The 41,162-nt window shown below is 69.9% G+C and carries 27 protein-coding genes and 3 pseudogenes (1 of these 30 only partly in view); 20 read left to right on the top strand and 10 right to left on the bottom strand.

Translation table 11 applies throughout. The features are described 5' to 3' along the window. Positions 1 to 195, bottom strand: partial view of an alpha-N-arabinofuranosidase gene (locus AC31A1_RS01200; RefSeq protein WP_489651356.1) — the 5' end (the start) only. It extends 1,323 nt beyond the left edge of the window; 195 of the gene's 1,518 nt are visible here — the first part of the coding sequence; the start codon lies at positions 193 to 195; its stop codon lies off the left edge, out of view. Positions 196 to 729: 534 nt separating this feature from the next. Between AC31A1_RS01200 and AC31A1_RS01205 the strand changes: the two genes are divergently transcribed. The 7 genes from AC31A1_RS01205 to AC31A1_RS01235 all read left to right on the top strand — a co-directional run bounded on the left by AC31A1_RS01205 (position 730) and on the right by AC31A1_RS01235 (position 9,326). Then, the gene (locus tag AC31A1_RS01205; RefSeq protein WP_489651357.1) at positions 730 to 2,079 is read left to right on the top strand and encodes an extracellular solute-binding protein; all 1,350 of its coding nucleotides are present in this window, start codon (positions 730 to 732) and stop codon (positions 2,077 to 2,079) included. Then, a complete protein-coding gene (locus AC31A1_RS01210; protein ID WP_489651358.1) occupies positions 2,076 to 3,104 on the top strand; it encodes a carbohydrate ABC transporter permease in 1,029 nt (342 codons plus the stop codon). The genes AC31A1_RS01205 and AC31A1_RS01210 overlap by 4 nt, the downstream gene beginning before the upstream one ends. Beyond that, entirely contained in the window at positions 3,104 to 3,925 is an 822-nt protein-coding gene (locus AC31A1_RS01215) for a carbohydrate ABC transporter permease (protein WP_489651359.1), read from the top strand. Before AC31A1_RS01210 ends, AC31A1_RS01215 begins: the two co-directional genes overlap by 1 nt. A gap of 17 nt (positions 3,926 to 3,942) precedes the next feature. Further along, a complete protein-coding gene (locus tag AC31A1_RS01220; RefSeq protein ID WP_489651360.1) occupies positions 3,943 to 5,949 on the top strand; it encodes a beta-galactosidase in 2,007 nt (668 codons plus the stop codon). Positions 5,950 to 6,315: 366 nt separating this feature from the next. Further along, positions 6,316 to 8,316, top strand: coding sequence for a DUF2264 domain-containing protein (locus AC31A1_RS01225; protein ID WP_489651361.1), 2,001 nt, complete (start codon positions 6,316 to 6,318; stop codon positions 8,314 to 8,316). Between the two features lie 166 nt (positions 8,317 to 8,482). Further along, a complete protein-coding gene (locus AC31A1_RS01230; protein ID WP_489651379.1) occupies positions 8,483 to 8,716 on the top strand; it encodes an integrase core domain-containing protein in 234 nt (77 codons plus the stop codon). Further along, the gene (locus AC31A1_RS01235; RefSeq protein ID WP_489651362.1) at positions 8,682 to 9,326 is read left to right on the top strand and encodes a GntR family transcriptional regulator; all 645 of its coding nucleotides are present in this window, start codon (positions 8,682 to 8,684) and stop codon (positions 9,324 to 9,326) included. The genes AC31A1_RS01230 and AC31A1_RS01235 overlap by 35 nt, the downstream gene beginning before the upstream one ends. Positions 9,327 to 9,484: 158 nt before the next feature. Here AC31A1_RS01235 and AC31A1_RS01240 read toward each other — a convergent pair whose 3' ends face one another. After that, positions 9,485 to 9,925, bottom strand: coding sequence for a hypothetical protein (locus AC31A1_RS01240; protein ID WP_489651363.1), 441 nt, complete (start codon positions 9,923 to 9,925; stop codon positions 9,485 to 9,487). Positions 9,926 to 9,946: 21 nt separating this feature from the next. Between AC31A1_RS01240 and AC31A1_RS01245 the strand changes: the two genes are divergently transcribed. Beyond that, the gene (locus tag AC31A1_RS01245) at positions 9,947 to 10,135 is read left to right on the top strand and encodes a hypothetical protein (protein WP_489651364.1); all 189 of its coding nucleotides are present in this window, start codon (positions 9,947 to 9,949) and stop codon (positions 10,133 to 10,135) included. Between the two features lie 462 nt (positions 10,136 to 10,597). Then, positions 10,598 to 11,380 carry an NPP1 family protein gene (locus tag AC31A1_RS01250; protein ID WP_489651365.1) on the top strand — a complete coding sequence of 261 codons (783 nt, stop codon included), beginning with the start codon at positions 10,598 to 10,600 and terminating at the stop codon, positions 11,378 to 11,380. A 73-nt stretch (positions 11,381 to 11,453) separates the two neighbouring features. Here AC31A1_RS01250 and AC31A1_RS01255 read toward each other — a convergent pair whose 3' ends face one another. From AC31A1_RS01255 to AC31A1_RS01265, 3 genes are all read right to left on the bottom strand, one after another. Continuing rightward, positions 11,454 to 12,152, bottom strand: a complete 699-nt coding sequence (locus AC31A1_RS01255) for a class I SAM-dependent methyltransferase (RefSeq protein ID WP_489651366.1) — start codon at positions 12,150 to 12,152, stop codon at positions 11,454 to 11,456. A 110-nt stretch (positions 12,153 to 12,262) separates the two neighbouring features. Beyond that, complete coding sequence (locus AC31A1_RS01260; RefSeq protein WP_489651380.1) at positions 12,263 to 12,958, bottom strand: response regulator; 696 nt, start codon at positions 12,956 to 12,958, stop codon at positions 12,263 to 12,265. 371 nt (positions 12,959 to 13,329) lie between these two features. Next, complete coding sequence (locus tag AC31A1_RS01265) at positions 13,330 to 14,529, bottom strand: sensor histidine kinase (RefSeq protein ID WP_489651381.1); 1,200 nt, start codon at positions 14,527 to 14,529, stop codon at positions 13,330 to 13,332. A gap of 407 nt (positions 14,530 to 14,936) precedes the next feature. Between AC31A1_RS01265 and AC31A1_RS01270 the strand changes: the two genes are divergently transcribed. The 5 genes from AC31A1_RS01270 (at position 14,937) to AC31A1_RS01290 (ending at position 28,538) form a co-directional block, all read left to right on the top strand. Next, positions 14,937 to 18,281 (top strand): S8 family peptidase, encoded by a 3,345-nt coding sequence (locus tag AC31A1_RS01270; RefSeq protein WP_489651367.1) that lies wholly within the window; start codon positions 14,937 to 14,939, stop codon positions 18,279 to 18,281. 155 nt (positions 18,282 to 18,436) lie between these two features. Then, positions 18,437 to 22,150 (top strand): nSTAND1 domain-containing NTPase, encoded by a 3,714-nt coding sequence (locus AC31A1_RS01275; protein ID WP_489651368.1) that lies wholly within the window; start codon positions 18,437 to 18,439, stop codon positions 22,148 to 22,150. Between the two features lie 103 nt (positions 22,151 to 22,253). Further along, complete coding sequence (locus AC31A1_RS01280; RefSeq protein ID WP_489651369.1) at positions 22,254 to 23,696, top strand: polysaccharide deacetylase family protein; 1,443 nt, start codon at positions 22,254 to 22,256, stop codon at positions 23,694 to 23,696. A gap of 125 nt (positions 23,697 to 23,821) precedes the next feature. Further along, a complete protein-coding gene (locus tag AC31A1_RS01285) occupies positions 23,822 to 27,028 on the top strand; it encodes a family 78 glycoside hydrolase catalytic domain (RefSeq protein WP_489651370.1) in 3,207 nt (1,068 codons plus the stop codon). Positions 27,029 to 27,605: 577 nt separating this feature from the next. Further along, the gene (locus AC31A1_RS01290) at positions 27,606 to 28,538 is read left to right on the top strand and encodes a helix-turn-helix transcriptional regulator (RefSeq protein WP_489651382.1); all 933 of its coding nucleotides are present in this window, start codon (positions 27,606 to 27,608) and stop codon (positions 28,536 to 28,538) included. Positions 28,539 to 28,712: 174 nt separating this feature from the next. Here AC31A1_RS01290 and AC31A1_RS01295 read toward each other — a convergent pair. After that, positions 28,713 to 29,064, bottom strand: a pseudogene (locus tag AC31A1_RS01295) (SDR family NAD(P)-dependent oxidoreductase); the annotation flags it as partial. A gap of 221 nt (positions 29,065 to 29,285) precedes the next feature. Between AC31A1_RS01295 and AC31A1_RS01300 the strand changes: the two are divergent. Then, positions 29,286 to 30,017 (top strand): hypothetical protein, encoded by a 732-nt coding sequence (locus AC31A1_RS01300; protein WP_489651371.1) that lies wholly within the window; start codon positions 29,286 to 29,288, stop codon positions 30,015 to 30,017. Between the two features lie 35 nt (positions 30,018 to 30,052). Beyond that, complete coding sequence (locus tag AC31A1_RS01305; protein WP_489651372.1) at positions 30,053 to 30,883, top strand: hypothetical protein; 831 nt, start codon at positions 30,053 to 30,055, stop codon at positions 30,881 to 30,883. A gap of 7 nt (positions 30,884 to 30,890) precedes the next feature. On the opposite strand, the gene AC31A1_RS01310 is transcribed toward AC31A1_RS01305, so the two are convergent. The 3 genes and pseudogenes from AC31A1_RS01310 to AC31A1_RS01320 all read right to left on the bottom strand — a co-directional run. Beyond that, entirely contained in the window at positions 30,891 to 31,433 is a 543-nt protein-coding gene (locus AC31A1_RS01310) for a LuxR C-terminal-related transcriptional regulator (protein WP_489651373.1), read from the bottom strand. 58 nt (positions 31,434 to 31,491) lie between these two features. Continuing rightward, positions 31,492 to 32,007 (bottom strand): class I SAM-dependent methyltransferase, encoded by a 516-nt coding sequence (locus AC31A1_RS01315; protein ID WP_489651383.1) that lies wholly within the window; start codon positions 32,005 to 32,007, stop codon positions 31,492 to 31,494. Positions 32,008 to 32,479: 472 nt separating this feature from the next. Next, positions 32,480 to 32,664 (bottom strand): annotated as a pseudogene (locus tag AC31A1_RS01320) (NAD-dependent dehydratase); the annotation flags it as partial. Between the two features lie 858 nt (positions 32,665 to 33,522). On the opposite strand from AC31A1_RS01320, the pseudogene AC31A1_RS01325 reads away from it, so the two are divergent. The 3 genes and pseudogenes from AC31A1_RS01325 (at position 33,523) to AC31A1_RS01335 (ending at position 38,517) form a co-directional block, all read left to right on the top strand. Further along, positions 33,523 to 34,916: pseudogene (locus AC31A1_RS01325) on the top strand (jacalin-like lectin). A 248-nt stretch (positions 34,917 to 35,164) separates the two neighbouring features. Then, positions 35,165 to 36,499: a glycoside hydrolase family 43 protein gene (locus tag AC31A1_RS01330; RefSeq protein ID WP_489651384.1), complete on the top strand. Its 1,335-nt coding sequence runs from the start codon at positions 35,165 to 35,167 to the stop codon at positions 36,497 to 36,499. A 17-nt stretch (positions 36,500 to 36,516) separates the two neighbouring features. Further along, a complete protein-coding gene (locus AC31A1_RS01335) occupies positions 36,517 to 38,517 on the top strand; it encodes an RICIN domain-containing protein (protein WP_489651374.1) in 2,001 nt (666 codons plus the stop codon). Positions 38,518 to 38,612: 95 nt separating this feature from the next. On the opposite strand, the gene AC31A1_RS01340 is transcribed toward AC31A1_RS01335, so the two are convergent. After that, positions 38,613 to 39,962, bottom strand: coding sequence for a glycoside hydrolase family protein (locus AC31A1_RS01340; protein WP_489651375.1), 1,350 nt, complete (start codon positions 39,960 to 39,962; stop codon positions 38,613 to 38,615). Between the two features lie 180 nt (positions 39,963 to 40,142). Here AC31A1_RS01340 and AC31A1_RS01345 point away from each other — a divergent pair, with 180 nt between their 5' ends. After that, on the top strand, positions 40,143 to 41,162 hold the full coding sequence (locus AC31A1_RS01345; RefSeq protein WP_489651376.1) for a LacI family DNA-binding transcriptional regulator: 1,020 nt from the start codon (positions 40,143 to 40,145) through the stop codon (positions 41,160 to 41,162).

Raw genomic sequence — 41,162 nt, forward strand, 5'->3', positions numbered from 1 at the left:
GGGGATGTTCAGGGCTCGCAGCGCCTGGACGACATCGAGCCGGATGCCTCCTTCGTTGGGGATCGGCGAGTCCTCCCCCACCCAGAAGCCGCCGTAGACGCAGCGGCCCAGGTGCTCGGCGAAGTGGCCGTAGAGATGGCGGCTGATCGTCGGGCCCTCGATGTCGAGGTTGATGACCGCGGTGGCGTTGGGCACGGACGTACTCCTGCAGGAATGTGATGGGGCGTGAATGGACGTGGAGCGCGGGCCGCAGGCGGGGGTGGTGCGGCATCCCTCACCGTGGCGGCCTCGTCGGAGGCATCACGGATGGTTAACAACCGGTTTCTTGTAGCGTTACAAGAACAAGAAGCTGCCACCGCGCCACCCTGGGAGTCAAGAGGGCTGCGTGAGACTCTTCTTCGGCAGGCACACCCATGGTCGGACCCGTTTAATACGGGGCGTTCCAACCTCTTGACACTGCCCTGGAGCCGGTCCTAGCGTTCGCCGAGCCAATTCCAACCGGTTTCCATCCGTGTGCGTTTCGGGGCGTCACGCCACGGCCGAAGTACCGGACCCGCAACACTCGACACCCACGGTGCGGGCGGTGTCGCCGACTCCCTGCCCGAAGGCCGTTCACCACGGCCGGGCGCGCACCGGGCTTCCCTCTTCTCCTGCCGGTCGTGCCCTCCTGGGCCGCAGCGCCCGTCTCCCGCATCCCAGCAAGCTCACCGCGCGAAAGGTTGCACAGTCATGCCCGTTTCCCCCAGAGGCTCCCTCGACCGGCGCCGCTTCCTGGCAGCCTCCGCCGGCGCCGCCCTCGCCACCGCCGCCCTGCCCGGCTGTGCCTCCTCCGTCGACTCCGGGAGCGGCGCCAAGCGCGCCAAGGAGACGCTCACGATCATGGACGCAGCCTGGCTCAAGGAGGACTTGAAGAAAGCCGAGCAGACGCTCGGCATCAACCTCGACGTCATCACGTACGACGTCACCAAGCTCAACGCCATGCTGGCCGGCGGCAACCCGCCGGACGTGGTCCGCGGCGTCGGCGCGACGGACGTGCCCTACTTCGCCGCGCGCGGTCTGATGGCCGACCTGGACCCGTACTTCGCCAAGAGCGACGTGCTCAGGCCCTCCGACCTCGCCGCGGCCAACGACATCTGGCGCTACGACAGCGACGCCAAGAAGCAGGGCACCGGTCCCCGCTACGGCATGGCCAAGGACTACTCACAGGACTGCATGTTCTGGTACCGCACCGATCTGTTCGAGGCGGCCAAGCTCGACCTTCCCAGCGACACCGACCCGTTGTCCTGCGAGGAGTGGCTGGACCTCGGCAAGCAGCTGACCAAGCGCAGGCTCGGCAAGGTGAAGGTGTACGGCCTGAGCGCCGGGGCCCTGAACGGCCCCCTCACCACGTTCATGTGGATGACCGCCTCGGCCGGCGGAAGCCTGTTCGCCCAGGACCTGGCCACGGTGGACTTCTCCTCCCCCGAGGCTCTCAAGGCGCTGCAGTGGTACCTGGACTACGCGAAGGCCAACATCGGCCCCAGCGTCGTCAACCCCAACCCGGACGGCTGGGACGGGCCCACCTACCAGGCCAGCCGGATGGCGATGGCCAACGACGGCTACTGGTTCGGCGGGGTGATCGGCGCCGACGCCAAGCTCTCCGGGGTCTCGCGCCTCGCCCCCGCGCCCCAGCTCGGCAGCCACCGTGTCAGCCCCTGTTTCGGCGCCACCGGCTTGTGGGTCCCCAAGGGCGCCAAGAACAAGGACACCGCCTGGAAGTTCTTCGAGTACTACTTCGGCACGCTCGCCCAGGAGCGGGCGACCACCGGCTACGGCATCCCCTCCCTGAAGTCGCTGGTCCCGAAGATGCCGCAGGACAACGCCTTCCACAAGCAGTCCTACACGGTCCAGCAGCAGGAACTGCCGTACTTCTCGGTGCTGCCCGTCAGCCCCTACGCCCAGGCGGACGCCCTGAACGTGGTACTCACCAAGGTGCTGCCGGACGCGGTCGACTCCGGCACCTCCGCCGGGAAGATCGCCGACACGCTCAACTCCCGGATCAACGACCAGCTCGCGCGGGGCAAGGAGCTGGTGGGGTGAGTACCGATCAACTCGCCGGGCCGGACGCGCGTGCGCCGCGGCGGGCGGCCCTCGCCCGGCCCGGCTCGCCGCGGGCGCGCCGTCCCCGCTCCCTGCGGGCACGCCGGACCGGGGCGTTCTATGTGTTCGCCGGCCCCTGGCTGCTGGGCTTTCTGGCCATGACTGTCTTCCCGCTGGGCTACGCGCTGTGGCTGAGCTTCACCAACTCCGACGGCCTGTCCCCCCACGCCCGCTACGTGGGGCTGGCCAACTACCGTGAGGTCTTCACCGACCCGGACACCCTGGCGTCGCTGGGCCGCACCGGCCTGTTCACCGCGTTCACGGTGCCGCTGACGATCGCCGCGGGTCTCCTCCTCGCGGTGCTGCTGAACCAGCCGATCCGCGCCCGGGGCGTGTTCCGCACGTTGGCATATCTGCCCGCCGTGGTGCCACCGGTCGGTACCGCCCTCGTCTTCAAGCTGATCTTCGACCGTGACTCGGGTTCGGCGAACGGCCTGCTGGACATCTTCGGTGTGAACGGGCTCGCCTGGCTGGCGGATCCCTACGCCCGCTATGTACTGATCTCGCTGACCGTGTGGGGCTGCGGGAACGTCATGATCATCTCGTTGGCGGGACTGCAGGACATTCCCGCGGAACTGCTCGACGCGGCGCGCATGGACGGGGCGAGCTGGTGGCAGTCCTTCACCCGGATCACCCTGCCCCTCCTCTCCCCCGTGCTGTTCTTCCAGGTGATCACCCAGATCATCGCCACGCTGCAGAGCTTCCTGCCGCTGCTCATCTCGATCGACCCCACACCCAAGGGCGTGGGCGCCGTCCCCGAGAGCAACCAGCTGATCATGATCGACGTCTTCACGCAGTACTTCTCCAACGGCCGCTACGGCTACGCCTCTGCCCTGCTCTGGGTGCTCTTCGCGTTCGTCATGGCCGTCACCCTGCTCGTCTTCAAGCTGAGCCGGGGAGTGGTCTTCTACTCCGTGGATCCCGAACCGGCGAAGACGAAGCCCCGGACGATCGGAGACAGCTGATGGTCCTGGCCCGACGCAAAGTCGTCTACATGCTCCTGGTCGCGATCCTGGTGCTCATGCTCAGCCCCTTCGGCTGGCTCCTGATCAGCGCGTTCAAGGACCCCTCCGAACTGCGCGCGGTACCCATCCACTGGTGGCCGCACCACCCGACCCTGGAGAACTTCCACCTGGCCCTGACCCTCTTCGACTTCTTCGGCTACGCCCGCAACTCGCTGACCATCGCCGGCATCTACTCGGTGCTGATCACCCTCGCCTCGGCCTGGGCCGGCTACGGCTTCGCCCGGCTGAGCGGGCCCGGCAAACGGATCATCTTCGGCCTGATGCTGTCCACGATGATGACGCCGCAGATCATCACCCTCATCCCGACCTACCTGCTGTTCTCCAAGGCCGGACTGACCAACACCTACCTGCCCTGGGTGCTGTGGGGACTGGCCGGCGCACCGTATCTGATCTTCCTCTTCCGGCAGTTCTTCACCAACATGCCCAAGGAGCTGGAAGAGGCGGCGATCATCGACGGCTGCGGCCAGATCCGCATCTTCTGGCGGATCTTCCTCCCGCAGTCCTGGCCCGTCATCGCCACCAGCCTGGTCCTCTCCTTCAGCTGGAGCTGGGGCGACTACATCTCCCCCGCCCTGCTCCTGGACGACGCCCACACCACGCTCGCGGTGAAGATGGCCACCGGCTACGTCACCGAGCAGGGAACCGGGCTCTACACCGTCATCGGAGCGGGCGCCGTCCTCTACATCCTGCCCTCGCTCGTCCTGTTCCTCATCCTGCAGCGCAACTTCGTCGCCGGCACCGCCACGTCCGGACTCAAGTGACACACAAGGGACCCTCAGTGACCACGAAACCCGTCCTCTCCCTCCCCGGCATCGCCTACGGCGGCGACTACAACCCCGAGCAGTGGCCCGAGGATGTGTGGGCCGAGGACATGCGCCTCATGCGTGAGGCCGGCGTCAACTTCGTCAGCGTCGGCATCTTCTCCTGGGCCCTGCTGGAGACCTCCGAGGGCACGTACGACTTCTCGCGCATGGACAAGATCCTCGGCCTCCTCCACGACAACGGCATCGCCGCCGACCTCGCGACCCCGACCGCGGCCCCTCCGGCGTGGTTCTACCGGGCCCACCCGGAGGCGCTGCCGGTCGACAAGGACGGCCACCGGCTGTCGTACGGCAGCCGCCAGACGATCTGCCCATCGAGCCCCGCCTACCGCGAGGCGTCCGTGCGCATCACGGGCGCACTGGCCGAGCGGTACGCCGACCATCCGGCGGTGGTGATGTGGCACGTCCACAACGAGTACGGCTGCCACACCAATGGCTGCTACTGCGACACGAGCGCGGCGGCGTTCCGCCGCTGGCTGCGGACGAAGTACGCCGATGACCTGGATGTTCTCAACCACGCCTGGGGCACCACGTTCTGGAGCCAGTGGTATTACGACTGGGACGAGATCCTGCCTCCGCGGGCGACCGCCGCCGGCCCCAATCCGGCCAACCTGCTGGACTGGCACCGCTTCTGCTCGGACGAATGGCTGTCTCACTACAAGGCGGAGCGGGACGTAATACGGGAGGCGGCCCCCGCCACTCCGGTCACCACCAATTTCATGGGGATCACCGACGCGTTGGACTACTGGCGCTGGGCGCCGGAGGTGGACGTGGTGTCGGAGGACCACTACGCGATGTCCAGCGACCCCGAGGCGGAGATCGGGATCGCGCTCGCCAGCGATCTCGTGCGGTCGCTGGCGGGCGGCCCCTGGTTCCTGATGGAGCACTCCACGGGCGCGGTGAACTGGCAGCCCGTCAACCGGGCCAAACTGCCCGGGGAGTTGCGGCGCAACGCCCTCGCGCACGTGGCCCACGGAGCCGACGGCATCGCCTTCTTCCAGTGGCGGGCGGCGAAGGCGGGCGCCGAGCAGTGGCACTCCGCCATGGTCCCGCACGCCGGCACCGACAGCCAGATCTGGCGGGACGTGGTCCGACTGGGCGCGGATCTGCGGGCGCTGGCCGAGGTACGCGGCAGCACCGGCACGGCCGAGGTCGCCATCGCCTGGGACTGGAACGCCCGTTGGGCCCTGGAGTTCCCCGCCCAGCCCAACAGCGAGCTGCGCTTTCAGGATCTCGTGCGCTCCTGGTACGAGCCGCTGTGGCGATCGGGCGTGGCCGTGGACTTCGTACGCCCGGACGCCGACCTGTCGGCCTACCGTCTGGTCCTGGCACCGAGCCTGTACCTGGTCGACGACAAGGGTGCGGCCAACCTCACCGGCTTCGCGGAGCGCGGCGGCACATTGGCGGTCGGCTTCCACAGCGGGGCCGTGGACGAGAACTGCCATGTACGGCTGGGCGGTTACCCGGGAGCGTTCCGCGAGGCACTCGGCGTCAGGTCGGACGAGTACTTCCCGCTCCAACCTGGTGACACGGTCACGCTGCGCGGAGGCGGTACGGCCTCGCTGTGGTCCGAACGCCTGCGCCTGGAGGGGGCGGAGACGGTGATGTCGTACGAAGGGGGACCCCTGACGGACGTACCCGCCGTGACACGTCACGCGTACGGCGAGGGCACGACCTGGTACCTGGCCACGCACCCGGACCCGACCGTCCTCGCCTCCCTCATGACCCGCATCCGCACCGAGGCCGGCGTGGAACCGGTCCGCACGGCACCGGAGGGCGTCGAGGTGGTTCGCCGCCGATCCCCGTCCGCCGACTACCTGTTCCTGATCGACCACGCGGGCAACGGCGCACAGGTGCCCGTCGCCGAGGACGCGGTCGAACTCCTCACTGGCAAACCGGCACCCGGCTCGGTCACGCTGGCACCGGGAGAGATCGCGGTGGTACGGGAGCCACGGCGCGGCTGACGAGACGGTCTCGGTGTCGGGCTGCTCGGACGATTCGCCGTCAACCGCGGCCGTATGCAGACCTCAAACTGTGTCGGTCGTGCATGAATCCGCGGTGGATCCGTGAGCATGCCCGTGGATCGCAGCGTCGAGGACCTGCTTCGCGAGCCGGCGCCGAAGGTCCTCGGCACCCTCGTCCGCCGGTGACGCTGCCGGCCGCCGCACTCCAAGACCCTGTGCGGCAAGGGTGTTCGTCGGCCCCCGCCTCTCCACTATTCGTATCTGATCGACCAGGATCGTTTGTGGTCGAGCGTGTTCTCAATCGTTGAGTACGAACCACGTCACGGGATGACGTGGCCTTCCCACCACCTCACGGAGGAAGCAGTGATGCCCAGCGAGGACCGGGACCTGTCCCCGTACACCGGATGGACCAGGAGGCACTGGACCGCGCTCGCCGACCGGATGCTCGTGGCTGTCGACCCCTACCGCTCCCCGGGCGGGGCCCGGATCGACCTGCCCGGTCCGGCGAGCCGCAACGGCGCGGTCTCCGACGGCCTGGAGGGCTTCGCACGCACCTTCCTGCTCGCCGGTTTCCGCCTCGCGGGGGAGAAGGGCGCGGATCCGGCGGGAATGCTGGAGCGGTACGCCGAGGGCCTGGCGGCGGGCACCGACCCGTACTCGCCGGAGGCATGGCCCCGCCCGGACGAACACGGCCAGGCCAAGGTCGAGGCCGCCTCCATCGCGCTGGTGCTGCAACTGACGAGGCCCTGGCTGTGGGACCGGCTCGACAGCGGCGTGCGCGAGCGCATTGTCGTATGGCTGGGGACTGTCGTGGGGCAGCCCTATCCACCGATCAACTGGGTCTGGTTCCGGATCGTCGTGGAGTCGTTCCTGCGCGAGGCCGGCGGACCGTGGTCGGCCGGCGACATCGAGGAGGACCTGGCGGTCCATGCCTCGCTGCGCCGACCCGGCGGCTGGCTCAGTGACGGGCAGGAGCGGGCCTACGACCACTACACCGGCTGGGCCCTGCACCTGTATCCGCTGCTGTGGACCCACTTGTTCGACGTCACCGGCACCCTGTGTCCGCCGTCCCTGCGCCAGACCTGGACCGCGGACCTCGGGCGCTACCTCGACGACGCGGTACGTCTGGTCGGCTCCGACGGTTCCCCGCTGCTGCAGGGACGCAGTCTGACCTACCGCTTCGCCGCTGCGGCGCCCTTCTGGGTCGGCGCGGTCACCGGAGCCGGCGGCCAGCCGCCCGGACTGGTGCGCCGCGTGGCCAGCGGCATCGTCCGGCACTTCGCCGACGACGGGGCTCCCGACCGGAACGGACTGCTCAGTCTGGGCTGGCATGCCGCCTGGCCCGCGATGCGCCAGGCGTACTCCGGGCCCGGCTCGCCGTACTGGGCGACCAAGGGCATGCTCGGCCTGATGCTGCCCGAGGGGCACCCGGTGTGGACGGATCCGGAACTGCCGCTGCCTGTGGAGACCGGAGATGTCGCACGGGTGATCAGCGCCCCCGGCTGGCTTGTCAGCGCACGGCGCCGCGATGGCATCGCGATGGTGCTCAACCACGGCACCGACCACGCGCGCCCCGGCGACCTGACCGCGGACTCGCCGCTGTACGCGCGGCTGGGCTACTCCACAGCGACCGTTCCTCCCCTGGTCGGCGCGTCGGCGACGGACCCTGTCGACAACGCGGTCGTGCTGCTCGACGGCGCCGGCCGGGCCAGCCACCGCAGCGGTTTCGAGACCCTGTTCGCCCGAGAGCTCCCCGGTGAGGTGCTCGCCGCCGCCTCGCGGGGACCGGTGCGCTGGGTCGATGTCAGCGCCGACGACTCGCCCGACCACGGCTCCGGCCGCGCGGGGCCCACGACCCCCGGGCCGGTTGTCACCGTCGTCTCGCTGCTGCGCGCAGGGACGGAGGTCCGGCTGGTCCGGGTCGACGCCCCGCCGGCACAACCGAACCCCGCCTGGCGCTCGGTGCGCCTCGGCGGCTGGCCGGTCGCCGCCGACGTTCCGCCCGAGACCCGGGCAGGCACCGGCCTGTCGGGGGCTCCGTACGCCGGAGCAGGCACCTCTTCCCTGTGCTCCAGGCTGCGCGGCCTGCTGGGTCTGCACCGCGGAGGAGTGGCCACCGGGAAGGACGACAGCCCTCTCGGCGCCCGGACCGCGACACCGTGGCTGGCCACGGACAGCGTGCCCTACGGTGAGGTGCTCGCCGCCGCGGTGGTCCTCGATCGGGATGGCCCGAACGAGGCGGACCAAGTGGACCCTACTGTTGTCGTGCATCCGGGTCCGGGCGGCGGCCACCGGGTGGAGCTGACCTGGCCGGACGGCCACACCACCGAGATTGATCTGCCTGCCGCGCCTCAGGCGGCCGTCTGACCTGCCTCGCCTGCCTGCCTCGCTCCTGCTCCGGCAGGGGGAAACTGCCCGACTATGACGGACGAATTGGTCGGGCCGGAAACGCCCGCGTACCACGGCCGCTTGGCGCAGCTGCCGATCCGCGAGACCAGGCGCTGTTCCGGGCCTTGATGGACCAGGTGTGAGTGTGTGGGGTGGCGTCAGCGAGTTGGGCGACACTGTCTCGGCTACAGGAGAGCATCAGACTCTCAGGCGCGAACTGCCCGACGTATCCGGTCCGTTCGCCGATCTGCCCGCGGCTCAGGCCGCGGTCTACGCCTGGGTGCACACCTACAACACCGTCCGGCCCTCGGCAGGTCACCAACCAGACCCGCCGCGACGCCGTGGTGAACGAGCTGCGGCGCGCCATCCCGGCCGGTGAGCTGGGGCCGGGGCAGCGGCTCAAAGAAGTCCAGATCGCCCAGCAGATGGGGGTCAGCCGCCCGACCCTGCGCGAGGCCATCTACCAGCTGATCCACGAAGGGCTGTTGGAGCAGCAGCCCTACCGCGGTGTCGTCGTCACCACGATCGACGAGAAGTTCATCCGAGACGTGGCCGCGGTCCGCATGGCCCTGGAGCAACTCGCTGCCCGGGCCCTGGCCGACGACCCCGACGCCTCCCGCAAGGCCAAACTCCGCGAGAGCTTCGCGGAGTACAAGGCCGCGAACGCCTCCCAGGACACGGACCGCCTGCACCAGGCCCACATCGACCTGCACTGGACGATCTGGACCGCCTCCGAGAACAGCATGCTCACCCGCATGTGGCCAACCGTCGAAGCCCAGATCAACATCGCCATCACCGTCGACGAGAGCACCCGCTCGGACCCCGACCGCGCGCTGCACATCCACGAACGGCTGATCGACGCGATCCTCGACGGCGACCCCCGGCTCATCGACGCCGAGGTGGAACGGCACACCCTGTGGAGCGCCGCGGAACTCATCGACATGCTCGCCGAACGAAAAAAAAGCGCAGGCCGGCCGGACGCCGGGTGAATGCCGGGCGTCCCGGGTCCATGGGCCCCCGTCCCCTGTGCCGAAAGGACGGCGTGCGCTCAGCTGCCCCACCAGATCGCGTTCGATGCCCGCCGGTTCGTCCGCTCGCTGCCCTGGAAATCGGGTCCGGTGCCTCCTGGACGCACTCCGAGACGCCTTCAACGCCAACCCCTGGAAGCCGCCAGCAGCCGCGTGAATCCGCAGTCCTGGCCGTGCGCCCGGGCGGTGTCGAGGTAGGAGTGGACGGTGCAGTACCACTGCGCGGTGGCGACGCGGCGCCAGCAACCACCGACCTCCATCCGGAGTTTGACCATCCGCAGGGCCCGCTGGGCCGGATCGTTGGTGCACCCGATGTCGAAGCGGGTGGTGAAGAGCAGGATCTCGCTGGTGCGCTTGTTGAGGATCTCTGCGGCCACCCAGGCGGGGTGACGCTTGTTCTGGCTGGTGCGCCGTCCGGTGTTCTGGGCCAGGCCTACCAGGTAGGCGTGCCGCCACCGGTGGTGCAGTTCGGTACTGACGGCGTCGTCGGGCCGGTCGTGGCCTGCGACTTTCGCGGTCTCGACGGCGGTGTGGAAGTCACGCAGTGCGTCCTGGGCCATCTCGGCTCAGGTTCGCCCTCGATGACGCCGGTCAGGTCGCGCAGGATGTGGGCACAGCAGATCTTGTCAGCCCGCCGCGTCGCGCACGTCTACGAACAGATCCAGCCCGCCGAGCACCACAGCGGCGACACGGCTTCGGGTGGCGCCGGCCAGGATCCCGGCTCGGGACTTCTGTCGCCCGAGAAGCGGGACGAGACCAGAGTCACGTGAGGCAACTTCGGCAACCGGTTCGACCGCCTCGACCGCCGCCCGCCCTGCTTCAGGCCGATGCCGGCCTCCAGCTGCGGGAGCCGGGTGTTCTCGTGGTCCCGTCACCGAGCGCGGTACACCACCGACCGGCCGACTCCGCGTATCGGCGCCTTCCCGGAACCGGTGGCTGCCCTCAGTCCCGAGGTACTGGGCCCGGGCATGACGGTCCTGGTGCCGCGACATGGCCGCCGGACGGGGCGTCCGCTCCGTGAAATCCGCTCCCCTGTCCTTAAGCGGCCCCAGGTTGTGCGGTGTGTGACGGCATGGGAAACGACCCGCCAATCCTCGGCATGGAATTTTTCATTTTGATCAAATCGGCTGCTGAACAATCCCCTGCGGCCCATTCTCGGACTCGCCCCGCCGGCTTTCCCGGCACGGACCACGCCGGAGCCCCGGCCGACCGAGCAACTGGAGACGCAGCACATGTCCCACGCAGTCAAGCGCAGCAAGCAGTCCCGCGGCCGCCTCGGCAACACCCTGCTCGTCGCGCTCAGCGCCACCGCACTGACCGTCGGCCTCCAGGGCAGCGCCTCCGCCGCCGTACTGAATCCGCTGACCCCGAAGGCAACCGCCTTCCAGAAGAAGTACATGCCGGACTTCGACTACGACACGGACGGCTGCTTCCCCGCGGCAGCCATCGACACGAACGGAACCCTCAATGGCGGCCTCAAGAACAGCGGGTCGATCACGGGCGGTTGCCGAACCGGACACCTCGGCAAGGCCAACACGTACTCACAGTCGCTGTGCAGGAACGGCTGGTGTGCGTACGTCTACGGCCTCTACTTCGAGAAGGACCAGACGCTGAACGGGGCCGACGCCTTCGGGCACCGCCACGACTGGGAGTCCGTCGTGGTCTTCCAGAAGCAGGGCGCCGAGAAGCCCAGCTATCTGGCCGCCTCCCGGCACGGCGGCTACAGCACCCACCCGATCAACGAGGTGCCCATGGACGGCACCCACGTGGAGATCGTCTACCACAAGGACGGCGCGAGCACCCATGCCTTCCGCTTCGCCAAGTGGGGCGAAGCGCCGGAGGCCTGGGGCGACGGCGGCTGGGACAGGCCTGGCCTGCTCACCCTGGACCTGATGAGGAGCGACCTCAGGACCAAGCTGTCCGACGCCACCTGGGGCAAGGCCAACTTCCCGCTGGCCGGCAACCTGGTCAGCAACATCAACAAGGCTCGGCCCTCGGCGGTCCCCGCGTTCTGACGCACGGATCCGCAGCAAGCAGCCCCCGGCGGGAACCTTCCCTGTCCGCCGGGGGCATCTCCGTGTCGGCGCCTCAGCGCAGAGTGAAGAAGATCATGGGGTTGTCCTTGCTGTCCCGGAGAGGGTGGCCCAGGGCGAGGGTCCGCTTGACGTCGTTCAGACGGTGATGCATCTCGGGGGCGTGCGCCTTGGAGGCGGTGAAGTAGGTGTTCTCCTGTTCCGCGAGCCAGCGCAGGACGACCGCGCCCTCGGTGAACGGCAGCGGGCGGCGGCCGTGGAAGACGTCGTGGACGCACACCGGTATGCCCGGCCGCATCCGCGGCAGCAGGTGCTGGATGTACCAGCGGGCGAAACTCGCCGAGTGCGCCGCGTCGATGAAGAGGAAGTCCGCGGTGTCCGGGATCTTCTCCAGGTTCTCCCGCGCGTCCCCCTGCGTGAACGTCCAGCAGCCGGTGGAGAGCCGCTCCGGGACGTTGCGCTCGACATGGTCCACGATGTCGTACGAGTAGAGGTGGCCGATGCCGTTGTCCTTCAGTGCCTGGAGGATCCAGGTGGTGGACCAGCCGTGGAAGGTCCCGATCTCGACCACCGTCTCCGGACGGGCCTCTCGCAGCAGGAGGTAGGTGATCTCCGCCTCGATGTCGTCGAGTTGGGCCTTCAGCGAGGTCGGCGGCGCGAGCAGTTCCCGCTGCTTCTCGCGGACCCGGTCGAGATCGTGGGCATAGGCGCGGTAGAGGCGGACGATGTGGTCGATGTCGATGTGCTGGTGCATGCGCGCTCCGTGCGAAACCGGTCTGGTTGGTCAGGACGCGGTGACGCTAAAGCGCGAGGGCGGGTCGGCACGTCACACCCGGGTGCCAACTCCGCTGTCACACCCCGGTACTACGTGCCCGGGGCCGGGTGCGGCCTGCCCGGGGCCACCAGCCCCGACTCGTAGGCCATGACGACGAGTTGCGCCCGGTCGCGGGCACCGAGCTTGGCGAGCAGCCGGGTCATGTGGGTCTTGACGGTCTGCTCGGCCACCACCAGCCCCGCGGCGATCTCCGTGTTCGACAGGCCCTGCGCGACCAGCAGCAGCACCTCCGTCTCCCGGGGTGTGAGGCCGTTCAGCCGCACCTGGGCGTCCCTGCGCGGGGCGGGGCGGCGCCGGGCCACGTCCTCGATGAGGCGTCGGGTGACGGACGGAGCGAGCAGCGCCTCACCTGCGGCGATCACCCGTACCGCCTGGACGAGTTCGGAGACCGGGGCGTTCTTGAGAAGGAAGCCGCTGGCTCCAGCGTGCAGGGCCTCGTAGACGTAGTCGTCGATGTCGAAAGTCGTCAGCATGAGCACCTTGGGGCGGTGCACCACGCCGGGCGGCGAATCGAGCAGTTGCCGTGTTGCCTCCAGCCCGTCCATCTCTGGCATCCGTACGTCCATCAGCACCACGTCCGCGTGGGTACTGCGGCTAACCTCGACACCGAGGCGGCCGTTGGGCGCCTCCCCCACGACGTCGATGTCGCTCTGCGCCGACAGCAACGCCGCGAACCCCGAACGCACCATGTCCTGGTCGTCCACGACGACCACCCGGATCACCATGTTCACCTCTCCTGTTCCGGTCACCTGCGAAGTCCACGCGCCCCGGCCACACGACGGGCCGGGCATGCGCGCAGAAACCATCGCGTACTCATGCGGTCGGGGCATGAACCGAGCTCAGGCGTAGACCGAGCTCACTCTTCCCTCCTGGCAGGACCGCCGCGTCGGCCGAACGGCCACAAGCGGCTGACCGCGAAGGGAGGGACCTCGGCCGAACGGCGGATGACGGAGTCTAACGGGTCCTGCCGCGGCCGCCGACCCGGTCATCGAGGCACGTGGGCCCACACCGTGGACTCCCCGTGTGTACGCTCCGCTTGGATCAGCCGATCACCTCATCGACCGCGGACCAGCGCTTCCGGCGTTCCGCCAGGCGGTCACCACGATGTCTTCTCCGTCGGCAGGATCGCCATCACTTCCCAGCCCCGGCGGTCGGATCGGGGTCCCGTACGCAGCTCGCCGCCGAGCGCGGTGACCCGTTCGGTCAGCCCGACCAGGCCGAAGCCGCCGCCACGCGCGGCGGCCGGCAACCGGGTGCCGCCGCGGCCGTCGTCGCGCACCGTCACCACCAGCGCACGGCCGTCGTAGGCCAGACCGACCGTCACCTCAGTGGCGTCGGCGGCGTGCCGCCGTACGTTGGTGAGGGCCTCCTGGACGACACGGTGAGCGGCGGCCTGCGCCTCATGCGGCAGGTCGTCGGGCACCGAGGGGTCACGGCGCAGCGCGGCTTTCGGGCCGACGGGCCCGCCGAAGCCCTCCACCAGTTCGGGGAGTACGGCCAGATCGCCCGCCGGGTCGCGACCGGTGCCACCGGTCTCCCGGACCTCGCGCATCAGGCCTACGGTACGGCGCATGGAGGCCAGGGCCTCGGTGGCGGAGCGTTCGACGTCCTTCAGGATGCCCGCCAGACGCTCGGGGTCGGACATGGCCAGAAGCTGAGCCACCTGCGACTGCACCAGGATCCCGGTGACGTGGTGGGCCACGAAGTCGTGCAGGTCGGCCGCCATGGCAAGGCGTTCGGCGCGCTGGGTCTCGGTGACCGCCACGCGGCGGCGGTGGTCCAGCGCGCGCAGGTACCCGGCGAGTCCGGCGACCGCGCAGACCGCCAGCAGCATTCCGAAGGGGTTGACCGACGACTCGCCGAGGGCCTCCCTGTAGGGCAGCGCCAAAACCGCCGCACCGTCCAGAACGCCGCACACCGCCGCCCACCGCACGGGGCAGTCACGGACCGCGATCAGGAGCAGGCACAGCAGGACCGCGAGTTCGCCCGGGCCGGACAGCGCCTCCTGTCGGGACCAGAACACGGCCGCCGTCACCGCACCGGAGACGACTGCGGGCACGGCGGTGCGCACCGTCACGGTGAGCCATGCCGGCCGCCGGGCGACGGGCCACAGGAGCGCCGCCAGACCGATCGGCAGCACCACCGTCTGCGGCCACCACGAACCGCCGTCGAGACCGGCGAACAGCACGTCCGCGCCTGCCGCCAGTAACAGAAGGACGATGCCGAACACCTTCAGAAAGCCCCGTCGACGGCCATCCGGTCCGGGAGACGTACCGAGGGCACGCACGCTGCTCAGGAGATCCACGGCGCGACCTTAACCTCCCACCGGCACAGCGGGATCAGCCGAACGGCCACTTGCCACAACGCTGCGGACCGCGCACACCGGCCGAACGGCCGACACCTGACACGGACAGGGGCCCGGCACGGTTTTTCAGCGCCCGTGAGGGCCTACTGACCAATTCCTCGCGGGACAAGACTCGATCCCGGCCGACGGCACTCCCCCGCCGACGGCTCCGGCGGCCCCGGCTCACATGCCCCCCTTGCGTGGGCCAGGGGCCGCCCGTGTGCGCCTGCGCAGACAGGCCTCGTCCGGGGACCATCCACCGACCTATCGGGAAGCGAGACAGCACCTTGCGGAACATGCACAGCCGCATCGGAAAGAGACTGACGGCGCGGAGTGCCTCATACGGGATAGCGGCCCTGATGACAGTCGCCGGGCTTACAGCCACCGCCGTCGTTCCGGCGGCAGCGGGCCCGTCACCGGACCTGCCGGCCGGAGCGGCGAGCGGGTCGGCCCGGGCCGGCGTCCACGTGACACTGGTGACCGGTGACACGGTGAGCGTGGACGGCACGGGCCGGGTGACGGCTGTGCGGCACGGCAAGGGCCGCGGGCACATCGGCTACTCGGTCCGGCGCACCGGCGGCCACACCTACGTCATTCCTTTCGACGCGGTGAAGCTGCTGGCCGGAGGGCGGCTGGACCGCCAGCTGTTCGACGTCACGCAGTTGGTGAAGGACGGATACGACGACACCCACCGGGGGCAGCTGCCGCTGATCGTCTCGTACAAGGGCGGTAGCGGCGCCCAGGACGCCGCCCGGCGTGTGCTTGCCGCCGACACCGATGTCGAGCGCCGGCTTCCGGCCGTCCACGGCGAGGCCCTGACCGCCGACAAACCGGACGCCGCGCAGGTGTGGCGGACCCTGACCGACCCGGTCGGCCGGAGCGGCGCCGTGACGGCGGCGCCCGGCATCGACCGCGTGTGGCTGGACGGCCGGGTCACCATGGACACGCGGGCCTCCTCTGGCCCCGACCCGGAAGGCGGGGTCGTGCAGATCGGCGCCCCGGCCGCCTGGAAGGCCGGCTACGACGGCAAGGGCGTGAAGGTGGCCGTCCTGGACACCGGCGTCGACGCCACCCACCCGGACCTGAAGAACAGTGTCCTGGCCGCCAAGGACTTCTCCGGCTCCGGCTCCACCGTCGACGAGGTGGGCCACGGCACGCACGTGGCCTCCACCGTCGCCGGCTCGGGCGCGAAGAGCGGCGGCACATACAAGGGCGTGGCGCCCGGCGCGAAGCTGCTGATCGGCAAGGTCCTCGACGACTCCGGCGGCGGCAGCGACTCGTCGATCATCGCCGGGATGCAGTGGGCCGTGGCGCAGGGCGCCAAGGTCGTCAACATGAGCCTGGGCGGCACCGACACTCCGGGCATCGACCCGCTGGAGATGGCGGTGAACAGCCTGTCGGCGTCCTCGGGAGCCCTGTTCGTGACCGCCGCCGGCAACGAGGGCCCTTCCGACACCACCATCGACACTCCCGGATCGGCCGCGTCCGCCCTGACCGTGGCCGCCGTCGACCACTCCGACAAGATCGCCGACTTCTCCAGCCGCGGCCCGACCGCGGACGGCGCCCTGAAACCGGACATCGCCGCGCCCGGCGTGGACATCGTCGCGGCCGAGGCCGCGCACACCAGCCTGGGCGAGGAGGTGGCGCCCGGCTACGTGTCCATGTCCGGCACCTCCATGGCCACACCGCACGCCGCCGGGTCCGCCGCGCTCCTCGCCCAGGAACATCCCGACTGGACGGGCGAGCGGATCAAGGCCGCGCTGACGGCCTCCGCCGAGCCGCTGACCGGCACCACCGGTTACGACACCGGGGCCGGCCGGGTCGACCTGATCCGCGCCACCGGCGCCACCGTCACCGCCGAACCGGTCTCCGCCGACTTCGGCACCCAGTCCTGGCCGCACAGCGACGACACCCCGGTCACCAGGACCCTGACCTACCGCAACTCCGGCGCCCAGTCCCTCGCCCTGGACCTGGCCGTGGCCGCCGACGCTCCCGGCGGCGGCAGCGCGCCCGACGGCATGTTCACCGTCTCCCCGGCCCGGCTGACCGTCCCCGCGGGCGGCACCGCACAGGCGACGGTCACCGCCGACACCCGGACCGGCAGCGCCGACGGCGTCTACTCCGGCGCGGTGACCGCGACCGGCGACGGACAGAGCGTGCGCTCCGCCCTGGCCGTCAACCGCGAGGTGGAGTCCTACGACCTCACCCTCACCGTGACCCGCAGGGACGGCAAGCGCGACGACGAACCGCAGCTGACCGTGGTCGGACTGGACTCCGGCAAGACGTACAACCCCTACGACAACGGCATCAGCCGCAACGGCACCGTCACCCTGCGCCTGCCCAAGGGCCGCTACCTCGTCGACTCCCAGAGCATCGACGCCCACGACAAGATCGCCATGCTGGTCGCGCCCCGCCTGACACTCGACCACGACATCTCCCTGGCCCTGGACGGGCGGAAGGCGGAGCCGGTCAAGGTCACCGCCCCGGATCACCGGGCGCACATGCAGGACGCCGAGGTGGTCCTCGCGGCCCACGGCGCCAAGTCCGCCTACGACTACGCCGACGCCACCAGCGTCTTCGCCGGCGACACCTTCCTGGGCCAGGTCGGGCCGGACGCCCCCGCCGGATCCTTCATCGCCCAGGCCGGCGGGATCTGGCAGCGCACCGCCACCTCACCTGCGTACCACCTGATCACCACCCACACCGGCACCTTCTTCGACGGTCTGAACCGCATCTACTCCTCCACCCGGGGCATGGCCCGGGTGGACGCCGCGGTCGGTGCCACGCTCACGCACGTCCAGACGGCGCCCTTGAACCTGTGGACCGTGCCCGGCTGGTCGGTGCTGAACCACACGGTGCAGGGTGTCCTGGGCCTGTGGCGTGCGGCTCCGGCCGCCTCGGTCACCCAGTACCTGACCACCGATCACGGCCTGCGCTGGCAGCTGGGCGCCCGGCTGGACGGCGACAGCCACGACGGCTGGGCGTCCACCAACACCGCCCGCCGCTTCGAACCCGGCCGGGACTACCGGATCACGCTCAACGGCGGGGTCTACGGGCCCGCCGTCTCACCCGGCGGGACCTTCGGCGGCGCGCGAGAAGGCCACTACTGGCAGGTGTGCGTGCCGATGTTCGCCGACGGCGCCGGCGACGAGACCGGCGTGGACGCCACCGTGCGTGCCCGCCTCACCTCCGGCTCCACCCTCATCGGTGACCTTTCCGACCCGTGCACCGCCGTCGGCAGAGGCATGCCGACCGGCACGGCCAGGTACCGGCTGGCCATGACCGCCACCCGCGCCAAGGACTACAAGGTCAGTGACCGTGTCGAGGTGGTGTGGGCCTTCACCTCCGGTGGCAGCGAGGACGAGAACAAGGTGATCGCCCTGCCCCTGTCCGTCGTCCGCTTCCATCCGAAGCTGAGCCTGACCAGCACCGCCAAGGCGGGCGCCCGCGTCACTGTGCCGGTGTCGCTGCAGGGCCCGGCCGCGGTCAAGGGCCACCTGAAGTCCCTGACCGTGCGCGTGTCCTACGACGGCGGCCGCAGCTGGAAGCCGGTCGCCGTCCGCACGGACCACGCCGGCAAGCGGTACCTCAGCCTCACCCACCCGAAGAAGCCCGGAACCGTCTCCTTCCGGGCATCCCTGACCGATACCGGCGGCAACTCCGCCACGGAGACCATCCACACCGCGTACCGCACCGTGCGCTGAGCGCTTCGCACGCCGTGCCTCCGGCCGTACCGGTCGGAGGCACGGCCGTGTCGGTCCCGCGTCCGCAGATTGGGCCGGAATTGCCCCTGATCGGCGGCCGACCATAGGTTGGGCGCCGATCACCGGTGTGTTTGCAGGTCGAAAGGTACGGCCCCGTGGGACGACGCGAGAAGCCGCTGGACCCGGATGCGGGGCCGGTGCAGCGACTGGCGCACGAGCTGCGCATGCTGCGGGAGAAGGCGGGCAAGCCGCCGTACCGCGAGATGGCCGAGCGCGCGGGCTACTCGACGACGGCCCTGTCCCAGGCGGCGGCAGGCGATCAGTTGCCCTCGCTCGCGTTGACGCGGGCGTACGTCCAGGTGCTGGACGCCGACCCCGACGAGTGGGAGCGGCGCTGGCGGGAGGCGGACGCGGAGGTGCGGGCGTCCTCGGTCGAGGAGCGGGCACCCTACCGGGGGCTGGCCCGGTTCGAGCCGGGTGACAGCGACTTGTTCTTCGGCCGGGACAGGCAGGTCGACGAGCTGCTGGGCCTGGTCCGCGCGCACCGGTTCGCGGCCGTGTTCGGCCCCTCCGGCAGCGGCAAGTCGTCGCTGCTCCGGGCGGGGTTGATCCCGGCGCTGCGGCAGGCGCAGGACGCCGACCGCCCGGCGGTGATCCGCGTGCTCACACCGGGTGAACAGCCCTCACGCACGCACGAGGAGGCCCTCCTCCCGAAGGACGGCGACCTGGACACCTGGGTGCTCGTCGACCAGTTCGAGGAAGTGTTCACCCTCTGCCACGACCGCGAGGAACGCGCCCGCTTCCTCGACCTGCTGCTGCGCGCCCGCGACCCGGAGAGCCGGCTGTGCGTGGCCATCGCCGTGCGCGGCGACTTCTACGGCCACTGCGGCGCCCACCAGGAGCTGGCCGAGGCGGTCAGCCGCGCGAACCTGCTGGTCGGGCCCATGAGCGGGGACGAGCTGCGGGACGCGATCACACGCCCCGCGACCGCCGAGGGCCTGAACGTGGAGCGCGCGCTGACCGCCCGCCTCATTGACGAGGTCACCGACCGGCCCGGCGCCCTGCCGATGCTCTCGCACGCCCTGCTGGAGACCTGGCGTCGCCGTCGCGGCCGCACTCTCACCCTGGCCGCGTACGAGGAGGCCGGCGGGGTGCGCGGGGCGATCGCCACGACCGCCGAGCAGGTCTACGGCGACCTCGCGCCGGAGCAGGCCCGCACCGCCCGCCGCATCCTCCTGCGGCTGATCGCCCCCGGCGACGGCGCCGCCGACACGCGCCGACCGGCGTCGCGGGACGAGCTGGGGCCCGACGCGCAGGACGTGCTGGAACGCCTCGCCGCCGCCCGGCTGGTCACCCTGGACGGGGACACCGTCGAGCTGGCCCACGAGGTGCTGATCACGGGATGGCCCCGACTGGCCGCCTGGATCGACGAGGACCGCGATGGGCTGCGCGCACAGCGGCTCCTCGGGGAGTCGGCCCGTGCCTGGCAGCAGCTGGACCGTGACGCGGGCGCCCTGTACCGGGGGACGCGGCTGGCCCGGGCCGAGGAGTTGTTCACCGGGCGGTCCCGGGACGACCTCGCCGAGCCGGAGCGGGTCTTCCTCGACACCTCCCTCGCCGCGCGCGATGCCGAACTGGAGGCCGGGACACGCGCGGCCCGCCGTACCGGTCTGCTCACTGTGGGGCTCTCCGTGTTCCTCGTACTGGCCCTGGCCGGGGGCTTGCTGGCCTGGCAGCGTGACCGGGCCAGTGACGACGAGGCGGCCAAGGCGGCCGCCGGCCGTCTGGCCACGGTGGCCGACAGTCTGCGCTCCGCCGACCCCCGTACGGCCGCACTGCTCTCCGTCGCGGCCTGGCGGCTCGCGCCGCTGTCCGAGTCCCGCTCAGCCCTCCTCGACGCCTTGGCCCGGCCGGAGAGGGACGCCTTCACCGACCCGCAGACGGGCGAGAACACCCGGCGTTTCCTCACCGGTCAGGGCCGCGCCCTCATCACGGTCACGGGCACCGAAGTGACCGTCCGCGACGTGGCCGACCACCGTGTCACCGCCACCTACCGGCTGCCCGGCGGCACGGAGGTCTCGGACGCCGGCCTCGATACCCGCTCCCTCGTTCTCACCGGCCAGGACGGCAACGAGCTGTGGAATCTGGCCGCCCGCAGACCGGTCGCCGAACTGGGCGACGCGTCCTATTGGGCGGCGCCCGACGGCAGCACCTACGCCACCGGACCGACGGATGGTCCCGGTCCGGTCAAGATGCACCGGGCGGGCGACGGCAAGGTTCTGTTCACCACGGACACGCCACGCGCCCTTACCGCCGCAGCGGTCGGCCCGGGCGGCCGCCTCCTCGCGCTGTGTCCCGCCGAAGGCGCGCCCCAGGTGTGGGACACCGTCCATGGCAAGAGGCTGTCGGGTTCCTGGGAGAAGGCGGGAGGCACCGTCTGCGGTACCGGCTCGGGGGCGGACGGCGGTTCCCGGCTGCTGCGGTTCAGCGGGGACGGCCGGCGCCTGGCCGTGTTCTCCGGAAACACGGCCACGGTCTGGGATGTCTCCGGCGGACGGGAGGTGGCCGATTTCCAGAGCGCCGGCACCAGTGGCTTCAGCCAGGCGGTCCTCTCCCCGGACGGGCGGTTCCTGGCCACAGCCGACGACCAGGAGATCGCCGCGTGGTCGCTGGACCTCGGCGGCGTACAGGTCTTCCACGCTCCGTTGGCCGGTGCCGAGGTGAGGGGCCTGACCTGGGCCCCGGGCAGGAACCGGACACTGCGCTATCTCGACGGCGCCACGGTGCGCACCTACGACCTGAGCGACCGTCTGGACGCTCGCTGGCAGAGCACTCCCGCCGACGCGACCGCGCTCAGCCCGGACGGCACCGTCCTCGCCACAGCCACCCGGTCCGGCCCCGGCTACCGCTTCGAACTGCGCTCCACACGTACAGGTGCCGTCCAGGCGCGCACGATGCTCGGTGCCCTGCCGGGCGACGGTGCCGAAGGGACCCCGCCGCTGGCCTTCAGTCCGGACGGACGGGCCCTCGCCGTCGCCGACACCGTGTCCTCGCACGGCTCCCTCCGGCAGCGCTTCACCATCTGGGATGTTCCCGCGCACCGGGTCCGTACGTCGTTCCAGACGTCCGGTGCGGCAGACCGCATCGTTTCCGCTCTCGCCCTGGGCACAGGCGGCCGGACCCTGCTGGCCGCTCGCTCCCCGGGCGGCGACGGCACGACCGAGGTCTGGGACACCACCGCCCACCGCCGCACGGCTACCCTGAGCGCCCTCAACGCGGACAGGCTGGCCCTGCGGCCCGACGGCCGGCTGCTCGCCGGTTCCGCCGACCGGTACGCCAAGTTGCCGTCCAATCGCGTGAGCGGGCGCGCCCTGGCCGACGATCAGCAGGTCACCGCGCTGGCCTTCAGCCCCGACGGCACCCGGCTCGCCGTCGGCGACTCCACCGGGCACGTCACCCTGTGGGGCGGTGACCTGCGTACCCGTATGGGCATCCTGACCGGCACCTCCGACACCGTTTCCGGGGGCGAGCCCGAGGCCGTGGGCGCGCTCGCCTTCTCCCCCGACGGCGGCACCCTCGCCGTGGGCGGCCACAACGGCACTCTGCGCCTGTGGGACACCGCCGGGCAACGTCTTCTCGGCAGCGACCTGCCCACACCCGGCGCCGAGATCGACACCGTCGCCTTCACCCGGGACGGCGCCACCCTGTACGCCGGTGGCCCGGACGTGCTGCTCCAGCGCCACCCGGTCGCCCCGGACGACGTCGCCCGCATCCTGTGCGTGCGGGCCGGCGGAGGACTCACCAGGGCGCAGTGGCGGACGTACGTTCCCGACGCGCCGTACCGGCGGGTGTGCCCCACCACGCGCTGAGCGGGACCTTTTTTGTTCACAGCGACTCCGACGGTCGCTGAAAAACGTCTCTGACCTGGACGATCGGACTCCGAAAAGCCCCCTAGCCCAGGTTCTGGTCCTCATGCGCACACAGCTAGTCCTCCCCTCTCTCCTGCTGCTCGGCTCGCTCTCGCTGACGGCCGCCTGTTCGTCCGGTTCCTCCGGGACGTCGGACGCGGCGACCGTCGGAGCGCGCTCCGGGTCGTCCTCCGGCACCGTGCCGGTCCGTGCGGTGGACCCTTCGAAGATCAAGGGTCTGCGGATCGTCAACGACAGCAGCGAGGACAGCTCCTGTCCCTTCGCGACCAGCTACCCGGACGTGCCCGGCGCCGAGGCGATGACGTCCGCGATGAAGAAGTACGTGGAGCAGCGTCTGGCGACCTTCCGCTCGTCGTGCGACGACAGCAGCGGCGTCGGCGACATCGGCGAACTCAACATCAGCCACCAGTTCCTGGTCGCCTCCGGAGACGTCCTCGGTGTCCGGCTCACCACCCAGGACGGCACCGCGGCGGGGGGCGGGCTGGACACCCGCACCTACTGGTACGACGGACAGCCGGGTGCGGACCGCACCGCCCTCGCCCTCGTCGCCGACGGCTCCCGGGACGCCCTCGTCGCCGCCCTGAAGAAGCAGCTCAAGGGCCGGGACGGCACAGACGCGGAGACGGTGGACGGGGCGTTCGCAGACCGGTCGAACCTCGGCGACCTCCTGATCGACATGGCCGTCAACGCCGACGGCGGACTGCGAGTGACCTTCGCCCGGGGCACGGTCGGCGCCGCCCCCGCCGGCTCCTACGTGGTGACCCTCTCCCCGGCGACCGTCACCCCCTGGCTGTCCGCCTTCGGCAGGCGCGTCCAGCGGCAGACCGTACGGCCGTCCGGCTCGCTCGACCTCGGGGCGGCCGCCACGCCCACTCCCGCCGTGCCCACCCACACGGCCTCCAGCGACGACGACACCGACTGCAAGCAGGTCATGTGCGTCGCCCTGACCTTCGACGACGGGCCCGCCGCCCCGGAAACCGCGACCCTGCTGACGTACCTGGCGCAGTACAACGCCCGGGCCACCTTCTTCACTGTCGGCCAGAACGTCGCCGCCCACCCCGACCTGGTCCGCGCCGAGGCCCGCGCCGGCAACGAGGTGGGCAACCACTCCTGGAGCCACCCCGACCTCACCAAGCTCACCCCCGAGCAGATCGCCTATCAGCTGAACCGCACCAGCGCCGCGATCAAGGCCGCGACCGGCAAGGCCCCGACCCTCTTCCGCCCGCCCTACGGCGCCGTCAACAGCACCGTCCGCCACGCCACCAGGCTCTCCCCTGTGCTGTGGACCCTTGACACCGAGGACTGGAAGTACCCCGACGCCACGAAGGTCGCCCAGAGCGTCATCGGCAAGGTGAAGCGCAACGACGTCGTCCTCATGCACGACATCCACCCCACGTCCGTCGCCGCGGTTCCCGAGATCCTGCGCATGCTGACCGCTCGCGGCTACCACTTCGTGACCGTGAGCCACCTGCGCGCCACCATGTGACCCAGGCGATTAAATCGTTTCACTTTCGCGATGGGCCATTTTTGACGCAAGCATTGACCGCCCTGTGACAGGACCCTAATCTCCGGGCAATCGTATTGAAACCTTTCACGAGCCGAGGGTGCACCATGTCCTGGGACCTGTCGCGTCGAAGACTCCTCCACCTCGGTGGTGCCACGGCCGCCTCGGTCGTCCTGAGCGGGCCCCGGGCACTCGCGGCCGACGGCCCGGGCGGCGTCACAGCCCACGGCCGGCCGCCCGCGCCGACCGGGACGCTGGCCGACCTGCTGCCGCAGGCACTCGTCACGAGCGCCGGGCAGCGCCCCCGGTTCAGCTGGCAGGTGCCCGACTTCGGCGCCGGTACCCTCCAGCGGGCCTATCAGCTGCAACTGGCCGCCACTCCGGGCGGTTTCGAGGACGAGCGGCTCGTCTGGGACTCGGGCAAGCGCAGGTCCGCCGACTCCACCGCCGTGCCGTACGCGGGAACGGCCCTGCGGCCTCGTACCGCCTACTGGTGGCGGGTCGCCAGCTGGGGTGAGAAGCGATCGGCCTGGTCGGAGCCCGCCCTCCTGGCCACCTCGGTCGAGGACGAGTGGGAAGCCGAGCCGATCTGGGTGCCGTCCGGCCCCGTCATGGCGGACGGCACCTTGGCAGCCCGGCTGAGCATCACCACCGTGGCCGCCGGAGTGTGGTTCCGCGCAGCGAACAGCGCCAACAACTACATGTGGCAGCTACGGGCCGGCAGTCCAGGCATCCTGCGCAAGCACGTCTGCGTGAACGGCACCTACAGCGTCCTCGGCGAGGTCCGCCTGCCGTCCGCCGTCGTCACCGGGGAGTGGCTCGACCTCACCGTCACCATGACCGGCTCCGCCTTCACCACCAGCGTCAACGGCACCGTGGTCGACACCACCACCGACACCCGATACACCTCCGGCAACATCGGACTCCGTAACGGCCTGACCGAGTCCCAGGTCTACGACCGCGTCACCTTCACCGCCGCCGACGGGACTGTCCTCCTCGACGACGATTTCGCCTCCGACAAGGGCACCTTCTCCGCCGGTACGGTCTCCGGCGGCACGCTCACATTCCCCACCGGCGCCTCCTCGCTCTCCTCCTATGGGGCCGACGACACTTGGGCGCTGCTGCGCCACGAGTACGACACGGATGCGGGCAAGGAGATAGCCGCCGGCATCCTCTACCTGGCGGCCGCCTCACCCGACCCGGCCCGCCAGTACGTGGCCAAGGTGTGGAGCAACGGCACCGTGGTCGGGCACGCCTCCGTGCGCTCCGGCACCGGTACCGCGTACCAGGCGTTCGACGTCACCTCGACGCTTCGGGCCGGCGGAAAGGCGAACGCGCTCGCCGCGCTGTGCTGGACCACCTCGGAGCAGAAGTTCCTGGCCCAGTTGGAGATCACGTACACCGATGGCAGCCGGAACACCGTCGCCTCGGGAGACCACTGGAAGGCGCGCCGCCAGGCCGGACTACTGCCCGCGAAGGGCAGCGCGGGCAGCAGCTACTACACGGTCCCGCAGGAGTACTGGGACCTGCGGCAGGAGCCGGTCGGCTGGACGCGGCCCGGCTTCGACGACGGCGATTGGCACACCCCGGCCGTCCGCAGCGCGATCGGCGGACTCGTCCCGGCCCCGATCGAGCCGCCGCGGCTGCACGACGTCACTCCCGCCTCCATAACGAAGGTCGCCGACGGCCGCTGGCTGGTGGACCTCGGCCGGGAGATCGTCGGCGGGCTGTCCCTGGAGGTCACCGGGAGCGCGGGCGACACCGTCGAAGTGCGCCTGGGCGAGGAGTTGAACTCCGACGGCACCGTCAAGTACCAACTGCGCGCCACCAACACCTACCGAGAGGTGTGGACCCTGCGCGACGGGAAGCAGAGCTTCGAGCACTGGGGTTACCGCGGCTTCCGCTGGGCTGAACTGCGCACGACGCTCGACCTGTCCGCCGCCGTCGTCACCGGGCGGGCCTGGCGGCTCGACTGGGACGACACCGACGCCTCCTTCCACAGCTCCGACCCCGATCTCGACCGGGTCTGGGAACTGTGCCGGTACTCCATCGAAGCCACCCGCGGCGACCTCTACACCGACACCCCGACCCGGGAACGCGGCCCCTACGAGGGCGACGCACTGATCAACCAGCTCTCCGAGTACGGCGTCCAGCGGTCCTACGCCCTGGCCCGCTGGTCCAACGACTACCTGGTCCGCAAGGGCACCTGGCCCACCGAGTACCGCCTGATGTGCGCACTGTCCGCCTGGGAGGACTACCTCGCCACCGGCGACGACCGGCAGCTCGCCAAGGACTACGACCTGCTCGCCGCGAAGAACCTCACCGCCTACCTGGACTCCCAGGGCCTGGTCCGCAAGGCACCCGGAAGCACCAGCCAGGATCTGGGCGACCTCGTCGACTGGCCGACCGCCAGCCGCGACGGCTACGTCTTCACCAACGTCAACACCGTCGTCAACGCCTTCCAGTACGCGGCCTTCGACGCCCTCGCCCACTGCGCGGCGGTACTCGGCAAGGACGACGACGCCAAGGCCCTGCGCTCCCGCGCCGACACCCTCGCCACCGCCATGCGCGCCACCCTGCTCGACAGTGCCGCCGGCCGGTTCCTCGACGGCGAGGGCACCACGCACAGCGCTCAGCACGCCAGCGCCTTCCCCGTCGCACTCGGCGTCGCGGACACCCTCGACGACGAGGTACGCACCCGGCTCGGGAACACCCTCGCCGCGGGCGGCATGCGGGTGAGCGTCTACGGGGCGCAGTTCCTCCTCGACGCCCTCTTCCAGCTCGGCCGCGCCGACGCCGCGCTCGCGCTGCTCACCTCCACGGCCACCAACTCCTGGCTGCACATGCTCGACACGCTCAAGGCCACCATCGTCACCGAGGCCTGGGATCCCGCGCTGAAGTCCAACATGACGCTCTCGCACGCCTGGGCGTCCGCTCCGGCCAATGCGATCCCCCGGCACGTGCTCGGTGTCCGCGTCACCTCCCCGGGAGCTGCCGAGTTCCTCATCCGCCCCAGGACCGGCGCCCTGACCGACGTGGCGGGAACGGTCCCGTCCCTGCGCGGCCCGGTCAAGGTCGCCGTGCACCGCTCGGCGGACACCCACACGGCACGCGTGACGGTGCCGCCCAACTCCCGCGCGGTGCTGGAGGTGGAGATCGGCGACGCCGACCCGGCGGAGTACCGGGTGACCGCGAAGGCACCCGGCGGGCAGGGACGTGTGAAGGTCACGCCGCTCACCGACCTCACCGGCACCGTGCTGCGGATCGAGCCCGTCGGCTCCGGCACGACGAAGGTCGAGCGCACCCGTTCCTGACCGCGAGACCCCCGGGCTCCGGCGCGGGGGAACTTCCTTGCCACCTCGGCCCGTTCACTTGTCCTGTCACGGGGATGTCACGTCTTGTTCTCCTCCGCAGCGTTCACCCCACGTCGCGGAACCGCATCCTCCATGACGTGAAGGTGCATAGGTCATCCAGGCCGCCGCGCGTGTGCTCGTCGTCGACGCCGACGACGGTACGCGTCCCCTGCTGACGAAGGTCCGCGAGCTCGGGCTTCGACGTGTGCGTGGCCGGTCCCGGTGAGGACGCCGTCCCGGTCGGCGTCTCCTTACACCCTGACCTGGTAGTCCTCGTCGCGATCCTCCCGGACGGCGACGGCTTCGAGACCTACGGCGCTCTGCGCGCCGCCGACATCGACCCACCCGTCCTCCTCCTCACTAGGTCACTAAGCCGTTCGAGTTGGAGGAGGTGGTCGCTCGTGTGCATGTGCTGCTGCGGCGCGGGCATGCTCAGGACTGCCGACTGCTGCGTGTCGGGAGTGTGGCGCTGGATCCGGACACCCGCGAGGTATGGCGGGACGGGACACAAGTCGCCCTTTCTCGCCGGGAGTTCGACCTGCTCGGTCACCGGCTGGTGACCAACACACAGGAACTCGCCTCGGCGCTCGGGGTGTCCCTTCGAACCATCACCCGGGACCTGAACTGGCTCCGCGACGCCGGTCTGCCGGTGACCGCACACCGGGGCCGCCTCGGAGGCGTGACCATGCTGCCCGGGTCCGGGCTCGACCTCACGCGGCTCACACCGGACGAGCGTGATCACCTGTCGCTCACCGGGCTGGACGAGAAGCAACGTGCGGAACTCGACGCATCGGCCGAAAGCCGCCGCGCGCTCTCCAAGATCGCCGCCGCGCAGCCACGTCGAGTTCATGAACTCCTGCCGCTCACCGACGTAGTGCACGTGGACAGCCGTCCCTGGCGTCAGCCACGAGCTTCCGCCACGACTCCGGCTTCGCTGATCGGCGCGGTGCGGCGAGGTCGCCGGCTACGGATCGAGTACGACAGCCCACGCGAGTCATGCCCACGCGAGCTGGTCGTGGATCCCTACGGGCTGGTCGCCAAGGCCGGCATCTGGTACCTCGTCGCCGACCGCGCCCGAGTGCCACGGATGTACCGACTCGAGCGGATCACGACGTGGAAGGAAGTCGACCAGCCACGACGGATCCGCGAGAGCCAGACCCTGGCCACGGTCGCCGCAGCGCTTGTTGACCAGTGGGAGCGCAACCACGCGATAGAGGTCAGCGCCACCATCGACCAGGCCCAGATCGAGCGAGCGCAACGGATCTTCGGCCTACGACTCGTCCCGGACGACCCCGATGAATCCGCAAGCGGCCGCAAGGTGACGATCCGCTTCCTGCACCTGGAGGACGTGCGAGCACTACTGCCGTTCGGGAGCGCCATCACCGTGCACGGCCCCACCGAAGCCAGGGCCCACCTCCGCGACCTCGGCACCAGTCTTGCCCACCACTATGCGCCGTCACCAACGCCCTGACCCGCAACATCTAGGTACCGCCTGTCGAGTACGAACGCGAATTCCGGCGAAACCAGCAGCGCACCCCGCAGTCCGCCTGACACAAGATCAGTCCGGACCGTGAAAGTCGGGGCAGTTCACGGGCGGGGGGCTTTGCGGCGACCTGTCGACGGCCTCGGCGGACGCCCTGTCACCCGGATCGGTCATGGCGGTGTCGACGACGCCGGGGCAGACCGCCTTCACCCCGTAGCCCCTTCGACGCCGACTCCAGCGGACCACCCGAGTGAGGCCGACGCTCGCATGCTTGGTCACGGCGTACGCGCCGACGTACTCCAAGCCCGTCAGGCCCGTGAATGAGGAGGTGTTGACGGTCGTCCCGCCGCCTGCGGCCGCGATCCCGGTGGCGAGGGCCCCGCCCTGGTCGTCGAGGAGGCCGGCGACCACGAGCCCTGCCCCCTCCGCCCCGAACAGTCGCGCCTCCCGCTCACCCTGGCCGCGCGGCGCCCGTGACGATGACGACCCGTCCGTCCCGCCTGCCCGTACGGATCTCCTCCGGCGAATGGCGAGCCGGCAGCGTAACTGACGAACCATCAGGCGAGAAGAAGGCCAGGCTTGTTCACTGTGCCCGAAATGACCGATGCACTCGCGAAGTGAGAAAGGCCACTCCAAGTGACCTACGGGTAGGGTCATTTGACCCTGTGAACGCCTGATAACTCGCCCAATAATCCCTCTAGCCGAAGGAAAAAATTCGCAGGAATGGAGAAAGAAGTGGCCAAGAGGGCCCTGAAGAAGAACAAGAAGATCCAGGCGGTTGCCGTGTTGTCGGCGCTCGCCACGGGTGGCGTGATCGTGAGTCTGCTGCCGTCGGCCAACGCCGCCGACGCCGCGACCAAGACGCCGGATGAGATCATGCGGATGTGCCAGAAGGCCCGCGTCATCGACGGTAAGGAGCAGCAGTTCCCCGGAATCTCCGACGCGCCACTGGCCGACTCCTGCGATTTCGTGGAGACCAAGTTCGAGACCTTCAGCGGGGAGCCGCAGCAGACGACCCCCGAATTCCCCAACTGTGAGCCGAACGCGAAGAAGCCGGCGACGGCCACAATAAAGGGGTCAGCGGTCGTGACCCAGGGGCAGGGCAAGTACACCGCGACCCAGCAGGGCGGCGGAGGCGGACTCTTCGGCATACTGAACGTCTCCTGGACGAAACACAAGGCAACGACGGACCTGACCACCAAGACGGTGATCGCTTCCGTGGGAGACACGCCGAAGATCCCCGTCGGCAAGGTGCTCTTCGTGCAGTTCACTCCGAACATGCAGCGCATGACCGGTCTCTGGCGCGTGAAGATCGACGCCCGTCCCGCGACCACGACGACCAACGCAGTGGCCGAGCAGATCTTCGAGGCCCCCGACGTCGTCGAGGGTCCCGTCATCCTGCCCGGCGCGGCCGGCGGACCCGGCCTCGCGGACGGCATCAGCGAGCCGATCATCTCCGACTGCTGAAGCCTCCGACCACCCACACAACCAGGAGAAACACCATGACAAGCACCGGCCGTCGCGGAAACCACCGGAGCAAGAAGAAGCGCCTCGCCCTCGTCCTGGCCCCGGTCGCCGCCGTCGCGGTGGCAATACCGCTGATGAGCAACGCGGGTGCCGCCACACCCGACGAGGTGGCCGCCGACTGCAGCAAGGGCTCCATCGAGCTGGAGAACTGTGAGTTCGTCGACGTCCAGGTCAAGAGGGACAGTTTCGGCCCCAACCAGCGGGTCTCCAATGTGTCCAAGAACTGCGGCATCCAGACCGATCAGGCCAAGACCTTCGACGTGGCCACGACCGTGACCCGAACGGTGACGATGGAGGACGGATTCACCGTGGACGGCGACACCAGCCTGGCCGGCTCGCTCATCTCCATCGGCGCCAAGTTCAGTACGTCCGAATTCAACCTCAAGACCGACGCGAACGGGACCGGATTCTCCTTCAGCAGTAACGACGACGTGTATGCGGACAACATCGGCTTCTTCATGTGGTCCCACAGGCGCACCGACGTCAGCGGCTTCCTCAAGGCCACGTACAAGGAGGAGCAGGACGGGAAGAAGGTGTTCTTCTCCCCCAGCGAGGGTTCCGCCGACGTCCACGTCTTCTATCCGCAGCTGTTGAAGAACGGCACGCCGAACGGTCGGCTCTGGCTGCGCAACGTGAAGTGCGGAACACCGGAGGCCGACGCGATTCTCAAATCTGCCGGTGGGAGCACCGACAGCACGGCGAAGAACGCCCAGCTCCGTGCCGACGTGGAACTTCCCGGATTCAAACAGGGCGGTCCGAACATCACCGACGTGGAAATACCGGAGTCGGTGATCCCAGCTCCTTAAATCGTTCTCAAGCGCGAAGCACAGGCGCGGCTCCCAGCCATCGGAGGACCGCGTCTGTGCTTCCCCGCGCGTCCAGCTTGGCGTAGATGTTGCTGAGGTTGTTGCGGACGGTCTTCTTGCTCAGTCCCAGGCGCATGCCGATCTCCTGCGCGGCGAGGCCGGTGGAGAGCAGTTCCATGACCTGCCGCTCGCGGGGTGACAGCAGGGCGCGCAGCCGCTCCGTCTCCGCCCGGCCGTCCGAAACCGGCTGCGCCGCGTCGCGGAGGGCGGCGCACGCGGTGGGCGAGAGGTAGGTGTGGCCGGCCGTGGCGGCCACGACCGCCGAGGAAAGCATGCAGGTGCAGTAGTCGCCGTCGACTAAATAGCCGGCCCCGCGCCGGACTACCTCGGCGACCGCCTCCACGTCCTGGCGAGGGCTGACCACGATCACCGGCGCACTCATCGCGCCCATGTCCTTCAACAGCCCGGCGAGGGAGACGGACGGGTCCTCGCACCGCAGCACCACGACATCCACGTCAGTCTCGCGGAGACCCCGGTAGGGCGGGGACATCGGTAGCGCCCGGCTCACATGCGGGTCGTCTGGCGCGGGCCAGTCGTGGTGCGGCCAGTCACCCTCCGCACAGGCGAGCACGACGGACAGACCACGGGAGTGAGTTGCGGGAACGGTGGTGCCGGCGTGCTGGGAAGTTCGGACGTGCCGAGGGGATCGCACTGCGCGGGTCCTTCCGCCGAAGCCAGAGAGAAATCTGCTCGCCGAGGTACGGCCTGAATTGAGACTGTGTTCGGTTTTTTGAGGAGGCGTGTGTGCAAGCGGAGGGCGGCTGCCAATCCGAAAAAGGCGGGGTAGTTGCCTGGAAGACGTCATGGACGCACACGGGTATGCCTGGCCGCATGCGCGGGAACAGCTCACGGATGTACCAGCGGGCGAAACTCGCCGAGTGCGCCGCGTCGATGAAGAGGAAGTCCGCGGCGTCCGGGTCCCTCTCCAGGTTCTCCCGAGCGTCTCCCTGCGTGAACGTCCAGCGGCCGGTGGACAGTTGCTCCGGGATGTTGCGCGCGACATGGTCCACGACTTCGTACGAGTACAGGTGGCCGGTGCCGTTGTCCCTCAGGGCCTGGAGGATCCAGGTGGTGGACCAGGCCGTGGTAGGTGCCGATCTCCACTACCGTCTCCGGGTGAGCATCGCGCAGCAGGAGGTGGGTGATCTCCGCCTCGATGTCGTCGAGTTGGGCCTTCAGCGAGGTCGGCGGCGCGAGCAGTTCCCGCTGCTTCTCGCGGACCCGGTCGGGATGGTGGGCGTAGGCGCGGTAGAGCCGGACGATGTGGTCGATGTCGACGTGCTGCTGCATGCGCGCTCCTGCGAGACCGGTCCTGGTTGGTCAAGGCATGGTGACGCTGAGGCGGGAGGAAGGGACGGCACATCACACCCAGGTGCCGAACTCCGTGTCACACCCGGGCATGACGTGACGGAGCCCAGGGCCGGAGTGTGCCGGGGCCCGGATCGTGACGGTGGCGTCGGGCCTGCCCGTCCGTGATACCCGCAGCCGGCCGGGCACCTGGCCAGGCTGCGTGCCGAGGCGGCCCAGCCGGGCACCGCCCAGGCCGACCATCGCGGCTGGTGGCACACGGCGTCCACACCGGTCAGGGCGGCGGGGTTGCGCACATTCGAACCCCTGGCACGGCGGACGTCGTAGACGACGGGCTCGTGCCCGCGGGCGTGCGGAGCCGTCACGGCCTGGGACCCGATGAATCCGGCATCGCAGGTGAGCAGTACACGCATACGCCGAACGCTAGGGCCGCACACCCCACGAACCGGTGGGCCTCGCCCGTCACGTCACCGGTCCGTAAGACCTGCCGGGCCGAGCGGAAGGGACACCATGAACACCGTCGACCCCAGCTCGCTGCTCAGCGTGAGCGTGCCGTCGGCACTGGTGGGTAGCCCTTGGCGCGGAAGAAGGTGTCGAGGGCAAGGGTGACGATGCCTGGGGGATTCTGATCGCCGATGCCGTGCTCGGCTGGGGAGGCCGAGGCTACCTCGCCACACGCCCCGGCCGCAGTGCCCCCGAAGCATGGCGGCCCGAACCAGGGCGGCAACAGGCGGGTCCGGTTTCAGGCGGACGCCATCGCACCCTGCCCGACAGGGGGCGTCGCACACTCGCCGCTGCCGCCGCGGCCGCTCTCGCCCTGCTGGTGGCCCAGAACCGGTCAGCCGACAGCGGCGTGCCCGCGCCGGACACGCCGACCTGGGGGCTCCCGTCAACGACTTCCCGAGCCCCGGCTCCACCGGGCAGGTCGGCGCCGGACACTCCGCATCGCCAGGCTCGTCCACCGAGCGGCGGAGAACTTCTGTTGCGCCGGCGCCAGGACCTGGTTCTGGCGCCGGACGGCCGACGCGACAGCGTGGTCGTGGCCGACCGCGACGCATCCGGCAGCCAGCGCTAGGCACTTGAGGCTGCGGCGGCGGAGACCGCCCCAGGTCCCGTACATAGCCGGACAATGCGAGAGCACTGTGGGAACGGCATCGAAGGAATCCGCACCGCGAATCACTCCCGGCGCGGATCTGAATCGCCCGCGTACGGACGGCAACTCCTGCGAAAGTGCGCTCGAAGTCTCGACAGGTCCCGGGTAACCAGCGGTAATTTCTGCCACGTCCCCAAGGCAACCGCTTTCTCTCCCCGGGAGACACACCCTCACGCGCAGACCCCTCGCCTGCCTGACGACGGCGGCCGCCGTTGTCGGCGGGCTCACCGGGGCAGTCCCCTTCGCGGCCGCCGTCGACTCCGGTGCCTTCAGCGTCCTCAGCTACAACGTCGCGGGCCTGCCCGAGGCCGTCAACAGTGCGCCGACGCCCCGTGAGTCGGCCACGACGGCCATCGGCGAGCGGATAGCGCCGTACGACATCGTCCACGTACAGGAGGACTTCAACTACCACGCCTACCTCTACGCGGCCGACACTGCGCACGCCTACCGCACCGCCACCAGCGGCGGCGCCTGCATCGGCAGCGGCCTCAACACCCTGTCGAAGATCTCCTACGACGAGGACGACTTCGTGCGGGTGGGCTGGAACACGTGCACCTACAGCTCGGGCGACTGCCTGACCCCCAAGGGCTTCACCTTCATGCGCCAGCGCCTCCCCGAGGGCGTCTACGTCGACTTCCACAACCTGGGCACCAACGCCGGCACCAATGACGACGACCTCGCCGCCCGTGCCGACAACCTCAGCCAGCTCACCGACTTCATCTCCACACACTCCGCCGGCAACGCGGTCGTGGTCATGGGCGACAGCAACACCCGCTACACCAGCTCCGGCGACACCATCGCCGAGTGCGCCGCCGCCAACGGCCTCACCGACATCTGGGTCCAGCTGATCCGCGGCGGCGTCGCCCCCACCAAGGGCAGCTACGCGCTCGTCTGCAGCCAGACGGGAACCACCGTCCCCAACGACTGCGAGGTCGTCGACAAGACCCTCTACCGGGGCAGCAAGTTGGTCTCGCTGAACGCCACGTCCTACAACAACGAGCACTCCAAGTTCCTGACCGACGACCAGCTGATGCTCTCCGACCACGACCCGCTCACCGGGGCTTCACCTGGTCGCGCAACGCCGACTTCCAGCTCAGCGACCAGTTCGGCGGTCCGCACGGCGACTACTACCAGGACATCGACAGCGTCCCGGCCGCCGCCCGCGCCACCACGATCTCGCTGCGCTCCGGCTCCCGCGTCGACCAGGTCGGCATCACCCTCGCGAACGGCACCACGCTCACCCACGGCGGCACGGGCGGCACCGCGTCCTCGCTGACGCTGGGCAGCGGTGAGTACGTGACGTCGGCATACCTGTGCGAGGGCAAGTACAACGACACCACGCGGATCTTCTACGCCAAGTTCACCACCAACATGGGCAACACCCTGGCCGGTGGCACCACCACGTCGGGCTGCGTGACCCGCACCGCCCCGTCCGGCTGACAGATCGCCGGCTTCCACGGACGCTCCGGCGACGAGCTGGACAAGGTCGGCTTCATCTACACCCAGTGCTGACCCACCTGTACCGGGGCGACGCCGCATCATGCGTCGCCCCGGTACGCAGTCGCCACAGTGCGCACAGAAAACACAAATACGCGCCAGGTCGATTGACGGGCACATGACCAGGCCCTACGTTCTGATCGATTTTCCGAACTTCGTTCGAAATAACGGCCATTCATCCGGCCGGTTCAGGTGCCCCCGCACGCCACCCTGGAGCCCAAGTGAGCCAAAACCCCCACCTGTCCCGTCGCGCCCTCCTCGGCATGACCGCCGCAGTCCCCATCGCCTTGACCCTCGGCTCGGGCACCGCCCACGCCGCCGACTCGGCCTACGCGATGGTCTACTTCACCGAGTCGACAAACCTCGGCGACGGCACCGACTACGGCCTGCACCTGGCCGTCAGCCCCGACGGACTGAACTGGACGCCGCTCAACCAGAACAACCCCCTGGTCACCCCGACCGCCGGCGCGCTGGGCCTGCGCGACCCGTTCCTCATGCGCAAGCAGGACGGCACGTTCGTCGTCATCGCCACCGACCTCAAGGGCACCGACTGGAGCTACAACAGCCAGTACATCCACGTCTGGGACTCCGCCGACCTGCGCACCTTCACCGGCTACCGGCGCCTGAAGCTGCACGACATGACCACCCACAGCTGGGCGCCCGAGGCGTTCTGGGACGCCGGCCGCGGCCAGTACGCGGTCATCTACTCCTCGGTCAACGACAGCGGCCACAACGTGATCATGGTCAACTACACCAGCGACTTCGTCACCGCCTCCGCCCCGCAGGTGTTCTTCGACCCCGGCTACGACGTCATCGACGGCGACATGGCGGTCGGCGTGAACGGCTACAACTACCTCTACTTCAAGAAGGACCAGACCCTGGTGAGCGCCAGGTCCACCTCCCTGGACCCGGGCAGCTTCACCGAGTACAGCGCCGGTGTGGCGCACGGCGGCACCGAGGCCCCTACTGTGGTCAAGTCCCTCACGTCCAGCAACTGGTGGCTGTGGGGAGACACTTACACGCCCAACGGTGTCTTCTACGCCTGGCAGTCGAGCAGCCTGGCCTCCGGTACCTGGACGGCCCTGGACCAGAAGACCTACACCCAGCCGGTCAACTCCAAGCACTGCGGCATCGCGACGATCACCACGGCCGAGTACACCAACCTGCTCGCCAAGTGGGGCGCGCCCGCCTGGAACCGGCTCAAGTCCTACAACTACCCGGCCCGTTACGTCCGCCACGCCGACTACGTGGGCCGCATCGACGAATACCCGGTCGAGCCGTACAAGGACTCCCTGTGGACCCTCGTCCCCGGGCTCGCCGACAGCTCGGGGGTCTCCTTCCAGTCGGTCAACTACCCCACCCGCTACCTGCGGCACTACAACTACGCCCTCCAACTCGACGTCAACGACGGCACCTCGACGTTCGCGGGCGACGCGACCTTCTACCGCACGGCGGGCCTCGCGGACGCGAGCTGGGCCTCCTTCCGGTCGTACAACAACCCGACCCGCTACATCCGCCACTCGAACTACGTCCTGCGCATCGACCCCGTCTCCACGGCCACAGCGCAGCAGGACGCGACCTTCCGCGTCGGGTACTGACCATGGAAGGCACCCTCATGTCGAACACCTCCGCACTCGGCTGGGCCAGACGCGTCACCGTGCGCGTCCTCGCCCTCGCTCTCGCCCTGGCCGGCCTGACGGTCCTGGCCGACCACGATCCGTCGAGTCCCCTGGCCGCCGAGCCCGCCGCGGTCAGCACCACGCAGGCCGCCGTCACTCCGCCGTCGATGGGCTGGGCGTCCTGGAACAGCTTCGCCAGCAGCATCGACTCCGATGTCATCAAGGAGCAGACGGACGCTCTCGTCTCCTCCGGCATGGCGGCGGCCGGCTATCGGTACGTCAACCTCGACGACGGCTGGTGGCAGGGCGACCGCAACGCCGACGGCTCCATCGCCGTCGACGCGGACCTGTGGCCGAGCGGAATGAAGGCCGTCGCCGACTACATCCACAGCAAGGGTCTGAAGGCCGGCATCTACACCGACGCCGGCAAGAACGGCTGCGGCTACTACTACCCCACCACCCGCCCCGCCGCCCCGAACACCGGTATGGAGGGCCACTACCAGCAGGACCTGGAGACCTTCCAGCGCTGGGGCTTCGACTACGTCAAGATCGACTGGTGCGGCGGCCGGGTGGAGGGCCTCGACCAGGAGACGACCTACAAGGCAATCGCCGCCGCCAACGAAGCGGCCACCGCCGTGACCGGGCACAAGCTGGTGCTGTCCTTCTGCGAGTGGGGCAGCGGACTGCCGTGGAACTGGGCCACCGGGTACGGCGACCTGTGGCGCACCAGCACCGATGTCATCCTGTGGGGCCAGACGCCGACCACCGCCATGATGCTCACCAATTTCGACCGGGGTCTGCACCCGGCCGCCCAGCACACCGGCTACTACAACGATCCCGACATGCTGATGGTCGGCATGAGCGGCCTCACCGCCGCCCAGAACCGACTGCACATGGGTCTGTGGGCGATCTCCGGGGCTCCGCTGCTGGCCGGCAACAACCTGGCCACGATGAGCACCACCACCCGCGACATCCTCACCAACCCCGCGGTCATCGCCATCGACCAGGACCCGCGCGGGCTGCAGGGCGTCAAGGTGGCCGAGGACACCCGCAACCTTCAGGTGTACGGCAAGGTCCTCACCGGCACGGGCCAGCGCGCGGTGCTGCTGCTCAACCGCACGTCCTCGTCGGCGTCCATGACCGTGCGCTGGGCCGACCTCGGCCTGACCGATGCCGCCGCGTCGGTGCGCAACGCCTGGACGGGCACCAACGCCGGTTCCCATGCCGCGAGTTACTCCACCACCGTCCCGGCGGGCGACGCCGTCCTGCTCACCGTCTCCGGCACCGAGGCGTCCGGGTCGACCTACGAGGACACCACCGCGGCCACCACACCCACCTTCAGCGCCGTCACGACCGGCGCGGCGGGCACCAAGCTGGTGGACATCACCTACGCCAACGGCGGCAGCACCACCCGCAAGGCGACCATCCAGGTCAACGGCCAGTACACGTCCGTGGTCGCCTTCCCGCCGACCGGCTCGGCCACGGCCTATCGCACGGTGTCCGTACTGGCGCACCTGGGCAAGGGCACCAACACCGTGCGCTTCGCCGCCGTCGCCGGCAGCACCGCCCCCGACATCGACGCCATCGGCGTCCAGGGCATCCCCGGCACCAATGGCGTCGCCCTCGTCGGCGCCGCCTCGAACCGCTGCGCCGGCCTGGAGAAGAACACCATCGCCGACGGCTCCCAGGCCATCCTGTGGGACTGTTTCGGCGGGCGGAACGAGACCTTCACGCAGACCTCACGCGGCGAGCTCGTCGTCTACGGCAACAAGTGCCTGGACGCCGACAACAACGGCACCGCCAACGGCACCAAGGTCATCATCTGGGACTGCAACGACGGCACCAACCAGAAGTGGACCGTCCACTCCGACGGCACGATCACCAACAACCTGTCGGGACTGTGCCTCGACGCCGAGGAAGCGGCGACCGCCAACGGCACCAAGCTGGTCCTGTGGACCTGCAACGGCCAGACCAACCAGCAGTGGACCCTCAACTGACCTGACCCGTACCGTCACACCGCCCGTCGCCGGGCCGGCCGTCGAACCGGTCCCGGCGACGGGCGCTGTCGTCCGCCGGGCGGGACCGTGGGCCGTCAGCGCGGTGGCGGGCCGGGCCAGATGGCCGAGGCGTCGTCGCGGTCCACGTCGGGCAGTCGGACCGGGCGGACGGGGACGGTGCGGGTATGGCCCTCCGGCACGACCGTCCACGGGGCGGGATGGCCGGAGTAGCACAAAGTGGTGAGAACGAAGACCCCGTCGGCGTAGACCTCGACGTATTCACCGATGGTGAGGATGCGCAGGCTGGTGGCGGGTTCGGTCAGTATCGTCTCGCCGAGCCGGTCCCCGTCGGGGCCGGTGACCCAGAGGTTCTTGCCGTCGCAGCCGACGCGCAGGGCCGGGCGGTCGCCGCCGGGGGTGTCGGTACGCAGGGTGATCTCGACGCGGCCGGTGAGGGTGAGGTCGCCGACGGCATGCAGGGCGGGATGTTCGGTCTCCTCGCCGAGCCAGGTGTTCAGACCGGGCCACCATTCGAGGCGGGGTGGCTCGTCCGGCGCGGCCACCAGGAGTTTGGGCTGGGCGAGCATGCCGCGGCAGCGTTCGCCGGAGTCGGTGAGGTTCACGCGTCGGGGCGTTGTGTGCAGCACGACGCGGGCGCCGTCGGGGGCGGGGACGACGCGGGGTGCGTAGGAGCCGGTCGGGCCGAGCGGGCCGTGGCGGGTCCACGCGCCCCGCAGGCGTGGCGCGGTCCATGCCTCGAAACCGCGCGTGGCGCCGATGGAGCCGAGCAGGAGCCAGCTGCCGTCGTCGAGCCGCTCCAGAACCGGGCACTCCAACTCGTCGACGTCGCCCGGTGAGATGAGCGGTGGCTGGACGGTCCAGTGCTCCAGGTCGTCCGAGGTGGCCCAGGCGACACAGCCGCCCACCTCGACAGGCCGGGAGGCGTCGGCGGCGCAGACCACCATGATCCAGCCGTCGGACTCGTCGTCGCGCACGACGAACGGGTCGCGCCAGCCCATGTGTTCGCCGGTGCGGTACCAGCGCGCGTCCGCCTCGACAACGGGCCCGGTGCCGTGCCGGCGCCAGCCGGTGCCGTCGGTGCGCTCGGAGTACGCGAGCCCGACCGACTGCACCGGCCAGCCGCCCGGGGTGAGACCGGAGACGCCGGTGTAGAACATGGCCGCTCCGTCGCCGTGCCGGACGGGGTGCATGGTCCACACCGCCTGCTGGTCGAAGCGGCCGGGCAGGCCGGTGCCGAACGCGGTGCCCTCCGGCCGCCAGTGGACCAGGTCGGTGGAGGTGGCCCGGCCGTAGGAGGTCTCCATTCTCAGGTGATCGAACTCGGCCGTCCACGGGCCCTGCAGATGGAGCACGGCGTAGGTGCCGTCGTCGTCGCGCAGCAGGGCGAAGTCGTTCACGCAGAGGCCGGGCGGGGCGTATCGCATGCGCAGTTCCTGTCGGCTCGCAGCGCTCAAACGCGTGCGCTGAACATGGACCTCGAAGGTCTCACTTAAGAATCGGCCCAAGTAAAACCGAACGCAAACGCTTGCGCAACAGCGAGGGCGGGTTTACGGTCACGTCACCCACAGATCACACCGATGTGAAACCGACGGGAGAAAAGCGCTGTGACCGTCAGCATCACCGATGTCGCCCGCGCCGCCGACGTCTCGGCGTCCACCGTGTCCCGCGCACTGCGCGGCCGGCCGGGCGTCTCCGACGAGGTCCGCGCCCAGATCACGGCCGTCGCCGCACAACTCGGCTATACGGCATCCCGTTCGGCGTCCAGCCTGGCCAGCGGGCGCACCTTCACCATCGGGGTCGTCGTGCCGTACATCGGCCGCTGGTTCTTCGGCACCGTGCTCGACGCCGCCGAGAAGGTGTTCAGCGCCGCCGGCTACGACGTGCTGCTCTACAACCTGAACTCTCCGGAAGCACGCAAACGCTTCTTCACCAAGCTGCCGGTGCGCAAGCGGGTGGACGCCGTCCTCTCGCTGCTCATCCCCGACCTGGAGGAAGAAGAGGCGCTGCGCTCACTCGGAGTGCCGCTGGCCACCACCGTCGGCGGCCCCCGGGACGGCTTCACGGTGGTCGGCATCGACGACCACGCCGGCGCCACCAGCGCCGTACGGCATCTCGTCAACCTCGGCCACCGGCGCATCGGCATGATCTCCGGGGCGAGCGAACCCCTGCACTGGACCACCCCGATCGACCGCCGTCAGGCGTACCTGGACGTGCTGGCCGAGGCCGGCATCGCCCACGATCCGGCGCTGGAGGCGGACGGCGGCTACACCGTCGAGGGCGGCGAGCGAGCCATGACCGAGCTCCTCGCCGTCTCCCGCCCGCCGACCGCGGTGTTCGCGCAGTCCGACGAAATGGCGATGGGCGCGCTGCGCGCCCTGCGCCGGCACCGGCTGAAGGTGCCTGAGGACGTGTCCGTCGTCGGCTTCGACGACCACGAACTCGCCGAGGTCATCGGGCTGACCACCATCGCCCAGCCGGTGCCGGAGCAGGGCACGGAGGCCGCCCGGCTGCTGCTGCGCCGGTTGGAGGAACCGGACGCCGAGCCGGTCGGGCAGGTGCGGATGCCCATCCGTCTGGTGCTGCGGGAGACCACGGCGCCGCCGAGCCCGCACAGACCCCTGTGA

The organism is Streptomyces sp. P5F9 (assembly GCF_057961495.1).

Bases quoted from the DNA above. Each gene is read 5' to 3' on its own strand.
- AC31A1_RS01205 (WP_489651357.1), top strand. From the start codon at position 730: ATGCCCGTTTCCCCCAGAGGCTCCCTCGACCGGCGCCGCTTCCTGGCA.
- AC31A1_RS01310 (WP_489651373.1), bottom strand. From the start codon at position 31,433: ATGTCCCCGCCCTACCGGGGTCTCCGCGAGACTGACGTGGATGTCGTG.
- AC31A1_RS01255 (WP_489651366.1), bottom strand. From the start codon at position 12,152: ATGCACCAGCACATCGACATCGACCACATCGTCCGCCTCTACCGCGCC.
- AC31A1_RS01330 (WP_489651384.1), top strand. From the start codon at position 35,165: ATGACCGCCGCAGTCCCCATCGCCTTGACCCTCGGCTCGGGCACCGCC.
- AC31A1_RS01215 (WP_489651359.1), top strand. From the start codon at position 3,104: ATGGTCCTGGCCCGACGCAAAGTCGTCTACATGCTCCTGGTCGCGATC.
- AC31A1_RS01285 (WP_489651370.1), top strand. From the start codon at position 23,822: ATGTCCTGGGACCTGTCGCGTCGAAGACTCCTCCACCTCGGTGGTGCC.
- AC31A1_RS01225 (WP_489651361.1), top strand. From the start codon at position 6,316: ATGCCCAGCGAGGACCGGGACCTGTCCCCGTACACCGGATGGACCAGG.
- AC31A1_RS01280 (WP_489651369.1), top strand. From the start codon at position 22,254: ATGCGCACACAGCTAGTCCTCCCCTCTCTCCTGCTGCTCGGCTCGCTC.
- AC31A1_RS01335 (WP_489651374.1), top strand. From the start codon at position 36,517: ATGTCGAACACCTCCGCACTCGGCTGGGCCAGACGCGTCACCGTGCGC.
- AC31A1_RS01340 (WP_489651375.1), bottom strand. From the start codon at position 39,962: ATGCGATACGCCCCGCCCGGCCTCTGCGTGAACGACTTCGCCCTGCTG.
- AC31A1_RS01260 (WP_489651380.1), bottom strand. From the start codon at position 12,958: ATGGTGATCCGGGTGGTCGTCGTGGACGACCAGGACATGGTGCGTTCG.
- AC31A1_RS01305 (WP_489651372.1), top strand. From the start codon at position 30,053: ATGACAAGCACCGGCCGTCGCGGAAACCACCGGAGCAAGAAGAAGCGC.
- AC31A1_RS01240 (WP_489651363.1), bottom strand. From the start codon at position 9,925: ATGGCCCAGGACGCACTGCGTGACTTCCACACCGCCGTCGAGACCGCG.
- AC31A1_RS01245 (WP_489651364.1), top strand. From the start codon at position 9,947: ATGACGCCGGTCAGGTCGCGCAGGATGTGGGCACAGCAGATCTTGTCA.
- AC31A1_RS01250 (WP_489651365.1), top strand. From the start codon at position 10,598: ATGTCCCACGCAGTCAAGCGCAGCAAGCAGTCCCGCGGCCGCCTCGGC.
- AC31A1_RS01270 (WP_489651367.1), top strand. From the start codon at position 14,937: ATGACAGTCGCCGGGCTTACAGCCACCGCCGTCGTTCCGGCGGCAGCG.